Annotated in this window: 45 protein-coding genes and 1 pseudogene (1 of these 46 only partly in view); 23 read left to right on the forward strand and 23 right to left on the reverse strand. The window is 61.9% G+C overall.

Annotation, left to right across the window (positions count from 1 at the left end; genetic code table 11):
• Positions 1–723, forward strand: the 3' portion of a protein-coding gene (gene argE, locus ACP7C6_RS00795; protein WP_068934263.1) for an acetylornithine deacetylase. It extends 423 nt beyond the left edge of the window; 723 of the gene's 1146 nt are visible here — the last part of the coding sequence; its start codon lies off the left edge, out of view; the stop codon is at positions 721–723.
• Positions 724–827: 104 nt separating this feature from the next.
• Here argE and ACP7C6_RS00800 read toward each other — a convergent pair whose 3' ends face one another.
• Positions 828–1739: a LysR substrate-binding domain-containing protein gene (locus ACP7C6_RS00800; protein ID WP_068934265.1), complete on the reverse strand. Its 912-nt coding sequence runs from the start codon at positions 1737–1739 to the stop codon at positions 828–830.
• A gap of 219 nt (positions 1740–1958) precedes the next feature.
• Here ACP7C6_RS00800 and ACP7C6_RS00805 point away from each other — a divergent pair, with 219 nt between their 5' ends.
• On the forward strand, positions 1959–3374 hold the full coding sequence (locus ACP7C6_RS00805) for a purine-cytosine permease family protein (RefSeq protein WP_028616614.1): 1416 nt from the start codon (positions 1959–1961) through the stop codon (positions 3372–3374).
• A gap of 363 nt (positions 3375–3737) precedes the next feature.
• Complete coding sequence (locus ACP7C6_RS00810; RefSeq protein ID WP_426108101.1) at positions 3738–4229, forward strand: GNAT family N-acetyltransferase; 492 nt, start codon at positions 3738–3740, stop codon at positions 4227–4229.
• Between the two features lie 112 nt (positions 4230–4341).
• Here the strand turns inward: ACP7C6_RS00810 and ACP7C6_RS00815 are convergent.
• A pseudogene (locus ACP7C6_RS00815) lies at positions 4342–4686 on the reverse strand (GNAT family N-acetyltransferase); the annotation flags it as partial.
• 127 nt (positions 4687–4813) lie between these two features.
• On the opposite strand from ACP7C6_RS00815, the gene ACP7C6_RS00820 reads away from it, so the two are divergent.
• The gene (locus tag ACP7C6_RS00820; RefSeq protein WP_426108103.1) at positions 4814–8236 is read left to right on the forward strand and encodes a hypothetical protein; all 3423 of its coding nucleotides are present in this window, start codon (positions 4814–4816) and stop codon (positions 8234–8236) included.
• Positions 8237–8307: 71 nt separating this feature from the next.
• Positions 8308–9201, forward strand: a complete 894-nt coding sequence (locus ACP7C6_RS00825; protein ID WP_426108105.1) for an AraC family ligand binding domain-containing protein — start codon at positions 8308–8310, stop codon at positions 9199–9201.
• Here the strand turns inward: ACP7C6_RS00825 and ACP7C6_RS00830 are convergent.
• Positions 9143–9730: a LysE family translocator gene (locus tag ACP7C6_RS00830; protein WP_028616617.1), complete on the reverse strand. Its 588-nt coding sequence runs from the start codon at positions 9728–9730 to the stop codon at positions 9143–9145. The two genes, ACP7C6_RS00825 and ACP7C6_RS00830, sit on opposite strands and share 59 nt — an antisense overlap.
• A gap of 333 nt (positions 9731–10063) precedes the next feature.
• On the opposite strand from ACP7C6_RS00830, the gene ACP7C6_RS00835 reads away from it, so the two are divergent.
• Entirely contained in the window at positions 10064–10906 is an 843-nt protein-coding gene (locus ACP7C6_RS00835) for an alpha/beta fold hydrolase (RefSeq protein WP_028616619.1), read from the forward strand.
• 87 nt (positions 10907–10993) lie between these two features.
• Here the strand turns inward: ACP7C6_RS00835 and ACP7C6_RS00840 are convergent, their stop codons facing one another.
• Positions 10994–11878: an NAD(P)/FAD-dependent oxidoreductase gene (locus ACP7C6_RS00840; RefSeq protein ID WP_421558628.1), complete on the reverse strand. Its 885-nt coding sequence runs from the start codon at positions 11876–11878 to the stop codon at positions 10994–10996.
• A gap of 143 nt (positions 11879–12021) precedes the next feature.
• On the opposite strand from ACP7C6_RS00840, the gene ACP7C6_RS00845 reads away from it, so the two are divergent.
• The gene (locus tag ACP7C6_RS00845) at positions 12022–12459 is read left to right on the forward strand and encodes an Rrf2 family transcriptional regulator (RefSeq protein ID WP_068934276.1); all 438 of its coding nucleotides are present in this window, start codon (positions 12022–12024) and stop codon (positions 12457–12459) included.
• 4 nt (positions 12460–12463) lie between these two features.
• Here ACP7C6_RS00845 and ACP7C6_RS00850 read toward each other — a convergent pair whose 3' ends face one another.
• The 3 genes from ACP7C6_RS00850 to ACP7C6_RS00860 form a co-directional block, all read right to left on the reverse strand.
• Complete coding sequence (locus ACP7C6_RS00850) at positions 12464–13909, reverse strand: mechanosensitive ion channel domain-containing protein (protein ID WP_426108109.1); 1446 nt, start codon at positions 13907–13909, stop codon at positions 12464–12466.
• A 117-nt stretch (positions 13910–14026) separates the two neighbouring features.
• Entirely contained in the window at positions 14027–14893 is an 867-nt protein-coding gene (locus ACP7C6_RS00855) for a pirin family protein (protein ID WP_028616623.1), read from the reverse strand.
• Between the two features lie 76 nt (positions 14894–14969).
• Positions 14970–16175 carry a multidrug effflux MFS transporter gene (locus tag ACP7C6_RS00860; RefSeq protein WP_028616624.1) on the reverse strand — a complete coding sequence of 402 codons (1206 nt, stop codon included), beginning with the start codon at positions 16173–16175 and terminating at the stop codon, positions 14970–14972.
• Positions 16176–16277: 102 nt separating this feature from the next.
• Here ACP7C6_RS00860 and ACP7C6_RS00865 point away from each other — a divergent pair, with 102 nt between their 5' ends.
• Positions 16278–17384 (forward strand): efflux RND transporter periplasmic adaptor subunit, encoded by a 1107-nt coding sequence (locus ACP7C6_RS00865; protein ID WP_068934279.1) that lies wholly within the window; start codon positions 16278–16280, stop codon positions 17382–17384.
• A gap of 2 nt (positions 17385–17386) precedes the next feature.
• Positions 17387–20470, forward strand: a complete 3084-nt coding sequence (locus ACP7C6_RS00870) for an efflux RND transporter permease subunit (RefSeq protein WP_426108112.1) — start codon at positions 17387–17389, stop codon at positions 20468–20470.
• 304 nt (positions 20471–20774) lie between these two features.
• Here the strand turns inward: ACP7C6_RS00870 and ACP7C6_RS00875 are convergent, their stop codons facing one another.
• From ACP7C6_RS00875 to ACP7C6_RS00885, 3 genes are all read right to left on the reverse strand, one after another.
• Entirely contained in the window at positions 20775–22004 is a 1230-nt protein-coding gene (locus ACP7C6_RS00875) for a M20/M25/M40 family metallo-hydrolase (RefSeq protein ID WP_068934355.1), read from the reverse strand.
• 47 nt (positions 22005–22051) lie between these two features.
• Complete coding sequence (locus tag ACP7C6_RS00880; RefSeq protein WP_028616628.1) at positions 22052–23110, reverse strand: diguanylate cyclase; 1059 nt, start codon at positions 23108–23110, stop codon at positions 22052–22054.
• An 80-nt stretch (positions 23111–23190) separates the two neighbouring features.
• Positions 23191–23823 (reverse strand): LysE family translocator, encoded by a 633-nt coding sequence (locus tag ACP7C6_RS00885; protein WP_028616629.1) that lies wholly within the window; start codon positions 23821–23823, stop codon positions 23191–23193.
• Positions 23824–23946: 123 nt separating this feature from the next.
• Between ACP7C6_RS00885 and ACP7C6_RS00890 the strand changes: the two genes are divergently transcribed.
• The 4 genes from ACP7C6_RS00890 (at position 23947) to ACP7C6_RS00905 (ending at position 28837) form a co-directional block, all read left to right on the forward strand.
• Entirely contained in the window at positions 23947–25359 is a 1413-nt protein-coding gene (locus ACP7C6_RS00890) for a PLP-dependent aminotransferase family protein (RefSeq protein ID WP_426108115.1), read from the forward strand.
• Between the two features lie 146 nt (positions 25360–25505).
• Positions 25506–26246, forward strand: coding sequence for a response regulator (locus tag ACP7C6_RS00895; RefSeq protein WP_028616631.1), 741 nt, complete (start codon positions 25506–25508; stop codon positions 26244–26246).
• Positions 26243–27547, forward strand: a complete 1305-nt coding sequence (locus ACP7C6_RS00900; RefSeq protein WP_311892788.1) for an ATP-binding protein — start codon at positions 26243–26245, stop codon at positions 27545–27547. The genes ACP7C6_RS00895 and ACP7C6_RS00900 overlap by 4 nt, the downstream gene beginning before the upstream one ends.
• Positions 27548–27754: 207 nt before the next feature.
• Positions 27755–28837 (forward strand): LLM class flavin-dependent oxidoreductase, encoded by a 1083-nt coding sequence (locus ACP7C6_RS00905; protein ID WP_353632448.1) that lies wholly within the window; start codon positions 27755–27757, stop codon positions 28835–28837.
• A 40-nt stretch (positions 28838–28877) separates the two neighbouring features.
• On the opposite strand, the gene ACP7C6_RS00910 is transcribed toward ACP7C6_RS00905, so the two are convergent.
• Positions 28878–29672, reverse strand: a complete 795-nt coding sequence (locus ACP7C6_RS00910) for a class II aldolase/adducin family protein (RefSeq protein ID WP_028616634.1) — start codon at positions 29670–29672, stop codon at positions 28878–28880.
• Positions 29673–29779: 107 nt separating this feature from the next.
• A complete protein-coding gene (locus ACP7C6_RS00915; RefSeq protein ID WP_122684676.1) occupies positions 29780–30685 on the reverse strand; it encodes a LysR family transcriptional regulator in 906 nt (301 codons plus the stop codon).
• Positions 30686–30902: 217 nt separating this feature from the next.
• Between ACP7C6_RS00915 and ACP7C6_RS00920 the strand changes: the two genes are divergently transcribed.
• From ACP7C6_RS00920 to ACP7C6_RS00945, 6 genes are all read left to right on the forward strand, one after another.
• Entirely contained in the window at positions 30903–31514 is a 612-nt protein-coding gene (locus ACP7C6_RS00920; RefSeq protein WP_028616635.1) for a cysteine dioxygenase, read from the forward strand.
• Positions 31511–33094, forward strand: a complete 1584-nt coding sequence (locus ACP7C6_RS00925; protein ID WP_236318660.1) for a rhodanese-related sulfurtransferase — start codon at positions 31511–31513, stop codon at positions 33092–33094. Before ACP7C6_RS00920 ends, ACP7C6_RS00925 begins: the two co-directional genes overlap by 4 nt.
• Before the next feature lie 91 nt (positions 33095–33185).
• Positions 33186–34139: an ABC transporter substrate-binding protein gene (locus tag ACP7C6_RS00930; RefSeq protein WP_426108120.1), complete on the forward strand. Its 954-nt coding sequence runs from the start codon at positions 33186–33188 to the stop codon at positions 34137–34139.
• Positions 34140–34151: 12 nt separating this feature from the next.
• Positions 34152–35516 carry an LLM class flavin-dependent oxidoreductase gene (locus ACP7C6_RS00935; protein ID WP_068934294.1) on the forward strand — a complete coding sequence of 455 codons (1365 nt, stop codon included), beginning with the start codon at positions 34152–34154 and terminating at the stop codon, positions 35514–35516.
• Positions 35513–36691 carry an acyl-CoA dehydrogenase family protein gene (locus ACP7C6_RS00940; RefSeq protein WP_068934296.1) on the forward strand — a complete coding sequence of 393 codons (1179 nt, stop codon included), beginning with the start codon at positions 35513–35515 and terminating at the stop codon, positions 36689–36691. The genes ACP7C6_RS00935 and ACP7C6_RS00940 overlap by 4 nt, the downstream gene beginning before the upstream one ends.
• Positions 36688–37638, forward strand: a complete 951-nt coding sequence (locus ACP7C6_RS00945) for a D-isomer specific 2-hydroxyacid dehydrogenase family protein (protein ID WP_028616640.1) — start codon at positions 36688–36690, stop codon at positions 37636–37638. The genes ACP7C6_RS00940 and ACP7C6_RS00945 overlap by 4 nt, the downstream gene beginning before the upstream one ends.
• 82 nt (positions 37639–37720) lie before the next feature.
• Here the strand turns inward: ACP7C6_RS00945 and ACP7C6_RS00950 are convergent, their stop codons facing one another.
• The 5 genes from ACP7C6_RS00950 to ACP7C6_RS00970 all read right to left on the reverse strand — a co-directional run bounded on the left by ACP7C6_RS00950 (position 37721) and on the right by ACP7C6_RS00970 (position 44196).
• The gene (locus ACP7C6_RS00950) at positions 37721–38482 is read right to left on the reverse strand and encodes a TonB family protein (RefSeq protein ID WP_426108123.1); all 762 of its coding nucleotides are present in this window, start codon (positions 38480–38482) and stop codon (positions 37721–37723) included.
• Positions 38479–38925, reverse strand: coding sequence for a protein TolR (tolR, locus tag ACP7C6_RS00955; protein WP_028616642.1), 447 nt, complete (start codon positions 38923–38925; stop codon positions 38479–38481). Before tolR ends, ACP7C6_RS00950 begins: the two co-directional genes overlap by 4 nt.
• 15 nt (positions 38926–38940) lie before the next feature.
• The gene (tolQ, locus tag ACP7C6_RS00960; protein WP_426108125.1) at positions 38941–39633 is read right to left on the reverse strand and encodes a protein TolQ; all 693 of its coding nucleotides are present in this window, start codon (positions 39631–39633) and stop codon (positions 38941–38943) included.
• Positions 39634–39679: 46 nt separating this feature from the next.
• Positions 39680–41545: a phytase gene (locus ACP7C6_RS00965; protein WP_068934302.1), complete on the reverse strand. Its 1866-nt coding sequence runs from the start codon at positions 41543–41545 to the stop codon at positions 39680–39682.
• A 137-nt stretch (positions 41546–41682) separates the two neighbouring features.
• Positions 41683–44196 carry a TonB-dependent receptor gene (locus ACP7C6_RS00970; RefSeq protein ID WP_068934304.1) on the reverse strand — a complete coding sequence of 838 codons (2514 nt, stop codon included), beginning with the start codon at positions 44194–44196 and terminating at the stop codon, positions 41683–41685.
• Positions 44197–44585: 389 nt separating this feature from the next.
• Between ACP7C6_RS00970 and ACP7C6_RS00975 the strand changes: the two genes are divergently transcribed.
• Positions 44586–45500, forward strand: coding sequence for a GGDEF domain-containing protein (locus ACP7C6_RS00975; protein WP_028616646.1), 915 nt, complete (start codon positions 44586–44588; stop codon positions 45498–45500).
• 1 nt (position 45501) lies between these two features.
• Positions 45502–46539: an AraC family transcriptional regulator ligand-binding domain-containing protein gene (locus tag ACP7C6_RS00980; RefSeq protein ID WP_426108128.1), complete on the forward strand. Its 1038-nt coding sequence runs from the start codon at positions 45502–45504 to the stop codon at positions 46537–46539.
• On the opposite strand, the gene ACP7C6_RS00985 is transcribed toward ACP7C6_RS00980, so the two are convergent.
• From ACP7C6_RS00985 to ACP7C6_RS01005, 5 genes are all read right to left on the reverse strand, one after another.
• Positions 46526–47407, reverse strand: coding sequence for a LysR family transcriptional regulator (locus ACP7C6_RS00985; protein ID WP_028616648.1), 882 nt, complete (start codon positions 47405–47407; stop codon positions 46526–46528). The genes ACP7C6_RS00980 and ACP7C6_RS00985 overlap by 14 nt on opposite strands.
• Positions 47408–47656: 249 nt before the next feature.
• A complete protein-coding gene (gene ycaC, locus ACP7C6_RS00990) occupies positions 47657–48274 on the reverse strand; it encodes an isochorismate family cysteine hydrolase YcaC (RefSeq protein ID WP_028616649.1) in 618 nt (205 codons plus the stop codon).
• 28 nt (positions 48275–48302) lie between these two features.
• Positions 48303–50141 carry an amidohydrolase gene (locus ACP7C6_RS00995; protein WP_323986231.1) on the reverse strand — a complete coding sequence of 613 codons (1839 nt, stop codon included), beginning with the start codon at positions 50139–50141 and terminating at the stop codon, positions 48303–48305.
• Positions 50138–50728, reverse strand: coding sequence for an antibiotic biosynthesis monooxygenase (locus tag ACP7C6_RS01000; RefSeq protein ID WP_028616651.1), 591 nt, complete (start codon positions 50726–50728; stop codon positions 50138–50140). The genes ACP7C6_RS00995 and ACP7C6_RS01000 overlap by 4 nt, the downstream gene beginning before the upstream one ends.
• Positions 50729–51592: 864 nt before the next feature.
• Positions 51593–52501, reverse strand: a complete 909-nt coding sequence (locus ACP7C6_RS01005) for a LysR family transcriptional regulator (RefSeq protein ID WP_028616652.1) — start codon at positions 52499–52501, stop codon at positions 51593–51595.
• A gap of 205 nt (positions 52502–52706) precedes the next feature.
• On the opposite strand from ACP7C6_RS01005, the gene ACP7C6_RS01010 reads away from it, so the two are divergent.
• Positions 52707–53105: a helix-turn-helix domain-containing protein gene (locus tag ACP7C6_RS01010; protein WP_305381418.1), complete on the forward strand. Its 399-nt coding sequence runs from the start codon at positions 52707–52709 to the stop codon at positions 53103–53105.
• Positions 53106–53163: 58 nt separating this feature from the next.
• Positions 53164–55926: an ATP-binding protein gene (locus ACP7C6_RS01015; RefSeq protein ID WP_426108132.1), complete on the forward strand. Its 2763-nt coding sequence runs from the start codon at positions 53164–53166 to the stop codon at positions 55924–55926.
• Here the strand turns inward: ACP7C6_RS01015 and ACP7C6_RS01020 are convergent.
• Positions 55873–57342, reverse strand: coding sequence for a winged helix-turn-helix domain-containing protein (locus ACP7C6_RS01020; RefSeq protein WP_426108134.1), 1470 nt, complete (start codon positions 57340–57342; stop codon positions 55873–55875). The genes ACP7C6_RS01015 and ACP7C6_RS01020 overlap by 54 nt on opposite strands.
• Position 57343: the final 1 nt, after the last annotated feature.

The raw sequence follows: 57343 nt of genomic DNA on the forward strand, positions 1-57343 counted from the left end.
CGTTCGTTACTCAAGGTGCTTGAAGAACGGCCAGTGAAACCCATGCTGTGCATCATCGGCGAACCGACCGAACTCAAGCCGGTGCTCGGCCACAAGGGCAAGTTGGCGATGCGCTGCGACGTGCACGGCGAGGCATGCCATTCGGCCTACGCACCGTATGGCGTGAATGCGATTGAGCATGCTGCCGAGCTGATTGGTGAGCTGGGACGGATTGGCCAGCGGCTGCGGGAGACCCAGGATGCGCGGTTTGATCCGCCGTTCAGCACGGTGCAAACCGGTGTGATCAGCGGTGGCAAGGCCCTGAATATCGTCCCGGCGGATTGCCGGTTCGATTTTGAAGTGCGTGCGTTGCCGTCGCAGGACCCCGCCGAAGTGGCTGAAGAACTGAAGGCCTACGCCGAGCAGCAGGTGTTGCCGCGCATGCAGGCGGTGAGTGCGCAGAGTGCGATTCACTTTACTGAGTTGTCGGCCTACCCAGGCTTGGTCACCGATGAGCGCAGCCAGGCGGCGGAGTTGATCGCGGCGTTTTCCGGTTCGCGGGCGTTCGGCACGGTGGCGTTTGGTACCGAGGGTGGGTTGTTTGACGCCGTGGGCATTCCCACGGTGGTGTGCGGGCCGGGGAGCATGGACCAGGGGCATAAGCCGGATGAGTTTGTCAGCCTGGAGCAACTGGCGGGGTGTGACGCTATGCTGGGGCGGATGCTGGACTCGATTCGCGCCTGAACACTTCATGCAAATCCCTGTGGCCTTGTTTTTGTGGTGAGTGGGCTTGCCCCGCGCGAGGCAAGCTCGCTCACTACAAAAGCTCGGTTCCTACGGCCGGAGCCCTAGGCGAGGAGTCGGGCAAGTTCTTCGCGGCAGTAATCGACAAACAGTTGCACCGGCTTGGTCAACGGCGCGCGGCGAAGCCAGACTGCCGACAAGCCTGAACCGGTCACCGTTTCTGCCAACGGCACACACACCACTTTCTGGCCATCGTAGGTGTATTCGGTAAACGGCTTGGTCACCAGGATGGAAAACCCGAACCCCCGCCCCACCATCCCCCGCACCATCTCGATGGACGGCGAGCTGAACACGATATTCGGCGTCAGCCCGCGCTCTTCAAAGATGCTCACGAAGTAGGTGCGACTCGGCAGCACATCCAGCAAGATCATCGGTTCCAGCACCAGGTCCGCCAGTGAGACCTTGGCCTGCTGCGCGAAACGATGATCCGCCGGCAACAGCGCATAGGGCTGCTGCGGCGGCATCAATGGCGTGGTTTCGATGGTCGTGCCCAGGTCATGTTCGAACAGCATCGCCACGTCGATACTGCCCGCCGTCAACGCCTGCACCAGTTCCTGCTGCTCGCCATCACGAATGCGGATCTCCACCCCCGGCCAACGCGCCTTGAAGCCGGCGATCAAGCGGGGCAGGTAAAGCGGCGCCACGGTTTCAAAGCAGCCGATATCGATTTGCCCCGCCACCACGTCATTGTCCGCGAGGGCGTTCTGCTCGAACTCATGGGCTACGCGCAGCAGTTCCAGGGCCTTGCGATAGAAGCGTGCGCCGCTGGGCGTCAGCGACACCCCCTGGGCGTGATGACGGATAAACAGCTGCACGCCAAAGCTGTCTTCCAACTGCTTGATCGCCGTGGACACCGACGGCTGCGCGATGTACAGCTTGCGCGAGGCCTCGGCGACGCTGCCGCATTCGGCCGTGGTGACGAAATATCTGAGTTGGCGCAGGTTGTACGCAGCCATCGGGACCTCCAGAAACGTGGGACTTCGCCCGCTAAACAGGTGTAGGCAACATACCGGAGCGCGGCACGGCTGCGAGCTATATTTTTTAAGGTCTATAGCAACAAACTTACTAATTTACCTCCCTGCGCCCATTGCAGATCATCACTCCAACAACAAAGCGCCGCGCACGTGGCGCACAGCGAAGTACGTCAACGTACTCACCTTGCCTTGGAGTTCGTCATGGTCACCACTGCAACATCCTCCGCCCCGCTTATCGAAAAACACACGATTGGATACGTGCCTCCGGAAGATCGCCATGGAAAGGTAAGAGACCTGTTCACCTTGTGGTTCGGCGGCAACATTGCGCCGCTGCCGATCGTCACGGGTGCGCTGGGTGTGCAACTGTTCCACCTCAACCTCCTCTGGGGCATCGTCGCCATTCTCGTCGGCCACCTGGTCGGCGGCGTGCTGATGGCGCTGCACTCAGCCCAGGGCCCGCAAATGGGCATCCCGCAAATGATCCAGAGCCGCGCCCAGTTCGGCTCCCTCGGCGCCTTGCTGGTGGTGGTGATCGCCGGCGTGATGTACATCGGTTTCTTCGCCTCCAACATCGTACTTGCGGGTAAATCCCTGCACGGCGTAGTCGACGCGGTGCCCGTGCCGGTGGGCATCGTGATCGGCGCCATTGGTTCCGGGATCATCGGCATCATCGGCTACCGCTTCATCCACGTGCTCAACCGCATCGGCACTTGGGTGTTGGGCGCCGGGATCGTGCTGGGGTTTGGCTATATTTTTACTCACGTGCAAACCACCGACTTCCTGACCCGCGGTGAATTCAACATCTCCGGTTGGCTGGCAACCGTGTCCCTGGCGGCGCTGTGGCAAATCGCATTCGCCCCTTATGTGTCCGACTACTCCCGCTACCTGCCGGCAGACGTGCCGGTCGCATCCACCTTCTGGACCACCTACCTCGGCTCGGCCCTGGGCTCCAGCCTGTCGTTCATCTTCGGCGCCGTCGCCGTCCTCGCCACGCCAGTCGGCATGGACACCATGGACGCGGTCAAACTCGCCACCGGCGCGATCGGCCCATTGATGCTGGTGCTGTTCCTGCTCAGCGTGATCAGCCACAACGCCCTCAACCTGTACGGTGCCGTACTGTCGATCATCACCCTGGTGCAGACCTTTGCCTACCGCTGGATTCCAACGGCCAAAAGCCGCGCGGTGATCTCGATCCTGGTGCTGGCGGCCTGTGCGATTGCCGCGGTGTTTGCCTCCAAGGACTTCATCGGCCACTTCGTCGACATGGTGCTGGTGCTACTGGTGGTACTGGTGCCGTGGACGGCGATCAACCTGATCGACTTCTACGCGATCCATAAGGGCAAATACGACATTGCCTCGATCTTCCGCGTGGATGGCGGGATTTACGGGCGGTACAACCCACAGGCGCTGTTGGCGTATGCGGTCGGCATTGTGGTGCAGATTCCATTTATGAATACGCCGCTGTATGTGGGGCCGATTTCGGAACACATCAACGGGGCGGACTTGTCCTGGGTGGTGGGGTTGGTGGTGACGTCGCCGTTGTATTTCTGGTTGGCGAGCCGGGACAGTGCGTATAAGCGTCGGATGGAGGGGGGGAAGCTGGTGGGTGGGGTTTGATACATTCGCCGCCTGCAACTTGAGCAATCAGAAACCCCGCCTTGGCGGGTTTTCTAATTTTTGGATAGCACGTCAGATGCTTTTTTATGGCAAACCGGCTTGTTGTGGTGAGCGGGCTTGCCCCGCGCTGGGCTGCGCAGCGGCCCCATTGAGAATGAATGCAGTGCTTCAGGCATTTCTCTCTTGCTGATTTTGGGGCTGCTTCGCAGCCCAGCGCGGGGCAAGCCCGCTCACCACAGAAAGCTCACTCACCACAACAAGCCCATTCAGGTCTTTAGGGAGTGCTCTACAGGGGGTTTTGTGTTGCTGGGGTCGATGTTTGTCTATCATGTGGCCTCTCGCTCAACGCCTCAGGAAACGTCCATGCCCGCCCTCACCTTCCGCAATGCCGTACCCGCCGACGCCGCCCGTTGCTTTGACATCGAGATCAGCGCCTACGAAGGCGACGAAGCCGCGACCCTGGAAAAGATCGCCACGCGCATTGCGCAGTACCCGCAAGGCTTTTTGATTCTGGAGGCCGAGGGCCAAACCGTGGGTTTCATCAACTGCGGTTGCGCTTATGACGTGGTGATGTCGGACGAGGCGTTCAAGGAGTTGGTGGGCCATTCGGCCGAGGCGCCGAATGTGGTGATCATGTCGGTGGTGGTCGACCCGGCGCATCAGGGTAAGGGCTATTCCAAGGCGTTGATGACAGAGTTTGTGCAGCGCATGCGCACCATGGGCAAGCAGGCGATTCACTTGATGTGCAAAAAACATCACGTGCCGTTGTACGAGCGCATGGGCTATGACTATGTGCGACCTTCGCCGTCGGATCACGGTGGCATGGCGTGGCATGAAATGGTCATGGCGCTCTAGAGATGAACGCAGCGCATGTTGAAATCAGCGACCAACCAACCCCCGATGCCGAGCGTATTCTCGTTCGGTGAAGTGCCCTGCAAACCTGAGGGTAGCAGCCGGGTATTTCTGCCTATGCAGTTGTGAGAGACAGCGCTTTGCCAAACAAGCGGTTCTGATGGGTTTCGCCCTGGAAGCTATACGTCGGCGAACCGAGTAACACGTAGCCACGTTTTGGATAAACTCCCAGGGTCCGTTCATTCCCCACCCACACGGTCGCCCACAACAATGAAGCGCCCCCTTGCGCCGCCCGCTCCTCGGCCGCCGTCAACAGTCGATAGCCGATGCCCAGGCCAGTGAAGCGCTCTTGGAGGTACAGGCGTTGCAGTTCAGCAACATCGGGCGCCGAGATCACCGCGTGTTCAGCACGCCACTTGATTTGGGCGAAACCGACAAGGTGGCCGTTGGTTTCGGCAACGAAGGGATATCTAACCGCCTACTCAGGCGGCTGATTTAAGCCACCGCCCGAGAGGAAGCGCCCTCTGTCGTCCAACGCCAGGGCATTGGACGATGTAAGCTCCCTTTACTCAGCGAGCCTCATCGCCATGGAGCATCTGCGTCATTTCACCCAACCCGTTGAAAACCTCTCCCCTTCACCCGACTATCTGAGCCAGGCGCAAAGCATGGGACTCAAGGCCAGCCAGACCCTGGCCGCCAACCTGATCAACACACTGTCAGTGGCATTAGGCCCAACCCCGCCGCGCTCGCTGCATGAGCTGCGCGTCACCATTCCCGAAGACTCACTACTCAGCAGTTGGCTGGCCGTGTACTGGAAAGCGATCAATCAACCGGCCTTTCTGGATTGGGCAGATGCTCTTGACCTGGACCTGCCAACTTTGTTTCTGCAAGGCACCCGTTTACAAGCGAGGAAACAGGCGCCCTACCACGCGCCGTTGCACACCTTCACACTGGCTGATGATTCGGGATGGCGGGAAGTGGCGTACCCGATCCTGGCGATCACCCAAGTCATCGACACCGGCAACGTTGGCATGCCCTATCTGGGCAACCGTTTCGAGATCGAGGACCGCACATTGCCCTTGAAACTGGCCCTTGCCTTCCATGGCTACCCGCTGCCCGACAACAGCTTGCAGGTGCAGGTGATTGTCGATGAGCTACACGCGCTCAACGGTTTTCCTGGCATTGATGACAGCGGCCACAGCAAGTCGGTCATTCATAGCGAGCTGAAGAACCAGCAATTGGACTACCAGCAGTTGATTCGCGTACTGGAGGAAACCCGCAACGGCGACCAAGATTTTGATTGGCTCCAGGTGTACCGCAAACACATCGCCTTGCGCTCTGACTCGCTGCTGGCCCATACCATGAAATACGCGACCCGACTGCTGGGTGCGCTTATCGGGAAACTGGGCCTCGACAGGGATGCCGAAAAAACCGCCAGCTACTATTACGATTACGAAATGCGCGCGCTGTGCATCCTCCCGCGCAGCCGTCAGAACAACACTCGTTATATTCCGCCCTCGGATACACCTCGGTGGCAAGAGTTGGAGCGACTGGCCGCCACACTCCAGAGCAATGTGTACCAGGATGAGACATTCAGCGTGGCCTCCTTGTTGTCCGTCTACGGTATCGAACGCCCTGCCAGCGGAGGCGATTTGACGCAACTGCTGGCGTTGTTACGCCAATGGTCGCCACCTGTCGTGCCCTACATCAGTGAATGGGCACGCTCCTTCTCTGCGGTCTATGCCCATCGCTACTACCTGGGCCTGCTAAATGATCGTTACCACATGCAGGTCGCGCTGCAACAAACCGCTTTAGGTAAACAAGCGGCGGATAGAATCGAGCTCAACCGGATCGTCGACATGGACCCGGATGTCTTCGGGCCTGGGCTGGAAAAGGCCCGTCAATTGCTGGTGAAGCTGACAGAGCACCCGGATTTCATCGCCCTGCGCGATGCTAAAGGCATTGACCCGGGCAGCCATGTGTTACTCACCGTTGCGCATATGGGCGCCCGGGGGCTGGACGGGCAGTGGAAGCAACTCAGTGCTGAAGTACTGGAGAATGAGCGCCTGCGAGCGCTGCTACCGCCGCTGCTGATTGCCGTCCGAAACAACGGAGGCGAATTGCGCAGTAATGGCGAGGTCTCCCTCAAGCAGGCGCTCGCGCTCTGTGACGTCGAAGCCCCCAGCAACGCGGGTGAAGCACTTAAGACCGCTCGCCTGCTGGCAATCCCTTTGACCATCAAACCTCAGTCCAGCCAGTACTGGGGAGCACTGACCCTAGCGCAACCTTCACGCTGGACCTTGTCGCGGCCCCAAAACCAGCTGATCCTCGATATCAGTCGGCGCACCCTTCCGCAGACGTACTCGCACCTGTTTACCTACCTTAGCGAACCGATCCTGAAAGACAGGCCTGTGCACGACGTGCGCGCCGAAGCAGACTTTTTGCTGTCTCACCTACTGCATTCCACCCGCGCCCTGGCGCTCGGCGAAGAGTTGTCAAACCAGGTCGATTGGCATGGGCGCGACGCCGGTGAAACCACCACCCGTGCCAGCCGTAAGGCATTGGTGCTGGCCGCGCTGATACTGAGCCTGGACCCTGCATTGAATGCACCCCAGGGTTCGATCAACGTGTTCGACCTGACGGACAGCTACCTATGGGGGGAGTCCCTTGCGTTCGTCCGCGAAATCATCGAAGCCAGCCTGACGGCGCTTTCACGCCCAACAGCAGCCCTGGCCGCACACGTGCTGCTGTCCAACAAATCGCCGGAGTTCCTGATTCGAAATATTCCAGAATCATTGCCCTTCATGACCTCCCAAGCCTGGGTGCTGTTCAAACACTACGTCATGTACACCGAGCAGGAATTGTCGGGCTCGTCGCGTCAACTGAGCTACGACGACTTAATGACCCTCGCCCACATGCCGGCGTCAGCCAGATGGACACGATTTCTCAAAAATAACAATGTAACCGCGCCGATTGTTGATTGGGCGGTCGCCAACGGCGTGTTGGCAAAGGGCGAGACTTACACCGCCATTGAGACCAACGACGCCATAAAGGCGCTCAACGAACAACGCGAGCGCCTGAAAAATGCGCTGGAGACCTTCTCTTCAGCGTTCACTTCGCTTCACGAGACAGCGCTTCAAGACCTGCAACGGGTCTACCCGCAACAGACAGAGCTGCAAGCACCCATCCTGGAATCGCCGCCGGATACAAAGCAGTACACCCTGGTTGAACTGCACATGGCAGGTGAGCTGAAAGCTCAGGCCAAGCGTTGGCGCACGTCCGAAGGCAGCCTCGACTACCCGGAAGTGGCGAAGAACTTCCACCAACTGAACAACATCAACGCCCGATTTGGCAACGCCTTCACCCGTAGGCTGGATCAATTGCAGGTGGCGTATGTGGAGACCGTCACTCACTGGCTGTCACATTTGTCACTGCCAAGACGCGAAGCACTGGAGTATGGACAGGTTGAGTGCTTCAGCCTCAGCAAGGCAGCCACTCATGGCCGGTTTGCAACACTGGTTTATGTCCAGTACTTCAGCGACCGGTATTTCTATGAATTTTTCCCCCTGCACCATGTCATCCTGCCGCGACGCGACCTTGAATACGCCCACGTCATCCAGGCGACTGCCGAGGGCAACACGCCCAGGCCCCATGCGTGGAAGCGATTCAACTGGCCCGCCTATGCAGAAGGCCGTGCGCCCGATAAATCTGCGCTCCCGTCGCTGCAACCCGAAGTGATCATCCGCAAACTCGACCTCACCCTGCCCATGCCCCAATGGCGCAACCCGGATGAGCGCAGGCTCCGCGCGCCGCAGACATTCAACTCCGCACGCTCCAGCGCTTTGGCGACGCTGATCGTCCAGCGCCAACTGCTGCTGGGCAGTGCGGCGCTGCGCGAGCGTGCGGCCAACCCGCTCACGCTTGAAGAGGCGGCTGGCGGGTACGACCCGTGGACAGCGTATATCAATCGCCTGGTGCCCAATGGCGACCGCGCGGCGTTGCTGGTCTGACAAGCATGGCGACGGGGCGCCGGGCTGTGTAATGATCGCCGCTCGACGTCGCTCAGGATGGAACCCTCTTCATGTTGCCGAACGCCATCACTCACTCTTTGGATTCGCCCCGCTTCTGGCGCGACGAGCGCCTGCCCTTCATCGAAGCGCGCACCATCGCCGATGGGCGCAAGGTGACCTATAGCCGTCACGCGCATGAGCATTTCTCCATCGGAGTAGTCACCACCGGACGCAGCTATTACCACTACGGCGCCGAAACGTTTGAGATCAGCGCCGGCACGGTGGTGTTGATGAACCCTGGCGACGTACACGCCTGCAACCCCATCGCCAATGAGCCGTGGTCCTACCAGATGCTGTACATCGACACGCCCTGGCTGACGGACTTGCAGCACCAGTTGGGGTTCGGCACGGACCAGGGTTACCGCCCATTCAACACGCCCTACACCCGGGACACGGTGCTCTACGATGGCCTGTTGGAGTTGTACGGGATACTGGCGGATGAACAGGCCGAACACCTGCAAAAACAGAGCGCGCTGGTGAGTTACTTCACTGAAGTTCAACAGCGCCTCAACCCCTCCGGCACGCCGGTGCGTGAGGTCAACCACAAGCTGGAACGCGCCGCCGACTACATCCGCGAACACTGCACCGACGCCCTCAAACTGGAAGATATCTGTGTAGCAGCCGAGCTTTCACCGTCCTACCTGATCCGTGCATTCAAGCAGTATTACGGCCTGACGCCCCATGCATTCCTGGTCAACCAGCGTATCCAGTTTGCCCGCGCGCAATTGCGCCAGGGGGAACTGATCGCCGATGTCGCGCTGGCCGCAGGCTTTGCCGACCAGGCGCACTTCCAGCGCACCTTCAAGCAGCATTTTGCTGCCACACCGGGGCAGTACCGCGACCGGCTCAAGCCATCAATAAATAACCCACACTGGCCACCAGCAACGCGGCCATTGAGCGGTTGAACACGCGAACGCCCTGAGGGTTGCCGAGGTAGCGGCGCAGGAATGTGCCAGCGTAGGCCCAGCACGCCACCGACAGGTAGCAGATCACCAGGTAGAGCGCCGCAAACAGCCAGACCTGTGCGGCATCGCCATCCGCCACAAACAAGCCCATCCCGGCCACGCAGGCCAGCCACGCCTTGGGGTTGAGCCATTGCATGATCGCCCCATAGACCATCGACGGCGCCGTTGCGGCACCCTCGGCATCCAGCCGGCCATCGTCCGCGGCCAGTTTCCAGGCCATGTACAACAGGAAGGCCACCCCGCCCCACTGGATCAACTGGGTCAAAATCGGCCAGCGCACCAGCACCTCATGCAAGCCCAGCCCAATCAACACCAGCAACAGCGTGAAGCCGACGGCAGCACCGAACACATGCTTCTGGCTGGCGACAAAACCGAAGCGAGCCCCCGAACTCAGCGCCACCACATTCACCGGACCCGGCGTGATGGACGTGGCGAGGGCGAAGGCAGCCATGGAAATAATCAAGCTCATTGCAACTCCTTTTTGTTCGAAACCGTGATGGTGTGGCCACGGTAAACGGCGAGTCAGATCGCGGTATTGAACAAAATGACCCTCGTCGGATTAGCCACTCGACGGAAAAAGCCCGCCTGCAGCTGCGCTGGCAACCACGCTCGACCAGCAACACGCTGATCGATTGTGCCAATGGCCTGATCGCCCACAAGGTCGTTTAGATGTTTTTATTCCATTGATATAACTGCATTTTTTTCTTTCGAAAGGCCGGTTTTGATAGGCAAAAATGCGTATTTGCCGTGTAGGAGCCGGTGCTAGAGTTCAGCCCCTACTCATCGCAAAGAAGGAACCGCTATGTCACGTCGCCTGTTGGCAGTTGCCTGCCTGATGCTGTCTTTTTCTGCGGCTCAAGCCGCTGAACGCTGGGAAACCCTGCCGCCGACTCCCGCCGCCGTGACGGGCGCGAAAACCGGCTACGCTGCCGTCAACGGCATCAAGGTCTACTACACCCGCACCGGTCATGGCTCACCCGTGGTGCTGCTGCATGGCGGTTTGTCCAACTCCGATTACTGGGGCAACCAGGTCAAGGCGCTGGCGGCCAAGCACACGGTGATCAGTATCGACAGCCGTGGCCACGGGCGCAGTTCGCGGGATGACAAACCTTACGGTTATGACCTGATGGCCGACGATGTGGTGGCCGTGCTCGACCACCTGAAGATCCCCCGCGCCGATATCGTCGGCTGGAGCGACGGCGCCATCATCGGCATCGACCTGGCCCTGCGTCACCCGGACCGTATCGGCAAAGTATTCGCCTTCGCCGCCAACACCCAGACCTCGGGTGTGAAGGACGCCGTGGAAAAAAATCCGACCTTCGCCGCCTTTATCGAACGTGCTGGCAAGGAGTACGCCAAACTGTCGCCGACGCCTAAAGAGTACGACGCGTTTGTCGAGCAGATCAGCCATATGTGGGCCAGCCAGCCGAACTGGACCGACGCCCAACTGCAGAGCATCAAGACGCCGATCCTGATTGCCGACGGCGACCATGACGAAGCAATCAAGCGCGAACACACCGAGTACATGGCAGCGACCATTCCAAGTGCTGGCCTGTTGATCCTGCCGAACACCAGCCACTTTGCGTTCCTGCAGGACCCGGCGTTGTTCAATGCGGCCGTACTGGGCTTCCTTGACAGCAAATAGACGCTTTACCCGCCGGCGCGCAGTGTAGATCACCGATCATGAACCTGGCGGTAAAGGCCTCGTTGTCCACGGACAGCCCGGTGTACCTCAACCGTTGATCAACGAAAAATGCGCGCCGACTCCGGCGCGCACGCCCTCCGCCACGGCCAGCGCTACGGATCCGGCGGCGAGGGACGCATCGCCACAGGCAAACACGCCAGGCATGGATGTCTGGCGCATGTCATTGGTGTGCAGGTAAGCACCGGTGGGGCCGTCGTCAAACTCACAGCCAAGTTGCGCGGCCAAAGGGCTGATTTGGGTGCGAGACATCGTAAAGATGCCGTCGAGGCTGAACACTCGGCCATCGTCCAGCTCCAGGTCGGCTCGCTCGCCGAAGATGCGCCGTACCGCGCCGCTTTCCACGCTGACCCCACGCCGATCCAACTGCGCCTGTTGTTCGGCATCCGGGGTGAACACGCCTTGGGTGAACAACGTGGTGGTGCCCCAGTCCGGCAGCATCAGTGCGTGGTGCATGGCCAGGGGTGAAGTTGCCAACACACCGATGCGGCCTTTGTCCAGCTCGTAGCCGTGGCAGTAAGGGCAATGGAAAACGTGCTTGCCCCACCGCTGTTCGAGGCCTTCGATGGCGGGCAACGTGTCCACCACCCCAGTGGCCAGGATCAGGCGTTTGGCGTGAAAGGTACCGTTGCATTCGCTGCGAACGGCAAACCCTTGTGATTCTGCACTCGCCTCAATCACGCTGTCTTGCACCCAAGTGACCGTCGGGTACTGCATCAATTGGCTGCGGCCTTGAGCAACGATGGCCTCCGGAGCCTGGCCATCCTGGCCGAGGAAACCGTGAGACGTTGCCGCAAAACGGTTGCGCCGTTGCCCCGCATCAACCACCAGCACCTGGCGTCGCGCCCTTGCCAGTTGCAAGCCCGCTGACAGACCGGCATAGCTGCCGCCCACGATAATGACGTCGTACATCATGATGGTGATCCCTGCTTTATGCATTCGGTTGTCCGAATACTTTCACGACACACCATATGTTACGTGAAAATACTGCGTCAAGACTCTCGCAACTTTTTAGGTTACGAACGATACTTTGGTCCGAATCACCCTGAGGTTTATTGATGAGAAATGACACCCGACTGTCGCGCATGCTCCACGTACTTATCCACATGGGTCGCCATGAAGAGCGCGCAACCTCGGAGACTATCGCGCAAATGCTCGGCACCAACCCGGTTGTGGTGCGGCGCACACTCGGGCTGCTCAAGGAAAAAGGGTATGTACGCTCGGAGAAAGGTCACCAGGGCGGCTGGAGCCTGGGTAAGCCCCTGAGTGAGATCACCTTGCTGGAGATTCACAACGCCCTGGGCACGCCGTCGATATTTGCCATCGGCCTGTCGACCGACCACCCGCAATGCCTGGTGGAACAGGCGGTGAACGCAGCGCTGACCGATGCCTTTGACCAGGCTCAGTCGTTGTTGCTGGCGCGGCTGGGGGATGTAACGCTGGAACAATTGGCGAATGACTTTGACCAGCGCTATCGCATCGCCATGGCGCGTTGACCGGCTACAACCCGCGATTGCGCAACCATTGCAGGAAACCCTTCTTGACGGGTACCACCGGCGCGTCCTGAGTCAAGGCCTGCGCGGCGTGCAGGCGGAAATCCAGCAAGGTTTTCATGGCCTCGCTGATGTCGTGCCGCGCATCCAGGCAGGGCTTCAAGTATTCCTTCTCGATGCGGTACAGGGTGCAGAAGGTCTTGGCTGAGAAATCCGCCAGCGCCGCCTGGTCTGACAGAATACCCGCCTCGCCAATCACCTCCGCCGGCCCCATGCGCCCGGCTTCGAACTTGTGTCCGCCCTTGATCAGCATCACTGAGACCACCCCGGATTCGACGATAAACAAATGATCACTGACCTCCCCGGCCGGCAGGATCATCTCGCCGGCACGGTAAGTGTGCAGGGTCATGTTCTGGCTGAAGGTGTCTTTCTCTTCCTGGCGCAAGGTGGAGAAAATCGACGAGCGCTCAAGCAGCGCGCGTGCGGCGGACATCGCCGGCGGCGCGCTGCTTTCAGTGGCCGACAGCAGGCCGACGCCCGCCGCTTGCAGGTGACGGAAGGCCAGGTCGTAAAGCTGGTTGCGCACCTCCCGCTTGAGGGCCATGGCCGGTACAAAGCCGCTGATTTCATACTCGACGCCACCACTGGCCGAGGTCTTGAACGCCACACTCGGCGCCGGCTTGCCCAGCAGCGGCCGACACCCCTGCATCGCCCGCTCCAGCGCCTCGATCACCGTTTGCGGGCGCGCGTGGGGGCTGACTTGCAGGCTGACCGAGAGGCCGAACATGTCCGCCGGGCGCGAGAAATTGATGATCTTGGCCTTGGCCGCCAGGGAGTTGGGGATCACCGCCAGGCTGCCCTGGGAGGTTTGCAGACGCGTGGCGCGCCAGTCAATATCGGTCACGCGGCCTTCGGTGCCGTCGATAGAGATCCAGTCATCGATCTGATACGGCTTGGTGGTGTTGAGCACAATCCCGGAAAACACATCGCTCAACGTGCTTTGCAGCGCCAGGCCGACAATGATCGCCACCGCGCCGGAAGTAGCGAGCACGCCCTTGACCGGCAGGTCGAGCACATAGGCCATGGCGGCGATGATCGCGATCAGGAAGATCACGGCGCCAACCAGGTCCTGCAACAGACGCCCGGTGTGCCCGACGCGCTGCATCATCACCGCACCGAGCAACACCGTCAGCGTGCGCGCCGCGAACAGCCACCAGCCGATCTGCAAAGCAGTGGCCGCCAGGTGCAATGCGGTGTTGTCCGCATAGGGTGCCATTTGCATGGGGTTCATGCCGTCGTTGAACAGCACGGCGCTGTACACGGCAAAGATCGCCAACCGCGCCGCGAGCTTCCAGTTGGTGAGGTTGACGGAAATAAGGCGCCACACGGCAATGTCGATAAAGATCAGCGCCAGGGCGCACAACATCGGGTGATCAGCGATAAATGAGGGCATCCAGGCGACTCCAGGGTGAATGCCGTGAAGATCGCATGAATTGGAGATATCGGGTATAGCGCAAAACGAAATGTGGAAGCGGGCTTGCTCGCTCCCACAGGGGATTACCACTAGCTGTCAGATGTGCATCTGGCCGAATTTACCGGATTGAAAGTCCGCAAACGCCTGATGAATCTCCTGCTCGGTATTCATCACGAACGGGCCATGCCCGACGATAGGCTCGTCGATGGGTTCGCCACTGAGCAGCAACACCTTGGCGTCGTCGTTGGCCTCCAGTGTCAGTTGGCGACCATCACGCTCAAACAGCGCCAATTGCCCCTGGCGCGCAACTTCCGCGCCATTGACCAACACCGTACCGCGCAGGATCACCAGGGCTGTATTACGCCCTTCGTGCAGGTCCAAAGTGACGGGCTTGCTGGCGTTGAGGCGCAAGTCCCACACGTCGATAGGCGTAAAGGTGCGGGCCGGGCCTTGGGTGCCAGCAAACTCGCCAGCAATCAGGCGCAGTTGCCCGGCGTCGTTGGCCAACGGCAGTACTGGAATGTCGCCATCGACAATCGTCTGGTAACCGGCGTCGGCCATTTTGTCCTTGGCCGGCAGGTTGACCCACAGTTGCACCATCTCCAGCGCCCCGCCGCTACGGGCAAACGCTTCGGAATGGAACTCTTCGTGAAGAATGCCTTTGGCGGCAGTCATCCATTGCACGTCGCCGGGGCCGATGGTGCCACCGGCGCCGGTGGAATCGCGGTGTTCGACTTCGCCATCGTAGACGATGGTCACGGTCTCAAAGCCGCGATGAGGGTGTTGACCGACGCCGCGACGTTGTTCGGTCGGAGTGAAATCCGCTGGACCTGCGTGGTCCAGCAGCAGGAATGGGCTGATGTGCTTGCCCATGGTGTCGTAGGAAAACAGCGTACGCACCGGGAAACCGTCGCCGACCCAATGGCCGCGAGGGCTGGTGTAGATGCCGATAAGCTTTTTCATGGTGTACCTCCAAAGTGCATACACCATAAGGCCGCTGGCCGTTGGGCACTAGCCGGCAAAAGCGGCCTGGATCGTCCTACGTATAGGACAATCCCTTGACCTGGCGCTGACGCAGCAGATGAAACGCGACAAAGGCCGTCAGCGCAAAACAGGCCTGGATGATGATCATCGGCGCGGCACTGCCATCGCGCAGTTGGCTCAGCAAGACACCGCTGCAGGTGGCGCCGAACATCTGCGCAAACCCCATCAAGCCTGCCGCCAGACCGGCACGGTGTGCGTTGGGCATGACGCCACCCGTCACCGACCCTGGTAGCACCAGGCCGCCGCCCAGGGTGACCAGCGCGATCGGAATATCCAGGCCGAGTACCGACAGGCCAAACAGCGCATAAATGACCAGCGCTGACACCCCGCCGATGGCCACCATCGTCACGCCCATCGCCACAATCCTCTGGGGACCCAGGCGCAGGATATTGCGTCGGGTGTAGGTGGAACCGACGATGAGCATCGACACGATCAGGCCGAAATTGATCCCGTACTCAAGAGTGCTGAAGCCCAGCAGGTTGATAAACACCGCCGAAGAACCGGCAATCACCGCAAACATCGCGCCATAGGTGCACGCCAAGGCCACGGCGAACGCACGGTATTGACGGCCCTTGAGCAGATCCAGGTATTGCCCACCGAGGGTGCGCCAGTGGCCGGCCTTGGGATCGAGGTAGTGGTTGCTCTCGCGAAAGAACAGTAAGGCCAGCAGCAACACTACGCTGCCAATCACCAGCGCCAGGACGATCGGCGCGTGCCAGCCGAAGAGTTTGATCAACAGGCCACCGACCATGGGTGCCACCACAATGGCGTAGAGCATGCCGATCATGGTCAAGGCCAGTGCAGGCCCCGCCTCGGCCTTCCATACGTCCCGCACCACCGTGCGCGCCAGTACCAACGCGGCGCAGGCGCCCAGACCTTGCAGCACGCGGGCGGCGATGAACTGGTGGATATCGTGGACCAACAGCATCGACAACGTCGCCAGTACGTACAGCACCAGGCCGCCGATCAGCACCGGACGCCGGCCGATACGGTCCGACAGCGGGCCGAACAGCAATTGCCCGAGACCAAAGGCAGCGACAAATGCCGACAGCGCCATCAATGCCGAGCCGGCTGGCGCTGCCAATGCCTGCTCGATGGCGCCAAGACCAGGGATGATCAATTGGGTCGAAACCTCACCCAGTGCCGTCAGGGCCACCAGTAAAAACAGCAGGCTTCGCGAGGGGACCGGGGCATTTGTCATGAGGTGTATCCGGGGGGCTGGATTAATTTATATTTCGACCATAATATGCGTAAAAAATTATGTCCATAATTTTTTGCCCAACGGTTATCCCCGGAGCCCGCCATGCACCCTCTTCCCCTGCGTCTTCTCACGCCCCTGGCCCTATTGATGGTCCTCAATGGTTGCAACAGCAAAGCCGACACCGCCGCCGAAGTCCCTCAACCGCGTCCGGTCCTCGCGGCCAAAGTCGAAGCCGCCGGCACCCAACAGAGCGCCTATACCGGCGTGGTCGCGGCACGTACCGAAAGCGACCTGGGTTTCCGGGTCAGCGGCAAGGTCATCGAACGCAAGGTCGATCCTGGCCAGCACGTGTCCCGTGGCGACACCCTGTTGGTGCTGGACATCGGCGACTTCGAACTGGCCCTGCGCTCGGCAAAGAACCGCGTCAACGCCGCCCAGGCACAACTGCGCCAGCGTCGTGACGACGAAAACCGCTACCAGCGCCTGGCCAATACCGGCGCCGTGTCGCGGCAGATTTTCGACCAGTCCGCGACCAACCTGCGCGTCGCCGAAGCCGAGCTGGCCTCGGCGCAATCCGACGCCAGCCAGATCGAAAACCGTCGCACCTACTCCGTGCTCAAAGCCGATGGCGACGGCATCATCACCGACGTGCGCGTGGATCGCGGCCAGGTGGTCGCCGAAGGGCAGATTGTGGCGCGCCTGGCCCATGACGGTGCCCGCGAAGCCATCGTCAACCTGCCGGAAAACCAGCGCGACCAGGCCTCACAGAAAGCCCTGGCCTTCCCCTTCGGCGCGCCTGACCAAGCGGTGAGCGCCACGTTGCGCGAACTCTCTGCCAGCGCCGACCCGACCACCCGCACCTACCGTGCCCGCTACGTGCTGCACGGCGCCGTCGACCGCTTCGCCCTCGGTTCCACCATCACCGTGCGCCTGCAAGGCAACGGCCAGGCCGAGCAAACCCGCGTGCCCATCGGCGCACTGCATGACGCGGGACAAGGCACCGGCGTGTGGCTGATCGGCGCAGATGACAAAGTCAGCTTTGCTCCCGTGAACGTCGCCAGCCTCGGCCAGGAAGACGCGCTGCTCAACAGTGGTGTTGCCCCCGGCCAGGTCATCGTTGCCCTCGGCGCACACCTGCTGCACAGCGGTGACGCCGTGCGCCTGCTGCCCGCGCAAGTACTGGCCCTCAACCGCAAACAGGACAACTGAGCATGCGCGGTATCAACCTCTCCGAACTGGCGGTCAAACATCGCGCGGTCACCCTGTTCCTGATCATCGCGATCCTCGCCGCCGGGATCTTCTCCTTCGGCAAACTGGGACGCGCGGAAGACCCCTCCTTCACCGTCAAAGTGATGACCATCACCGCCGCCTGGCCCGGCGCCACTGCCCAGGAAATGCAGGAACAGGTGGCCGACCGCCTGGAAAAACGCTTGCAGGAACTGGACTACTACGACCGCGTCGAGACCATCGCCCAACCCGGTTTCGTGTCGATGCGCATGACCTACAAGGAGTCCACGCGCCCCAGCGAAATCCAGGACCTGTTCTACCAGACCCGTAAAAAGCTCAGTGATGAAGCCGCGAAGCTGCCCAAGGGGGTGATCGGGCCATTCTTCAACGATGAATATTCCGATGTGTATTTCGCGCTGTACGCTCTGGAAGCCGAACACCTGCCTCATCGGCAACAGGTGCAGATGGCCGAAGACCTGCGCCAGGGTTTGCTCAACCTGCCGGGGGTGAAGAAGGTCAATATCCTTGGCGAACAGGCGCAGCGGGTGTTTGTGGAGTTTTCCTACGAGCGCCTGGCAACCCTGGGCATCAAGCCGGATCAGATTTTTGCTGCATTGGCCGCACAAAACGCCGTGGCGCCGTCGGGTTTCGTCGAGACCGCCGGGGCCCGCGCCTATATCCGTATCGACGGTGCGTTCGACAGCCTGTCGCTGATCGAAAACGTGCCGCTGGAAGTCAATGGCCGCGTGTTGCGCATCGCCGATGTAGCCACCGTCAGCCGAGGCTATGAAGACCCGCCCAGCTACCGCATCCGTCACCAGGGCGACCCCGCGTTGATGCTGGGCGTGATCATGGAGAAACACTGGAACGGCCTGGAACTGGACAAGAGCCTCAAGGCCCAGGAAGCCAGGATCCAGGCCGATTTGCCGCTGGGCGTGAACTTCGCCAAGGTCTCCGACCAGGCGAAGAACATCAGCTTGGCAGTGAATGAGTTCATGCTGAAATTCTTCGTCGCCCTCGCGGTGGTGATGGTGATCAGCCTGTTGGCCCTGGGTTTCCGTGTGGGCCTGGTGGTGGCAGCAGCGGTGCCGCTGACCTTGTCGGTGGTGTTTGTGATCATGCTGCTGACCGGGCGTGAATTCGACCGCATCACCCTCGGCGCGCTGATCATTTCCCTGGGTTTGCTGGTGGATGACGCGATCATCGCCATCGAGATGATGGTGGTGAAGCTCGAGGAAGGTTTCGATCGTATTCACGCCGCCACCTTTGCCTGGAGTTCCACGGCGGCGCCGATGCTGACCGGCACGCTGGTCACCATCATCGGCTTTCTGCCGGTGGGGTTTGCCCGCTCCGGTGCCGGGGAATATGCCGGCAACATCTTCTGGATCGTCGGCTTTGCGCTGATCTCGTCCTGGCTGGTGGCCGTGGTGTTCACGCCGTATCTGGGCGTGAAACTGCTGCCGCAGATCAAGCCGGTGCCTGGCGGCCATGACGCAATCTATGCCGGGCGTTACTACCAGAAGCTGCGGGCATTGGTCGAAGCCTGCGTGCGTGGGCGCTGGCTGGTCACCGCACTGGTGGTGGCGGCGTTTGTGCTGTGCGTGCTGGGCATGGGTGTGGTGAAGAAACAGTTCTTCCCCAATTCCGACCGCTCCGAGCTGATTCTTGAGGTGTACATGCCGCCGGGCAGCGCCTTCAAAAGCACCGAAGCGGTGGCTGCGCAGTTGGAAAAAGCCCTGCTGCAAGAGCCGCAAACCACAATGGTCGACACCTATGTGGGCGGCGGCGCACCGCGTTTCTTCCTGTCGCTGAACCCCGAACTGCCGGACCCGGCATTTGCCAAGCTGATCGTGCAGACCCCGGACTCCCACGCTCGTGACGCCTTGAAACTGCGCATGCGTGAACGCATTGCCGCCGGTGAGTTTCCTGCGGCGCGGGTGCGCGTGACGCAGTTGCTGTTCGGTCCGCCCGTGCCGTTCCCCGTGGTGTTCCGTGTGTCCGGCCCTGACGTGGACGTGCTGCGCGAGGTATCCGAAGACGTGCGCAAAGTCGTCGCCGCCAACAAGCTGACCAAGGACGCCTTCCTCGATTGGGGCGAGCGCACCAGCGGCTATCGCCTGGTATTGGATCAAGACCGCCTGCGTTTGCTGGGTTTCACGCCCAACGAGGTCAAGTCCCAGCTCAATGCCTTGCTCAGCGGCAATCCAATCACCGAAGTGCGTGAAGGCAACCGCACCGTCTCCGTCGTCGCCCGTGCCCAGGGCAGCCAACGTGAAGACCTCGGCAACCTCAACAACATGACCCTGACCAACAGCGCCGGCACCTCAGTGCCATTGGCCCAGGTCGGGCATTTCCAGGCGGTGATGGAAGAACCGATCCTCAAGCGCCGCAACCGCGCGACCACCGTGGAAGTGCGCGCCGACATCATTGACGGCGTGCAACCGCCCGACGTGGAAATGGCCGTGTACAAAGACCTGCAACCGCTGATCGCCAAGCTGCCCGCCGGTTACCAGATCGACATCGGCGGCCCGGTGGAAGAAAGCGCCAAGGCCAACGTCGCCCTGGCCGCGCTGTTCCCGATCATGATCCTGCTGACACTTACGGTGATCATGTTCCAGGTACGCTCGTTCGGCGTAATGTTCATGGTCTTCGCCACGGCGCCGCTGGGGTTGATCGGCGCGGTGCCGACCTTGTTGCTGTTCAACCAGCCGTTCGGCTTCAACGCGATCCTGGGCTTGATCGGGATTGGTGGGATCCTGATGCGCAACACGCTGATCTTTACCGACCAGATCCGCCAGAACCAGGAGCACGGCATGGCGATCCGAGAGGCGATCGTCGAAGCCACGGTGCGGCGTGCAAGGCCGGTGATCCTCACGGCATTGGCGGCGGCGCTGGCGTTTATTCCGCTTACGTTGTCGGTGTTCTGGTCGTCCCTCGCCTATGTGCTGATTGGCGGGGTGTTGGTGGGGACGGTGTTGACGCTGTTATTCCTGCCGGCGTTGTGCAGTCTGGTGCTGGGGCGAACGCGCACAAAAACTGCTGAAACCTCCCACGTAACAGCGAGATAAGCTCTACAGATATCACCTGAAAACCTCTGCAAAGTCCCTCGCCTGATCACACAGTGCGAGGGATTGCAGATGGATTTTCCATTGAGTGCGTTGGCTTTCTGGGCATCAGCCGCAGGGAGTCGGCGCCGGAGTCCCCTGTGGTGAGCGAGCTTGCTCGCGCTGGGCCGCGCAGCGGCCCCAATCCAGGCGATGGGGATTTCAGGCAAATCGGCATCGACTGTTCTAGGTCTGCTACGCAGCCCAGCGCAGGGCAAGCCTGCTCACCACACCGGCTCACAACAAAAGGATGTCAATCACCGGAAAATCACCGCTTCGACAACTCCATAATCATCCGACTCAGCAAATAAACCCGCGGCACCACACTCTCCACCTCCGCATACTCCTCCGGCGTATGAATATTCCCGCCAACAATCCCAAACCCATCCAACGTCGGCGTCCCAACCCCAGCCGACAGGCTCGCATCCGCCGCCCCGCCGCTGCCTTCAATGGTCAGCGTCTTACCCAACTCCGCATAAATCCCCTGGGCGATCGCGACCAGTTTGTCCGACTCTGGCGTTTGCGGCATCGGTGGCAACCCACGCTGCAGGCTGGTCTTCACTTCGGTCTCCGGGATGAGCTTGTTCGCTGAGACGCGCGCCAGGTCTTTCTCGATGCGATCAAACTCTTCCGGCAATGCCGCACGCACGTCGGCCTTCGCAGTGGCTTGGTCAGGAATGACGTTGGTACGATCCCCCGCCTTGATCACCGTAAAGTTGATGGTGGTTTTCTTCTCCTCATCCCCTAGCTTGCCCAGTTGCAGGATCTGGTGCGCGGCCTCCATGGCGGCATTACGGCCAAGTTCCGGGGCCACGCCGGCGTGAGCGGCTTTGCCTTTGACTTCGACCACGGCGGTGGCGCTGCCTTTGCGCCACACCACCAGGCCGTCGGCGGGGCGGCCGGGTTCGAGGTTGAGGGTAACGTCGTGGCCCTTGGCGGTTTTGCGGATGAGGTCGGAGGCGGCGTCGGAGCCGGTTTCCTCGCTGGCGTCGAGCAGGAAGGTGATCTGCGCATAGTCCTTGAAGCCTTGGTCCTTGAGGACTTTGAGCGCATAGATGCCGGCGACGATGCCGCCCTTGTCATCCATCACGCCGGGACCGTAGGCGCGGCCGTCCTTGATATGGAACGGACGCTGGGCAGCCGAGCCTTCCTTGAACACTGTGTCCATGTGGGCCATCAGCAGGATCTTGGCTTTGCCGGTGCCCTTGAGGGTGGCGACCACGTGGCTGTTGTTGGCCGCTTTGTCCGGCACCAGCTCGATAGAGAAACCCAGCTGTTTCAGCTCATCCACGGCAATGTCGCGCACTTGGGTCAGGCCCGGTTCATAGCCTGAGCCCGAGTCGATATTCACCAGGCGCTCCAGCAGTTTCAGGGCCTCGGCCTTGTACTGTTCGGATTGCGCCTGGATCTGTTTATGGGGTTCGGCGCTGTAGGCCGGCAGGGCGAAGGACAGGGCCAGGGTGGCGGCCAGGAGGGTACGGGGGAAGGTGAAGAGCATGAACCGATCCTTGTTTTTGTTGAAAGGTGCCGCCACACCCTACTCCACTAGATCGATCGCAACCAACTCCCCTGTACCGAGCTGACGCGGTTGCGCCCGCTGCTCTTGGCCTCGTACAACGCCTGGTCGGCATCGTTCAGCCATTGGGTGGAGTCGGCATGGCTCGGTTGATACGGCGCCAGGCCGATGCTCAAGCTGGCGCGCAAGGTCGGGTCCTGGGCGTAGGCCAGGGCGTTGAAACGGTCACGCAGGGCATCCATCACTTCAGTGGCGCGGTTGAGCGGCATGTCGGGCAGGATCACACAGAACTCGTCGCCACCGTAACGCCCGGCCAGGTCAGTGGCACGCAGGTTCTGGCGCAGCACTTTGCTGAGCTGGCGCAGGACGATATCACCGGTGACATGACCATAGGTGTCGTTGATGGTCTTGAAGTGGTCGATGTCGATCAACGCGATGGCGGCGCCGGCAGGACCTCGGCGGCAGCGTTGGAATTCGATTTCCAGATGGTCCTTCCAGGCGCCATGGTTGAGCAGGCCGGACAGGCTGTCGGTGCGGCTCAGGGCCAGCAGTTCGCGCTTGTGCCGCGCCAGTGTCACCGCCTGGCGATAACAGATCCAGCCCAACGCCAGCGGATACAGCATCAGGATTGGCAGGCAAGCATAGAGTTGCCCCTGAGAGGTGACGGCGATGAACGCGGGTGCAAAGATCAGTAACGCGGTGCCGATACCCAGCGCCTGCGCCACCCACCCTGCCAGCATGAAGCGCGGACCGCCGATGGCCACGTTGTTCATCGTCATCATCGACAAGGTCGTCACGCTGGGCAGCGGATTGAAGTGCATGGCGCCCACCCAGAACCCACCGCAAAAGGAATCGAACAACAGGTTGCGCCGCTCGCTGCGCAGAGCGTTGGTGCTGCGCAGCGTCAACTGAAAAGCCACATGCGGCCAGGCAAACGCGTTGATCACCATCCAGGCCCACACCCACCCAGCGGGGTCCAGGGGATACATCCCGAACACCACACAGACAAAACCGAGCGTCAGCCCAAGGGTACGGGATTTGTACAGCCGTGAAGCGAGCGGAAGTCCGGTGCCTTCTGCAGCTGACATGGTGAGGTGAGATCCTGGAGGAATGCCTGGAGTCTAACAGGGCAACGGCAGATCGCCACTACCGCTCATAAGCTCACTCCTCAGTGGGCAAAACCCCGCGCCAGCATCAGTGCCACGCCCAACAGCAACAGGGCCGTGATCCGCTGCAACACCACCCGCCGCTTGGGGTTTTCCAACACATGCTTGATGCGCTGGCCGAAGTAGCAATACAGGCAGCCGCTGGCGAATTGCAGCAACAGGAATGTCAGCCCAAGGATGGCAATGTCCACCGTCGAACTGTGCTCTCCTGTCCCGGCGAACTGCGGGAATACCGCGCTGAACATGATGAGGGTCTTGGGGTTGGAAAAACCGGTCAGCAAGCCCTTGCCGAACAGGTTGCGCGCCGCTTCCACATGGCCGATCCGTTCGATCACCACGCCGCTGCTGGTCCACTGTTTGTAGGCGAGGTGCAGGACGTACGCCACGCCGACCACCTGGATCACTTGGGTGATCACCGGATAGCCTTTGATCAATTCGGAAAAGCCCACGGCAAAGATCAGGATCGAAATCAGGTACGACACACTGGCGCCGATTTGTGCCGGGATCGAACGGCGCAACCCGTCACGCACGCCCAGGCTCAACAGCAACAGGGTCATGGGGCCGGGGCTGAACGTCATGGTGGCGCAAAACAGCAGGAAATACAGGAACGAGGAAAGGGTTAACGCACTTGTCATGGCCGGGGACCTTGAGGATAGAGCCCGCAGTCTAGGCAGCTGGCATTGCGCAAGGCAGGTAAAGTGATGCCTAATCCGCCCTGACTTTACCGGTAAAATCACCAGCAAAGATAAGGAAATCACGTGTTCGTATCGGCCATCGCCTTTGTAGAAGGCACCCCCAAGGTGCAACAGATCGTCGAGGCGTTCAGCCAGGCCATCGAAAACGGCGAATGGGCGCCCGGCAGCAAATTGCCCTCGGTACGCGAACTGACCGAGACCCTGGGCGTGAGCAAGTTCACCCTCAATGAAGCCCTCGACCGCCTGCGCGGCCGCAACCTGCTCACCTCCAGCCAGGGCCGTGGTTATTTCGTGGCGATGGAGACCGTGCGTCCGCCCGCTGCGAACTGGGTGGACCTGCTGCCTCAAGACCTGCTCAGCGTATTGCGCCGCCCCCTGGCCGCGGCCAACGGCGACCTGCGCCCTGGCGGCGGACACCTGCCGGAATCCTGGCTGGACAGCGAAGCTCTGCGCCAGACCTTGCGCAGCGTGGTACGGGCGCCGTCACTGCGCATCGCCAGCCTGGGCACACCGGCCGGGTTGCTGCCGTTGCGCCAGGCCCTGCAACAGAAGCTGCATGGCGAGGGCCTGTCGGTGTCGGTGGAACAGATCATCACCACCCCCAACACCGTGCAAGGCCTGGACATGCTGATGCGCCTGCTGGCACGTCCCGGCGATACAGTCCTGCTCGATGCACCCTGTTATTTCAACTTCCACGCCAACCTGGCCCTGCACGGGGTCAAGGTGGTGACGATCCCGCGGCGCCCCGACGGTTTTGACTTCACGGCCCTCGAACACCTGCTGGCCGAGCATCGCCCCCGCCTGTACCTGACCACCAGCGTGTTGCACAACCCCACCGGCCACTCCTTCAGCCCCGGCCAGGCGTTCCGCCTGCTGCAACTGACCCAGCAGTACCACTGCCATATCGTCGAAGACGACCTCTACGGCGACCTGCACTCCAACCCACCACCGCGCCTGGCCGCCCTCGCCGGCCTGGACCAGGTCACCTACCTGTCGGGCTTTTCCAAGATCCTCAGCGCCAACGCCCGCGTCAGCTTCGTGGTAGCCGCGCCGCAACTGGCGGCCAACCTCACCAACATGAAGCTGATGAGCGGCGGCGTGACGTCCGAACTGTTCGAGCAAATCGTGTACCGCATGCTCAGCGAAGGCAGCTACGCCAAGCACCGCAAGCGCATGGTGCAGCGCTTGATGGAAGCCGGTGGACGCGTGGAGCAATGGCTCAAGCGTTGCGGTTGTGAACTGCCGATGGGTTACGAAGGCGGGATGTTTATCTGGGCGCGCCTGCCGCCTGGGGTCAACGGCGAGCTGTTGGCCCAGGCGGCATTAAAACAAGGCATGGTGCTGGCGCCCGGCGCGCTGTTTGGCTATGACCCGGCGCAGCGTGACTCGATGCGTTTCAACGTGGCCCACAGTGATGAGGCAAAGGTCCAGCGGCTGTTCGAAACGCTGCTGGGCAAGGCTTCGCACGCCCTTTGACTGATGAACATAGCCTGTCGCACCCGCCATTTTGCATCGTCGTGTATCTGCTTATCGCCAGATACACTGCAATACAAAGGGTACAAGGCAAGGGCGTCGCCAATGGCTAGACTGCGCCCCAATGAGTATTTAACGAGGAAGGCAGCATGGATCATGTCGATCACATTCTGATCGTCGATGACGACCGGGAGATCCGCGAACTGGTAGGCAACTACCTGAAGAAAAACGGCATGCGCACCACCGTGGTCGCCGACGGCCGCCAGATGCGCAGCTTCCTCGACACCACTCCCGTGGACCTGATCGTGCTGGACATCATGATGCCCGGTGACGACGGCCTGCAGCTGTGCCGCGAACTGCGGGTGGGCAAGCACAAGGCCACTCCGGTACTGATGCTCACCGCGCGCAACGATGAAACCGACCGCATCATCGGCCTGGAAATGGGCGCCGACGACTACCTGGTCAAACCCTTCGCCGCCCGTGAATTGCTCGCGCGGATCAACGCCGTGTTGCGCCGCACACGGATGCTACCGCCGAACCTGGTGGTCAGCGAAACCGGACGACTGATCCGCTTCGGCCGCTGGCGCCTGGACACCACTGCCCGCCACCTGCTTGACGAAGATGACACCCTGGTGGCCTTGAGCGGTGCCGAATATCGCTTGCTGCGGGTGTTCCTCGACCACCCCCAACGCGTGCTCAACCGCGACCAGTTGCTCAACCTGACCCAAGGGCGGGATGCCGACCTGTTCGACCGCTCCATCGACCTGCTGGTGAGCCGCCTGCGTCAACGCCTGCTGGATGATGCCCGCGAACCGGCCTACATCAAGACCGTGCGCAGCGAGGGCTACGTGTTTTCGCTGCCGGTGGAAATCCTCGGGGCCGAGCAATGAGCCTAAGGTTTCGCTGGCCGCGCACCCTGGCGTCGCAACTGTCGCTGATCTTCCTGATCAGTCTGCTGTGTGCCCATGGCTTGTCCTTCAGTGCGCAGTTCTACGAGCGCTACATCAGTGCGCGCACTGCCATGCTGGGCAACCTGGAAAACGATGTGTCGACCTCGGTGGCAATCCTCGACCGGCTACCGGCCAACGAACGGTCCAGCTGGTTGCCGCGTCTCGACCGGCAGAACTACCGCTACCTGCTGAACGCCGGCGAGACCGGCGAACCGATGAGCAGCGATGATGTGCCCATGGCCGCCACCTCCATCGCAGACGCGCTGGGCGAACACTACGCGCTGACCTTGCGCGACATTCCCGGCATGCAGAAACACTTCCAGGTGCACCTGACCCTGGCCGATGGCAGCCCGATCACGATCGACGTACGCCCCGCCGCCCTGCCCGTCGCCTACTGGCTTCCTGTGGTGCTGGTGTTACAGCTGGCACTGTTGCTGGGCTGCACCTGGATCGCCGTGCGCCTGGCCATCCGCCCACTGACCCGCCTCGCTCGCGCCGTGGAAACCCTCGATCCCAACGCCCACCCCACGCCGTTGGACGAAAAAGGCCCCACCGAAGTCGCCCACGCGGCGGCCGCGTTCAACGAGATGCAAAAACGCATCGCCGAGTACCTCAAGGAACGCATGCAGATCCTGGCGGCGATTTCCCATGACCTGCAAACCCCGATCACCCGCATGAAACTGCGCGCCGAGTTCATGGAGGATTGCGCCGAACGCGACAAACTCTGGAGTGACCTGGGCGAAATGGAACACCTGGTGCGCGAAGGCGTGGCCTATGCGCGCAGCGTCCACGGCGCGACCGAAACCAGCCACCGGATCAACCTCGACGCCTTCCTCGACAGCCTGGTGTTCGACTACCAGGATATGCACAAACAGGTCAGCCTCACGGGTAAAAGCGCCGTCGTGTTCGACACGCGCCCCCACGCCTTGCGCCGGGTGCTGGTGAATCTGGTGGACAACGCTTTGAAGTTTGCAGGCAGTGCCGAATTGGAAGTGGGCTCGACGGCGGACGGGGAATTGTCGATCAAGGTATTGGATCGTGGCCCGGGGATTTCCGAAGACGAACTGGTTCAGGTGATGCAGCCATTCTACCGCGTCGAAAGTTCACGCAATCGCGGAACCGGCGGCACCGGACTGGGGTTGGCGATTGCACAACAACTGGCCGTGGCGATAGGCGGCTCGCTGACCTTGAGCAATCGGCCGCAAGGTGGGCTGTGTGCCGAGATACGCTTGGGGCTTTAAGCCAAGGCGACCGGTGTTGCCGACGCGTGCGGACGGTGCACAGATGCAAATTATTGATATATAGCCAAACTCATGATTAAACATTTTAATAATTAGGTTAGAACCAATCGGCATTTTACAGCCCCGGTCCCGCCACCTACTTTGGAGGCGAATAACCGACCCCCTGCCCGGTGGAGGTGTCACTCACGCACGACACAAGGACAGACCATGAGCATTGAATTCATCGGCTACATTGGCGGCCATCACGCTTCCGAAATCCACCCGCGCAGCGGCCCTACGCTGCAACCCGACTACATAGAGACCGTGGCCCGCGCCCACGAAGACGCCGGCTTCGACCGCGCCTTGGTGGCCTTCCACTCCAACAGCCCGGACAGCACACTGATCGCCTCCCACGCCGCCAGCGTGACCCAAAAACTTCAATTCTTAATCGCCCACCGTCCCGGTTTCGCCCAGCCCACCTTGGCTGCGCGCCAGTTCGCCACCCTGGATGTGTTCAACGGTGGGCGCACGGCCGTGCATATCATCACCGGCGGCGACGACCGCGAACTGCGTGCCGACGGCAGCCACATCGGCAAGGACGAACGCTACGCCCGCACCGACGAATACCTGAGCGTGGTGCGCCAGGAATGGACCAGCGAACAGCCTTTTGACTTCAAGGGCACCTACTATCAGGTCGAAGGCGCGCACTCCACCGTGAAGTCGCCGCAACAGCCGCATATCCCGCTGTATTTTGGTGGTTCGTCCAAAGCCGCGATCGAAGTGGCCGGCAAACACGCCGATGTGTATGCGCTGTGGGGCGAAACCTACGAACAAGTGCGCGAGATCGTGACCCAGGTGCGTGCCGAAGCAGCCAAGCATGGACGCACCATTCGCTTCAGCCTGTCGCTGCGGCCGATCCTTGCCGAGACCGAAGCACTGGCGTGGGCACGGGCCGAGCGCATCTTGCAGCAGGCGACCGAGCTGGCAGAGAAAAATGGTTTTGTGCGGCGCGAACCGCCGAATGAAGGCTCGCGCCGGTTGCTCGCAGCGGCGGCGCAGGGGTCGCGCCTGGATAAGCGCTTGTGGACGGGGATTGCGGGGTTGCTCGGTGCACAGGGTAACTCCACGTCGCTGGTAGGCACCGCTGAGCAAGTCGCAGAGGCGTTGGTGGATTACTACGATCTGGGGATCACCACGTTCCTGATCCGTGGGTTTGATCCGTTGAATGATGCCATCGACTATGGCAAGCGCCTGATTCCCCTCACTCGCCAACTGATCGCTGAGCGCGAGCAGGCCCAGCAAGTGGCTTGATCCCCAGGGGAGTTGGTTAGCCAACTCCCCCACTGAAGATTCAGTTCTTGTAGTCGGTATCACTGCGCTCCAACTGCCGGATCAACGCATTCCAATGCCGCGCCACACCTGGGCCTTCCCCACTGGCAAACACCTTCGCCTGCTGCTCGACCTTCTCCACCACCTCCCTCGGCGGGAAGATCAATTGCGCATTCCCCGCGGCCTGTGCCGCGACCTGGATATTGCACGCACGCTCCAACTGCTGCAGCTGCTGGAACGCATGCTCGACACTGACGCCTGCGGTCAACAACCCATGGTTACGCAGGATCATCACGCTCTTGTCTCCCAGGTCCGCGACCAGGCGCTCACGCTCGTCCAGGTCCAGGGCGACGCCTTCATACCCGTGGTACGCCACCCGCCCGGAGAAACCAATGGAATGCTGGGAGATCGGCAGCAGGCCGTCTTTTTGCGCTGACACCGCAATACCGTCGCGGGTGTGGGTGTGCAGCACTGCTTGCAGGTCGTGGCGCGCACCGTGGATGGCGCTGTGGATCACATAGCCGGCGTAGTTGATGCCCAGGCCGGTAGGGTCGTCGACGATGGTGCCATCGAGGTCGACCTTGACCAGGTTGGACGCGCTGATTTCATCGAACAACAACCCAAAGGCATTGATCAGGAAATGCTCGTCCGGGCCCGGTACACGGGCGGAGAAGTGGGTGTAGATGTGGTCGGTCCACTTGTACAAGGCCGCCAGGCGATAGGCGGCGGCCAGTTTGACGCGCACTTCCCATTCTTCCGAAGTGACGCGCTGGCGAACATTAGTGGAAACGCTGGAAATCGAGGTGACGCTGCTCATGGCAAAACTTCCTGGATGGCCTTAAGGACTTCCAGGCAAGCCTAGGGGATGCAAAAAAATAATAAAAAGCACATTTTAATCTAAGCTAATTATTATTTTTTTTCATATCAAGCTGCATCCTTGATCTTGTGCAACGAGGCCGCGACCCACTTGCCAAACGCATCCACCGGCCCCTGCAGGTTACCCAGGAAGTGCGGATAGATCAGCCAAAGGTCCATCACCGGCTTGAAATCCTTGAGCGGCACCACTGCCAGTTGCTCACGATGAGCGCTGCGTTCCAGCAACGGGCGTGGCACCAGGCCAAGGCCCAGGCCGTCCGCCACCAAGCCCAATTGCAGCTCAGTGCCAAAAGTCTCCAGGTTCACCCGCAATGCCAGCCCCTGGTCGGACAAGGTCCGCTGCAAGCCTGCGCGGAAACCGCAACCGTCCGGGTTGAGAATCCAGCCGTTCTGGTACACATCCGCCAGCTTGCAAGGCTTCTTCGGCAATTGGGCCTTGGCACACACCACCACCAGTTCCATCTTGCCGATGGACTCGCCGATGATGTTGTCCGGGAAGATCTTGCCCGCCGGGAACAACGCCGCAGCCGCATCCAACTCGCCGCGCTCGATCTTGCCGACCAGTTGGCTGCCCCAGCCCGTGGCGACCTGGGCGCGCAGGTCCGGGTATTCGGTACGCAGGAGCTTGAGCGCATCCAGCAGCACCACATCGCCAATGGTCTGCGGCACACCCAGGCGCAGCACGCCGGTGGGCGGTGCGTCGGTGGCCACCAGCTCGCGCAGGGCATCCATCTCGCGCAGGATCAGCCGGCACTGCTCGTAGACGCGGGTACCGATCAGCGTAGGTTTGAGGGGTTTGGTATTACGGTCGAACAGCTCCACGCCCAGCGCCTGCTCGAAGTTCTGCACACGGCGGGTAATGGCCGGCTGGGTCAGTTGCAACGACTCAGCGGCATGGCTAATGGACTGGCAACGAATCACTTCGACAAAGGCATCGATATCGTCAATTTTCATTTGGGCCGCACATAGAGAACAGTCATTAAGATGTGTGCGAAGCATAGTTGCAGGAAAGCTATCTGGATAGTCCGCGCTGTGATCGATAACGTCTAACGCTATTCAGACCGGTTCTAAATTACCTTCAGCTATAAGCTAATCATTAAAAAATAGCATATTAACTATAAACATTATGCTTAGATAAACCCATCACCACCGACCACACCATGGAATTGTCATGACCCAGGCCAAGCACCCCGAAAGACTCAGAGCCTTCATCGGCGCCCTGGCGGAATTGATCGACGGCAATCCACGCGAAGGCGACCTGTTGCACCGGGGCGGCAAACTGCTGGCGCAACTGGTCAGCCATGATGACTGGCTCCCCGATGCGTTCGCCCAGCCCGATCCCGAGCGTTATCAGCAATTTCTGCTGCACGCCGACTCGCGCCAGCGCTTCAGCATCGTCAGTTTTGTGTGGGGACCAGGCCAAAGCACACCCATTCATGACCATCGGGTGTGGGGCCTGATCGGCATGCTGCGCGGTGCCGAATTTTCCCAAGGCTTCGAGCGCGCGCCGGATGGCCGCCTGGTGCCTGAAGGCAAACCGATCCAGTTGGTGCCGGGCCAGGTTGAAGCCGTGTCGCCCAAGGTCGGTGACATCCACCAAGTCAGCAATGCCCACAGCGACCAGGTGTCCATCAGCATCCATGTGTACGGCGCCAACATCGGTGCGGTGCGTCGGGCGGTGTACCAGCCCGACGGCAGCGAGAAACTGTTTATCTCCGGTTATTCCAACGCCTTCCTCCCGAATATCTGGGATTTGTCCAAAGAAAAGAGCCCTGCCCTATGACCACCGCATCCACCCGCAGCTTTGCCCAGCTTCGCCAGGCCCTGTTGGACCATCAAGAAGTCGCCCTGATCGACGTGCGCGAAGAGGCGCCGTTTGCCGAATCCCACCCGCTGTTCGCCGCGAACATACCGCTGTCCAAACTGGAACTGGAGGTGTATTCACGCATTCCACGGCGTGACACCCAGGTCACCGTCTACGACAACGGCGAAGGCCTGGCGGCCCGTGCTGTCGAGCGTCTGAGCGCCTTGGGCTACACACAGGTCAGCCTGCTTGAAGGCGGGTTGGACGGTTGGCGCAAGGCCGGTGGCGAGCTGTTCATCGACGTGAACGTGCCAAGCAAGGCGTTTGGTGAATTGGTGGAAAGCCAGCGGCACACACCGTCACTGGCCGCTGAAGAAGTACAGGCCCTGCTCGACAGCCAGGCCGATGTGGTGGTGCTCGACGCGCGGCGTTTCGACGAATACCAGACCATGAGCATTCCCACCGGCATCAGCGTGCCCGGTGCCGAGTTGGTGTTGCGCGCCCGTGAGCTGGCGCCGGACCCGGCCACCCGCATCATCGTCAACTGCGCCGGGCGCACCCGCAGCATTATCGGCACCCAGTCGCTGATCAATGCCGGCGTGGCCAACCCGGTGTCGGCGCTACGCAACGGCACCATTGGCTGGACCCTGGCCGGGCAGAAACTCGCCCATGGCCAGTCGCGCCGTTTTGCGCCGACCTCGGAAGAGCATCGCCAGGTCGCCGCCGCCGATGCCCGGCGGGTTGCCGACAAGGCCCGCGTGGGCCGCGCCACCCTGGCCGATCTGCACGCCTGGCAGCAGGAACCGACGCGTACCACCTACCTGTTCGATGTGCGCACGCCGGAAGAATTCGAAGCGGGGCATCTGCCGGGCGCGCGCTCCACGCCAGGCGGTCAGTTGGTGCAGGAAACCGATCACGTCGCCAGTGTGCGTGGCGCGCGGCTGGTACTCGCGGATGACGATGGCGTGCGCGCCAACATGTCCGCCTCCTGGCTGGCCCAGCTGGGTTGGGAAGTTTACGTACTGGATAACCTGCAACCCACGCACTTCAGCGAGAAAGGCGCCTGGATCGCGCCGGTGCCGACGCCAGCCCAAGCCGAGCTGATCAGTCCGCACACCCTCGCCGACTGGCTCGGGCATGGCGACACCGTGGTGCTGGACTTCACCGCCAGCGCCAACTACGTGAAACGTCACATCCCCGGTGCCTGGTGGGCGCTGCGGGCACAGCTGCCCCAGGCCCTGGCCAAAGTGCCTGCCGCGCAACGCTACGTGCTGACCTGCGGCAGCAGCCAACTGGCGCGCCTGGCGGTGGCGGAAGTCGAAGCCATCACCGGCAAGCAGGTGTTCCTGTTACAGGACGGCACCGCCGGCTGGATCAACGCGCAACTGCCGCTGGAAGAAGGTGAAACTCACTTGGCCTCACCGCGCATCGACCGCTACCGCCGCCCGTACGAAGGCACCGACAACCCCAAGGAAGCCATGCAGGCCTATCTGGACTGGGAATTCGGCCTGGTCGACCAACTGGCGCGTGACGGCACCCATGGTTTCTATGTGATCTGACGGTATGCCCTTGCCGGGCCTTCCCAACAGCCGACCCCTTCTCCAGGCGGAGGCGACTGCAACCTAAAACCCTTAGCCTGGAGCCTCACTTATGCGTCTGACCCTGCCCCTCCTGCTGATCGCTCTACTATCGGGCATCACCTACGCCGACGACCTGCAACCTTTGCGGGTCGCCAATCAGAAATCCACCATTAAGGCGCTGCTGGAAGCCTCCGGCGAATCGAAAAACGTGCCCTACGAAATCCGCTGGTCGGAGTTCCCTTCGGCCTCGCCCCTGGGTGAAGCCTTGAACGCCGGGGCCGTGGACATCGGCGCCCTCGGTGACGCGCCCTACGTGTTCACCCTGGGGGCCGGCGCGTCGCTCAAGGTGGTCAGCATCATTCACTCCGAAGGGCGTAACACCACCGCCCTGGTGGTGCCCAAGGATTCACCGATCAAGACTGTCGCCGACCTCAAGGGTAAGAAGATTGTCACCGGGCGTGGCTCCATCGGCCATTACCTGGCGATCAAGGCCCTGGCCACCGCCGGGCTGACCTCCCAGGACGTGCAATTCATTTTCCTGCTGCCGAGCGAGTCGCGCCTGGTGCTGGACAACGGCACTGCCGACGCCTGGGCCACCTGGGACCCGTACACCACCGTGGTCACCTCGCAAAGCCAGGCCCGCGTGCTGATCAGCGGCAACAAGCTGCTAAGCAATCACCTGTACCTCGCCGCCACCAGCCAGGCCATCGCCGACAAGCGCCCGCAACTGGACGACTTTGTCGCCCGTCTCGACCGCGCCTATGCCTGGGCCAACGTGCACCCCAATGAATACGCGGCCGCCCAGGCCAAGATCACCGGCCTGCCGCTGCAAGTGCACGTGGAAGTTGCCAAGGACACCCACCTGACGCCGGTCGCCATCGACGACGCGGTCATCAGCGGCCTGCAAGCGACCGCCGACACCTACCAGAAAGAAGGCCTGCTGCTCACGCATATCGACGTGTCACAGGGCTTCGACAAAAGCTTCAACGCCAAGCGTGCCCCCCTTTCCCAAGCCTCGCGCTAATAGGAGCAGAACATGAGCAAGCCACGTCAATTCAAACCGCGCCATTTAAAATTGGGTGCAATGGTCCACGGCGTCGGTCACGGCTGGGGCGAATGGCGACACCCGAACGCCCAACCCAACGCCAGCACCAGCTTTGGCTTCTACAAACAGCAGACTGAACTGGCCGAAGCCGCCAAGTTCGACTTCGTGTTCATCGCCGACAGCCTGCATATCCACGCCAAATCCAGCCCGCATTACCTCAACCGTTTCGAGCCGCTGACCATCCTCTCGGCACTCGCGGCAATCACCACGAACATCGGCCTGGTGGCGACCGTGACCGTCAGCTACACCGAGCCCTACCAGGTGGCGCGCCAGTTCTCGTCCCTGGACCATATCAGCGGCGGCCGCGCCGGCTGGAACGTAGTCACCTCCTGGTTGAGCGGCACCGCCGACAACTTCGGCAAGGCCGAGCATCCGCCCCATGCCGTGCGCTACCGCATCGCCAAGGAACACGTGAACGCGGTCAAGGGCCTGTGGGACTCCTGGGAAGACGACGCCTTTGCCTACAACAAGCAATCCGGCGAATTTTTCACCCCGAGCAAGCTGCATGCGCTGAACCACAAGGGCGAGTTCTTCTCGGTGAAAGGCCCACTGAACATCGCGCGTTCGCGTCAGGGCCAGCCAGTGATTTTCCAGGCGGGCACCTCCGAAGATGGGCGCAACTTCGCCGCAGAAAACTCCGACGCGATCTTTGTGCATGTGGACAGCATCGAGGAAGGCCTGGCCTATTCCCAAGACCTGAAGCGCCGCGCCAAAGGGTTTGGCCGCGACGCCGACAGCCTGTCGATTTTGCCGGGTATCCGCCCGATTGTTGGCCGCGATGAGGCCGAAGTGGAAAGCCGCTATCAGCAGGCCGTGGACCTGGTCACCGTGGAAGATGCAATCGTCGCCCTCGGCCGCCCATTCAACGACCACGATTTTAGTCAATACCCGCTGGACGCCCCCTTCCCCGAACTCGGTGACCTGGGTTCCAACAGCCAGAAAGGCGGTTCCGACCGCATCAAGCAATTGGCCAAGGACGAAGGCCTGACATTGCGTGAGGTGGCGCTGCGCTTTTCGCGGCCAAAACGTGATTTTGTCGGCACCCCGGAGCAAGTCGCTGACGCGATCCAGACCTGGTTCGAAACCGGCGCCAGCGATGGTTTCATCATCAATTCGGTACTACCGGATGGCTTGCAGTATTTCACCGAACTGGTGGTGCCGGTGCTGCAGCAACGCGGCCTGTTCCGCACCGAATACAGCGGCCAAACGCTACGCGACAACCTGGGCCTGGACGTGCCGGCCAACCGCTACAGCGTCGCCGTCGAGGTTGAAGAGCAGCAGCAGGCGCTGGCATGAGCCAATCCTCGCACCCTTCCCTACGCTCCGTGGAAGTCGCCCATTTCGACGCCCTGCTCGAACGCCTCACTGCCGAGCTGGCCAGCACCGCACACGTCTATGACGAGAGCGGCGCCTTCCCCCATGCCAACTTCCAGTTGCTGCACCAACATGGCTTGGTCGCCCTCACCGTGCCCAAGGCCCTGGGCGGCGGCGGCGCGAGCCTGCCCCAGGCTCGCAAGGCGATCAGTGCGATCGCCAAGGGCGAGCCGTCCACCGCGCTGATCCTGGTGATGCAGTACCTGCAACACACGCGCCTGCAAGACAGCAAAACCTGGCCGCCACACCTGCGCGCACAAGTGGCGGAAGACGCCGTGCGCAACGGCGCCTTGATCAACGCCCTGCGCGTCGAACCCGACCTTGGCACCCCGGCCCGTGGCGGCCTGCCGGCGACCACCGCCGTACGCACCGCGGAGGGCTGGCGCATCAGCGGCCGCAAGATCTACTCCACCGGCAGCCACGGCCTGAGCTGGTTCAGCGTATGGGGCCGCAGTGACGATGCCGACCCACTGGTAGGCGCCTGGCTGGTGCCCAAGGACAGTCCCGGCGTGACCATCATCGACACCTGGGACCACCTGGGCATGCGTGCTACCTGCAGCCATGAAGTGGTGCTCGACAACGTGCTGGTGCCGCTGGACCACGCCGTCAGCGTCAGCCCGTGGAGCGCGCCGTCGCCGGAGCTGGACGGCGAAGGTTTCCTGTGGATGTCGGTGTTGTTGTCCTCGGTATACGACGCCGTGGCCCAGGCTGCGCGGGACTGGCTGGTGAACTGGCTGGAAGAACGCGCGCCGTCCAACCTCGGCGCTGCGCTGTCGACCTTGCCACGTTTCCAGGAAACCGTCGGCCATATCGACACCCTACTGTTCGCCAACCGCAGCCTGCTTGATGCTGCCGCCGAAGGCCACACCCCGGCCGCCCATGCAGCGCAGTTGAAGTACCTGGTGACCCACAACGCGATCCGCGCCGTGGAGCTGGCCATCGAAGCCTCGGGCAACCCCGGCCTGTCGCGCCATAGCCCGTTGCAACGGCATTACCGCGACGTGCTGTGCAGCCGCGTGCATACCCCGCAGAACGACGCCGTATTGCAAGGCGTCGGCAAAGCCGTCTTCGCCCAACGCCAGAAGGAACGCACATGAGTCAGGTGATTGTCGCCAGCCAGCTGGACGAAGATTTCAATGAAGTGATTCGCGAGCGCTTGGCAAAGATCCATCCCGACGCCCAGGTGATCGACGTGCCCGTTGGCGTACCGAGCGACCTGCCGCCCCAGGCGAATATCCTGCTGCTGCGCCCGATCAACGTGCGCGGCTACACCGCGCCGGACACGCCGCCACCGGGTTGGCCTTACGGCGTGCAATGGGTGCATCTGGTGTCGTCGGGCATCGATTTCTACCCGCAATGGCTGTTCAACGGCCCGCCGGTGACCACCTCCCGTGGCAGTGCCGCTGACAACCTGGCCGAGTTTGCCTTGGCCGCGATCTTTGCCGCCGCCAAGCATTTGCCGGACATCTGGGTAAAGGATTCGCAGTGGAATTTCACCGCGTTGCGCCCGCTGAAGGGCACCACATTGGGCATCCTGGGGTTTGGTGCGATAGGCGAACGTCTCGCGCAAAAAGCCCTGGCCCTGGGGATCAAGGTCGTAGCGTTGCGCCAAAGCCAGGAGCCTTTCAGCGCGGGAGTGGACGCCGCCAAGGACATCCACGACCTGTTCGCCCGCGCCGATCACCTGGTGGTGGCCGCACCGCTGACCCCGTCCACGCGGCATATCATCAACCGCGATGTACTGGGTAGCGCCAAGCCTGGGCTGCACCTGATCAACATCGCGCGGGGCGGGCTGCTCGACCAGGAGGCGCTGTTGGAATCGCTCGATAACGGGCAGATCGGGCTGGCATCGCTGGATGTGACCGAGCCGGAGCCGTTGCCGGACGGGCATGCGCTGTATACCCACCCGAGGGTGAGGTTGTCGCCACATACCTCGGCGATTTCCACGAATAGCCGCAATGAAATTGCCGATACGTTTTTGGCGAATTTGGAGCGGTATGTGGCCGGACTTGAACTCCATAACCTGGCGAGTACCCCCGTGTAGGAGCCGGCTTGCCGGTGATGGCGTCCTCATGATCACCACCAGGCTCAAAGGCCAATCGCCGGCAAGCCGGCTCCTACAGTTTTTATTTGATGCGGTAGTGGAAGGTGTTGCGCACCGCCGGTACGGGGACGGCCTTGCCATCCACCACCCTCGGCTGGTAGCGGAAGGTATTCGCCGCCGCCAGTGAAGGCCGCATGAACAGTGGATGGCAGCCGTCCAGCACCTTGGGGTTTTCTACACGCCCTTGGGTGTTGACGGTGTACTCCACTGAACAATCGCCTTCGATGTTTTTGTCCAGGGCACGCTCCGGATAGTCCGGCGCCTCTTTGCTCAAGGGTTGGTACTGACGGCTGTCGAAGGCCGGCGCGGCGGCCGGTGCTGCAGGGCGCGCACGTTCAGCGGCGAGGCGCTCCCGGGCCAGACGCTGCTGCTCCAGCTCGCGGTTGCGCTGTTCAGTGGCCAGGCGCTCCTGTTGCTGCTCCAGCTTCTTTTCCTCGACCCGCTTGCGCGCCAATGCGGCTTTTTCCAGTTTTTGTGCCTGGATCTGTGGATCGATCACCGGTTTCGCCGGCACGGGAGCGACCACAGGCTCCGGCGCAGGCGCTGCGACGGCCACCGACTCAGGCACGGGAGCGGGCGTCGGCGGCACCATCACCAACTGGGTATGCATCACCCTCGGCGTTTCCACCTGCGGCTTATCTGTCGACCCACCCAGCATCAATACCGCCAGCACGCCTACATGCAGCGCCACCGCGAGGCTGGCCGCCACGCTGTTTCTCCAGAACCCGGAAGGCTCCCCAGGCTCCACTGCGAGCATCGGACTGTGCATGATCATTGCCGTCATTGCGGGGCCTCGGTCACCAATCCCAGATTGCTGACACCGCCCTTCTGCAACACCGCCATGGCAGCCACGACCCGGCCGTAGCCAGCGCTGTCGTCGGCGCGGATATACACCTGGGTATCGCTGCGCGCTGCCACCACCTGCATGACCTTGACACCCATTTCATCCAGGGTCACGGCGCTGTCGGTCTGGTGCGTGGTATCGAGTTCGCCCCCCAGGTTCCAGTAGTAGCCGCCGTCAGCCTTCACCGACAGCGTGAGGATCTGCTGGCGCGTGTCGGTCGCCAGTGCCTCGGCCGCGACTTTGGGCAGCTCGATTTTTACGCCTTGGGTCAGCATCGGCGCGGTGACCATGAAGATCACCAGCAGCACCAGCATCACGTCGATGTAGGGCACCACGTTCATCTCGGCCTTGGGCCCGTGCTTGCGTTGCGGCCTGGTCAACATCGGTTTGCTCCTTGTTCAGGCGGCCACGGCCAGGTTGATCGGCGTACCGCGCAAGGTGCGGTGCAGGCGCACTTGCAGTTCGTTGCCGAAGGCGTAGTAACGAGTCAATAGTGTCTGGCCACGTGCCGCGAAGCGGTTATAGGCGATCACCGCCGGGATCGCCGCGAACAAGCCGATGGCAGTGGCGATCAGTGCCTCGGCAATGCCCGGTGCTACCGTCGACAACGTCGCCTGCTGCACCTGGGACAAACCGATAAAGGAATTCATGATGCCCCACACGGTGCCGAACAAGCCGATGTAGGGGCTGACCGAACCCACGGTCGCCAGGAACTGCAGGCCCTTTTCCAGCTCGATTTCCTGCTCGGTGATCGCCACCTGCAAGGCGCGCTCGACCCCTTCCAGCACGGCCGGATCGTGGCCCTGCAGGTGCTGGTATTCCTGCACTCCCGCGATAAAGATCGGCGCAATGCCGCCCTCGCCCGCCTGCAGGGTGTCGCGGTACAGCGGCTGCAAGTCCGCAGCGCCACGAAAGCGCAGCACAAAGCCCTTCAACTGGCGCTCCAGGCGGCGCAACACACTGGCGCGCTGGATGATCAGGTACCAACTGAGCAAGGACGCCAGCAGCAGCGTGACCATCACGGCCTTGACCAACAGGCTGGCGTCACTGATCAAACCCCAGATCGTCATATGTTCCATCGTCGCGTGCATGGTTAAGCTCCTATTCGATTAAAAAGTGATGACCGGGTGATGACGCCTACGGCAATTTCAATGCGCGGGTCACCTCGGCCCACGGCACGAACTTGAAGTTCTGGGTCTGCTCGGGCATGCGCTTGCGGCCGTCCTGCACCACCAACATGCCCTTGCTCCAGGGCCCGCCGAGGTTCATGGCCGTCACTTCCAGACCGTCGGTTTCCGAAGCGCCATCGATCCCCGCTGCCGCGTTCAGGCCGACACGAAAGGCGCCGTGGGTGGTGAACGGCGGCTCGGCATCCAACACCAGGTAGCTGTCATTGCCCTGGCTGGAGATCACCAGGTAGTCGCGTTCCTTGCTCTGGTACAACGCCAAACCCTCGACATCCGCATGCAACTGCGGGCCGACCTTGATCACGCTGGTGAGCGTGGCCGGTTGGTCGGCACGGGCATCCACTGCCCAGACGCCGACATCTTCTTCACCGATGAACAAGCGCTGACGCTGGTCATCGGCCACGCAGCCCTCGGGTTGGCTGTCGACTTTGAACTGGCGCACCAGTTCGCCCTGCACCCGGCCGTCCGGCGCACTCAGGCGGTATTGCAGGAAGGTGCCGTCCTTGCCATTGGCGATCGCGTAGATCTCGCCGCTGGCGGGCTGGAACAGGCAAATGCCGTAGATCTCCTTGAGCGGCGTCGGTACTTCACCCGCTTCACGCAACTCGCCGCTCTGGCGGTCGATGCTGAACAGGCTAAGGCTGTTGTGATCGCGATTGCTCGCCACGGCGAGGTCGACTGTTTGCGCGCCGAGCTTGAAGTTGGCGCGCACGTCAACGTTATTCAAGCGACCGACCGCCAGCTCCTGCAGCAGCTTGCCGTCGAGGTCATAGGCCAGCAGGCCTTGCTTTTTGTTAGTGCCGAGCACGCGGCTTTTGGCGGGTTGTTCGGGGTGAATCCAGATTGCCGGGTCATCCGCCGCATCCCCCTGGCGACCGACCGGGTCGGTCTGGCGCAGCGCAGCGACTTCCGGCAGCACGGGCTCGACCGGCACAGGCTTGGCCTTCCACTCGAGTGCGCCCTGATAGAACTTGCCGGTGTCATCGTCACGTACCAGCAGTTGCTGGCCGTTGATGCTCAGTTGCTCCGGTTCCTTGAGCCCCGGCAGCGTCAGGCTGGCGTGTTCGACCCAACGCACACCGTTCTGTTGGAACAGATGCAATTGGGCGGTCTTCGGATCAAGTGCGACCACCCCGCCCGGCACCAGCGCCATGGCGCCAGCCTCGCGCTTGGGGTTGTCGAAAAGCGCCACCGGGATGCGTTTCACATCCGCCTCAGGGTGTGCCGGGTAAGCCCACCAGCCGACGTTTTCTTCATTGACCAGCAACTGCTGGGTCGCGTCATCCACCTGGCAGAACTGCGCCGACGGCGGCAGCGGCAAACCGCGCACGCGCTGAGGGTTGCTTAACAGCGTCGTACCATTGCCCACCAGCCATTGTTCGCCTTTGCCCTCTTCCCCCACCAGGAACACAAACAGGTTGGCGGCTGCGTCGCGGAACAGGCACAGGCCATTGACCGGGTAATCGCGGGCGGGCAGGTACAGCGGTTTGCCAAAGGTTTTGGTCGCGGCATCAAGGCTCACCAACAGCGCCTGCTGGCGGTCGTTGTCGAGGCTGGCAACCAGCACCTGGGTGCCAGCGGCGCGGGTGTCGAGGCTGCTGAAGTTGCCTTTGAAGCTGGCCAACTCGGCACCTTGGTTATCGAGCAATTGCAGGCCGTCACGGGTGCTGGCGGCCAGGCGCTGGGTGGCATTGGGCAGGAAGGTCACGGCTTCGGCCTTCAGGCTCGGTGCCCAAGGGGTCAGCGCCAGGTCGGCGGCCATGACCGGCGAGCAAGCGGCCAACGCGATCATCAGGTAGAGCTTGGAAATTCTCATGAACAATCAAAATCCTTGTCTTGTAGGAGCGAGCTTGCTCGCGAAGAACGGCAACGATGACGCGGGCTATCTGGATGCACGCGGTGCCCTGGCGTTTTTCGCGAGCAAGCTCGCTCCTACAGTGGAAACGTGGGGGGTTAGAAATGGGTGAAGGTCAGGCCCAGCTTGTAGGTCGGGCCGTATTCCTCGTACTGGCCGTTGTAGCTGCGGTGGCCGGTGTAGACGAAGTACGACTCATCGGTGAGGTTCTGGGCCTCGAAGCTGACTTGCAGGTTCTTGGTCAGCGAATAGCGCGCGCTGAAATCGACGAAGGTCTGGGCGTCGACGTGCAGGTCGTGGGCCTTGTCGTTGATCGAGGCCAGCTCAAAGAGGTAGGCCGACTTGTAGTTGGCCGACAGGCGCAGGCTGAGCTTGTCGTTTTCCCAACCGAGCATCAGGTTGCCGACGGTGTCCGACTGATTGGGCAGGCTGATGTTGCGCTTGCGATTCGCGCCGCTGGCGCTGTCGAAGCCTTCGATGTCAGCACTGGAACGGCTGAATGTGGTGTTGGCACCCACCAGCAAACCGTTCCACGGTGCCGGCAGCCAATCGAATTTCTGTGAGTAGGCCAGTTCCAGGCCGTATAGCTTGGCGCTGTCGCCGTTGGCGTAGGTATGCGCCTCGGAAAAGTTGGTCCAGGCCCCAGTGCCCGCCAGGTCAGTGTTGTAGACGAAGTTCTTGATGTCCTTGTAGAACACAAATGCGGAGACCGTACCGGCACGGCCCATGAAATGCTCGATGCCCAGGTCCAGGTTGCTCGACTCCAAGGGTTTGAGGTCCGGGTTGCCGAAGGTGGCTTCGTCATCGTCGATCACGAACCCCGGCGCCAATTGGCCAAAGGTCGGACGCACCACGGATTTGGTCCAGGCCGCGCGCACCTGGGTGTTCTTGTCGATCTGGTAGCGCGCATGCAGGCCGGGCAGCCAATGATGGTAGCGGCGCTTGGTTTCGGTGGGTGTGAACACCCCGTCCGTGGCGCCGGTACCCTTGGCTTCGAATTCGGTGCCCTCGTAGCGCAGGCCGGCGATAAAGCGCCAGTCGTCGATGTCGATGGTGTTCATCAGGTAACCGGCGTTGATGTCTTCACGGATGGTGAAGTCGTTGACCCGGGATTCGGTCTCGTCATAGAAGTCCGCGGCGTTGAGGCCTCCGATCAACTGCTTGATGCTGCTGGGGCTGATGCCCGGCCCGTAGTTGCCCAGGCGGTAGTCGACATTGCCTTTCTGGAATTGGCTGAGGTTGAGCTGGTCGTCGGTAAAGCCGAGGGTGTCGAAGTCTTTGTAGACCCAGGCCTCCAGATCGTTGTCCTTGTTGCGACGGCTGACTTTGCCGCCGAACTTCACCTGGGACGCATAACCGCTCAGGTCATAGTCACGGGCCAGGTCCAGGCGCAGGTTTTTCTCGGTGTCCTTGGTGTTCTGTTTTTCCCAGTCGACCTTGTCGAGGGTGAAGTTGCGCGCGTCGTAGAAGCCGCTGCCAATGATCGGGCGTGGCTTGTCCTTGTCGTAGAAGCCGCTGTTGGCAAAATCGCCGCCGTCAAATGTGGCACCGGCGATGTGCGCCGGGCTGTCTTCGCTGGATTGGCTGTAGCCGGCCTGGCCGCTCAGGGTCCACAGGCCGAGCATGCGCTCGCCGCCGAATACGTAGGACTGGATTTCCTGGGTTTCTTCGCGGTTCTTCAGCTTGCGCTTGGCCTCGGCATCGCCCAGCTCGCCGGGCGCTTGGGGGTCGGCAAATTCGAGGCTGGTGGAGTTGCGGGTCTCGGTGTCTTTGTAGCGGCTGTAGAGGGTGCGCAGGTAGTAGCTGCTGAGGTCATCGGGCTTGTAGTCGAAGTTGAGGCCGCCACCGGCACGTTCTCGGCTGATGTCGTAGTCGCGCTGCTCGAATTCATTGAGTTTGGCGCCGTTGGTGAAGTCCCAGGCGCCGCCTGTTTCGACGTTGTCCGAGCCGAAGTCGCGCTTCTGCCAGCTGAGTGCAGCGGCCACGCCGAAGTTGTCGATGCCGTCGCCGAGGCTGAAACGGTTACTGGCGGCACCGGAGAATTTCGGGCTGGTCTGGTGGGTGTTTTTGTCGTAGCTGGCCTCGGTGCTGCCGGTGTAGAACAGCCCCTTGTGGTCGAAGGCCGACAGGCTCTGCACATCAACGGTGCCGCCGAGGGAGTTGGCGTCCATGTCCGGCGTGAGGGTCTTGATCACCGACAGCGACTGCACCAGCTCCGAAGGCAGTACATCGAGGGCCACGGCGCGGCGTGCGCTTTCCGGGGCCGGCACCAGGGTGCCGTTGATGGTCACGCTGTTAAGGTCCGGGCCAAGGCCACGCACGCTGACAAAGCGCCCTTCGCCCTGGTCGCGCTCCACACTGATGCCTGGCAGGCGCTGCGCCGCCTCAGCGACGTTTTCATCCGGCAACTGGGCCACGCCGTCGGCATGCACCACGCTCTTGATGCTGTCGGCGCTGCGTTGCTCCTTGAGCGCCTGATCAATGGCTGCCGCCTGGCCGACCACCTCGACGTGCTCGGTGTTGGCCACTTCGGCCGCCGAAAGCCGCTCACTGGCCATTGCCAGGGCCAAGGCAGTAAGCGTGAAGCCGACGAGCCCGGTGCGCTTGTACATGCAATCCTCCCCAAGAATCCGTTGGCGCCAGGCAAGAGGCCCGGCAACTGGGAGGGCACGCTAGGGGTGGGGGATGACGGTTCTGTGACAGGGGTTGGCGCAAAGCCACGTAAACCGCGGTTTTTAGCTTGTTCCAGCAAGCAAATGAGCTGAAATGACCTCGATCAAAATGTGGGAGCGGGCTTGCTCGCGAATGCGGTATTGCAGCTAGCACATGTGTGGCTGATCCACCGTATTCGCGAGCAAGCCCGCTCCCACATTTGTTTTGTGTTTGGCAGGAGATTGTGTGTATGGCATGAGCTGATTCGACCCCTCCCCACCGTCACGCAACCGTCACATCCATCTGCTGTGCTGGCGCCCATCGCTTTTTTGCCCAAGGACTCGCGGCCATGTTTTCCGTGCTCAAACCCCACCGCTGGAAACTCTCCCTGTTGCTGATCGCCGCCAACCTCGGGCTGATCCTGCACCTGGCCTGTGGCGAGTTGAAGAGCGTCAGCGAATGGGTGTGGCTGGACATCTTCGGCGAAGGCGGCTCCGCGCTGTTGGCGCTGGTCTGGCTGGGCCTGGTGCTGAAAAGCCGCCCCGCCGGGCGCGTCACCAACTACCTGGCGCTAGGCCTGTCGTGCATTTTCTTCTCCTGGTGGATCGACAGCCTCGATGAGTTCATCCGCCTGCCCGACAGCATTACCTGGGATCACTGGCTGGAGTCCGGGCCGATGCCGGTGGGCATGATCCTGCTGACCATCGGCATCTACCACTGGCACCGCGAGCAACTGGCGATCAGCGCGCAGATGGAAAAGCGCGAGCGGCTGTTCCGCGAGCATCGGCTGTTCGACAAACTCACGCCGCTGGCCGGTGCCGACTACCTCAAGCGCCAGTTGGCCGACAGCCTGCAAGACAGCCACGCGCAGCAACAACCGCTGTCGCTGCTGGCCCTGGACCTGGACAACTTCGCCGCCATCAACCAGGCCTACGGGCATGCCGAAGGCGATGCGGTGTTGCAGGCGCTCAGCCATTTGTTATTGCTCAACCTGCGCCGTCAGGACCTGCTGTGCCGCCTGGCCGGTGACCGGTTTGTGGTGCTGCTGCCCAATACCGGCGAGCGCCAGGCCAAGGAGCTGGCGCTGGAGTTGCAGCAGGCCGTGCGCGGCCTGGCCCACAAGACCCGGCTGCACGGTGAGCGCCTGCAACTGGCGGCGACCACCGCCGTGGTCATGGCCCTGAACGAGCCGCCCCATGACTTGCTCAAGCGCCTCAACCTGGCCCTGGCCAGGGCCAAGCAACCCCTGGCGAAAAGTGCCTGAAATGGCCGTTAAAACCAGCTGGTACGAGGCCGACAGCCGCTTCATCCCCGGGCACTATCAACCGGCCACGTTGATCGACCTGGCCCTGTCCCGGGACATCGACAGCCACCGCCTGCTGCGCGGCACCGGCTTGTTCCACGAAGACATCCTGGCCGGCACGGCGCGGCTGAGCCCGCAGCAGTTCCTGGGTTTGATCGGCAACAGCCGCAAACTGCTCGACGCAGACGACAGCAGTTTTCTGTTTGGCCAACGCCTGTTGCCCGGTTATTACGGCGCCGCCAGTCATGCGCTGGGCCATGCACAGAACCTGCACCAGGCCCTGGATATCCTGATCCAGCAACAGGTGTTGCTTAGCCCGCTGGTCACCCTGCAACTGGAGCTGGATGAGCACCACGCCTATCTGTATTGGCTGGACAGTTGCGGCGCCGGCGAACACTGGCGCTTCTTGCTTGAAGCCAACATGACCTCACTGGTTGCCATGAGCCAATGGCTCAGCGGCGAACGCCTGCCGTGGACGGCCAGCTTCAGCCATGCCGAGCCGCGCTATGTCGAGCAATATTGGGTGCACCTGGGGGAAGACACGCGTTTCGAGCGGCCGCTGGACATGCTGAGCATCCCGCGCGAGCACCTCACCCGCGCCTGGCCGGGCGCCTCGGCCACCGCCGGCCAGGTAGCGCGCCAACAAGCCCGTGAGCAGATCGAACAGCTGGGTTTCACCGGCAGTTTTCTGGATTGTCTCTACGACTACCTGCGCGAGCAGGTGCGCCAGCCGCCAAGCCTGGAACAAGCCGCGCAGGCCTTCGCCATGAGCCCGGCGACCCTCAAGCGCAAGCTGCACAAACACGATACCGGCTTTCAGCAACAGGTCGACCGTGTGCGCAAGCAAGTGGCGCTGCACCTGTATCAGGTCAAGGGCTACAGCAATGACGAAGTGGCGGCGTACTTGAACTTCAACGACGCAGCGAACTTTCGCCGTTCATTCAAGCGCTGGACCGGCAGCACGCCCAACCTGATCCGCCAACTGTTCAACAGCCGCTAGCCAGGCGCTCGCGCAGAAACTCCACCAGCGCCTGCACCGGCCGCGAGCTTTGCCGGTGTTGCGGGTACACCGCCGACAGGGTCAACGCCTCGGGCGCGAACTCGTCCAAGAGAGTAACCAGGCGGCCGTCCTTCAACGCATCGCCGACGATAAAGGTCGGCAGGTAGGTCACACCCAAGCCGGCGATGGCGGTGTCGCGCAGCAAGTCGCCGTTGTTCACGCGCATACGCCCGCTCACGTTCAGCGCCTGTAGCTTGCCTTTGAAACGCCATTGCACTTGGCGGCCATGGCCGTAGGGCAGGCAGTCGTGGTCAGCAAGGTCTTCGGGTTTTTGCGGTGTGCCGCGCAGGGCCAGGTAGTCGGGGCTGGCGCAGTACACCCGGGGGATGCTGGCGATACGGCGCGCAATCAAGGTGGAATCCTCCAGGGTGCCGATGCGCAGCACCAGGTCGTAGCCTTCGCCGATCAGGTCCACGGGGCGGTCGCTCAAATCAACCTCCACCGACACTTGGGGATAGCGCTGCAGGAACAGCGGCAACAGGCAGCCCAGGTGCGCCATGGCAAACGACAACGGCGCGCTGAGGCGGATGGTGCCGCGCGGTTCGCTGTTCTGCCCGGCGATGCCCTGCTCCACTTGCTCGACTTCACCGAGCAGGCGCAAGGCGGATTCGTAGTAACTCTGGCCGAGTGGCGTGACATCCAGACGGCGCGTGGAACGGTTGAGCAGGCGCACGCCGAGGCGGTCTTCCAGCTGGATCAGGCGGCGGCTGACGAACTGCTTGGACAGGCCCAGTTGCTCGGCGGCTGCGGTGAAACTGCCGGATTCCATGACCTGGCAGAACAGACGCATGTCTTCGAAGGGGTTCATTGTCGCTTCTCGGTGGACATTTGGCTGGTTTATAGCCTGTCTATTGCCACACCACAAACCAAAAGGTGGGAGCGGACTTGCTGTGGTGAGCGGGCTTGCCCCGCGCCGGGCTGCGTAGCGGCCCCAAAGTCAGCTACGCGTAAACTTGCGTCGCCAATCTGGGAGCGCTTCGCACTCCAGCGCGGGGCAAGCCCGCTCACCACACAAGCCCGGCTCCCACAGGGGTATTGGGGGGTGCTTGGGGACAGCTTACTTGGTGGTAAACGCCGAGTAGCTGTTCATCAGGTTGCGGTAGTTGGGAATGCGCGGCGACAGCAGGTTGGCCAGGCCTTCCATGTCGTTGCGCCAATCGCGCTGCAATTCGCAGGCAACCGCGAACCAGTTCACCAGTTGCGCACCGGCGGCGGTCATGCGCGCCCAGGCCGCCTGTTGCACAGTTTCGTTGAAGGTGCCCGACGCATCAGTGACCACGAACACCTCAAAGCCTTCCTCCAGGGCGCACAAGGTCGGGAACGCGACGCACACGTCCGTCACCACACCGGCAATGATGATCTGCTTGCGGCCAGTCGCCTTGACGGCCTTCACGAAATCTTCGTTGTCCCAGGCGTTGATCTGGCCAGGGCGGGCAATGTACGGCGCGTCCGGGAACAGTTCCTTAAGTTCGGGCACCAGTGGGCCGTTGGGACCGCTTTCGAAGCTGGTGGTGAGGATGGTCGGCAGGTTGAAGAACTTCGCCACATCGGCCAAGGCCAGGACGTTGTTCTTGAATTCGTTGGGCGAGAAATCCTGTACCAGGGAGATCAGGCCAGTCTGGTGGTCGACCAACAGTACAACAGCATCATCTTTGTTCAAACGAGGGCTAGCCATGGTTCAACTCCTTACGGGGGATGGGAAATCAGAAAGCAAAGCACGAACAGCCAAACGCACCCCAGAATCCCTGGAAGTCGCTGACAGGCACGCTGGAAAGCCGCGCCTTTTCATGGCTGTGGGAATGCACGCCGCACGGGCCGCTGCACTGGTGAACCTGAGCCTGCAACGGCGAACTCGGGCGCCAGTGACCCGGCACCTTGACCACCGGCGACCAGTCCGGCAGCACCGGCACGCGGGGCGGTGCGAAATTTTCGAAGTCACCGGCGCCGTAGACCACCTTGCCGCCGACCACGGTGAGTACCGATTCGATCCACTTGATGGCTTCTTCGTCGACACTGAAGAAGTCCGCCGACAGCGCCGCGACGTCCGCCAGTTGGCCAACCTTGATCTGGCCCTTCTTGCCTTGCTCGGACGAGAACCAGGCGCTGCCATGGGTGAACAGTTCCAGCGCCGTCAGGCGCGGCAGGCCTTCGGCGTGCAGCTCCAGGCCGCCAACGGTGCGACCGCTGACCATCCAGTACAGCGAGGTCCAAGGGTTGTAGCTCGACACCCGCGTAGCGTCAGTGCCCGCGCCGACCGGCACGCCTTCGGCGAGCATGCGCTTGATCGGTGGCGTGGCTTCGGCCGCCTTGGCGCCGTAACGCTCAACGAAGTACTCGCCCTGGAACGCCATGCGATCCTGGATCGCGATACCACCACCGAGCGCACGCACTCGTTCGATGTTTTTCGGCGTGATGGTTTCAGCGTGGTCGAAAAACCACGGCAGGCCGTTGAACGGAATGTCGCGATTGACCTTTTCGAACACGTCGAGCATGCGCGAGATGGATTCGTCATAGGTCGCGTGTAAACGGAACGGCCAGCGTTGCTCCACCAAGTGACGCACCACCGGTTCCAGCTCCTGCTCCATGGTCAACGGCAGGTCCGGGCGCGGCTCAAGGAAGTCTTCGAAGTCGGCCGCCGAAAACACCAGCATCTCGCCGGCGCCGTTGTGGCGCAGGTAGTCATCGCCCTGGTGCAGGGTGACGCTGCCAGTCCAGTTCTTGAAATCGCTGAGTTCTTCCTTGGGCTTCTGGGTGAACAGGTTGTAGGCGATGCGCACCGTCAACTGTTCGTCCTTGGCCAACTGCTCGATCACCGCGTAGTCATCGGGGTAGTTCTGGAAACCACCGCCGGCATCAATGGCGCTGGTGAGGCCTAGGCGATTGAGTTCACGCATGAACTGGCGGGTCGAGTTGACCTGGTATTCCAGCGGCAGTTTCGGGCCCTTGGCCAGGGTCGAATACAAGATCATCGCGTTGGGTCGCGCTACCAGCATACCGGTGGGGTTGCCGTTGCTGTCACGCACGATCTCGCCGCCCGGCGGGTTCGGCGTGTCCTTGGTGTAGCCGGCCACACGCAGGGCGGCGCGGTTGAGTAAGGCGCGGTCGTACAGGTGCAACACAAATACAGGCGTATCCGGTGCGGCCTGGTTGAGTTCTTCCAGGGTCGGCATGCGCTTTTCGGCGAACTGGAATTCGTTCCAGCCGCCGACCACGCGGACCCATTGCGGCGTCGGTGTGCGGTCGGCCTGGTCCTTGAGCATGCGCAAGGCATCGGCCAGTGACGGCACGCCTTCCCAGCGCAGTTCCAGGTTGTAGTTCAGACCGCCACGGATCAGGTGCAAGTGCGAGTCGTTGAGGCCGGGGATCACGGTGCGGCCCTTGAGGTCGATGACCTGGGTGCCATTGCCGCGCAGGGCCATGGCTTCACCGTCGGTGCCCACGGCGACGAAGCGCCCCTGGTGGATGGCGACGGCCGTGGCGCGGGGGTTTTCACGGTCCACGGTGTGGAACTGGCCATTGAACAGAATCAGGTCGGCGTTCATAGGGTTTCCTTTACGGAGGCTTCGAGCCAGGGAGCGAACAGGCGGGTGGCCGCCGGCATCAGCAGGTAGACCACCAGCAGGACGATGGTCAGGGTGACCAGGAAAGTGGCGACCACGTAGTTGGAGAGGAACGGATGCAGGCGCAGCACCGGGCCCCAGATGATCGGCACCAACAGGGTCAGCGGCAGGATCACGCAAAGGGTGACGACCGCCTGCTTCCAGCGCGGTGGCTTGGCGGCATTTGGGGTTTCGGGGTTGAACCAGAATTCGTTGACCGCGCCGATTTCGGTGTTGTCGCCGTCGGCGAGCATGGGGGTGGCTTCGGCGATCAGGGTTTTGCGCTCGGGGGATTCGAGCCAGGTTTCCAGGTCGTCGGTGGAGCGGTAGCGCAATACGCAGGTGAACAGGGCCAGGCTGCCTTGCTTGCCGCGCACCACGTCGACACCGAGATGGCCTGGGCGTGCGCCGGCGATGCGTACGATGCGGCGTAGCCAGGCTTCGTAGTCGGCTTCTCGGCCTGGTTTGATCAGGTGTTTGACCACCAGGGTGACGACTTCGTCGGGGGTTGGTTTTGTTGCTGGGTCCATGGCGTGGTCCTCTGCCTTGATGTTTCAGCGATGAGGGAGTTTGCGGGGGTTGGGGTGGGGAAAATTGGATGTACGTGCTGTTTGGGTTGGGTTGGGTTGGGTTGGGTACATATCCGTTATTTGGGTAACGGCCACCTATGGTTCCGCTCTTACAGCGGCTCACTTTTGGAAAGGCCCAAAAGTAAGCAAAAGGCCTTCGCCCCAACACTCGGCACCTCGCTTAGGCTCGGTGTGCCCGTAATCCGACAGTGATTTGGGGGGCCGCCGCCACGCGCCATCCATGGCGCGGGGCGGCTAAACCGGCATCCCTGCCGGTTTACCCCCCAAATCCCTGCCGAATTCCGGCCAGCGTGTTTGACGGGGCGCCTAAGATCAACATCAAAAGCAAGAGCACAGCGGCCTGACAGCCGGCTTGAGTGGTGTGAAGCAAAAGCAAAGGCAGTCCACTGTAGGAGCTGGCTTGCCGGCGATGGTCGTTAACGATGACGTGGGGTGTCTGGATGAACGCGGCGTTCTCACGTTTTTCGCCGGCAAGCCGGCTCCTACAGGGACCGCGTATCTACGATGCGAAGCGAGTCGCTCTTGATCTTGATCTTAGGCGCCCCGTCAAACACGCTGGCCGAACGCAGGCTTGAATCCGTGGGTAACCCGGCAGGACGCCGGGTTAGCCGCGCTGGGCCAAGGATGGCCCATCGCGGCGGCCCACGGATTCAAGCCGGAGTGAGGGCACACCGAGCCTAAGCGAGGTGCCGAGTGTTGGGGCAAGAGCCCTTTTGGTTACTTTTGGGGCTCTTTTCCAAAAGTGACCCGCCGTAAGGGCGGAACCAATACCAGCCGTTACCCAAACACCGGATATGTACTCATTCACGCCCCCCGAGCCATATGCTCCCCAATCCGTGCCCGTAACCACCGCTCCGCCGGATCATTGTCATGCACCCCACTCCACACCATCGACAACTGCGCCTCCTCAATCGCAAACGGCGGATCCTCCGCGCGTAACGACGTCCCCTCGGTCAACGCACACGCCGCATAATCCGGCACCGTCGCAATTATCTGCGTCCCCGCCAACAATGCCCGCAACCCACTGAACTGCGGCACCGCCAACACCACCCGCCGCGCCCGGCCGATCCGCGCCAAATCCAGATCGATATTGCCACTCAAGTCCCCCGAGAACGACACCATTGCATGAGGGCGTTCACAGTAATCATCCAGCGTAAGCGGCTCGACACCACCATCCCCACGCAAGACCTTGCACGGAATATCCCGCAGCTTCTTGCGCTTGGCATTCGCCGGCAATTCAGTGGTGTAGCTCACCCCCACCGAAATCTCGCCACTGGCCAGCAACGACGACATCAACAGGTAATTGGCCCGACGCACCACCACGATGATCCCCGGCGCCTCCTCGCGCAATTGACTGAGCAACGGCGGAAACAGGCCAAACTCAGCGTCATCAGAGAGGCCAATGCGAAACACCGCACAACTGGTGGAAGGGTCGAAATCCTTGGCACGGCTGACCGCTCCGGAGATGGTGTCCATGGCCGGTTGCAACTCCTTGAGTATCGCCACGGCACGTGGCGTGGGCTCCATGCCCCGCCCGTTGCGCAGCAGCAACGGGTCGTCGAACAGGTCGCGCAGACGCCCCAACGCCGCGCTCACCGCCGGTTGGCCCATGAAGAGTTTTTCGGCGACCCGGGTCAGGTTCTTCTCGAACATCAGTGCTTCGAAAATCACCAGCAGGTTCATGTCGACGCGGCGCAGGTCGTTGCGGTTCATGGGAAGCATCCAAACGGTTGGCAAGCGCACAGATAAGCATGCAAAACCCGACCGGCATTGCATGTCTGTGCTGTCTTTTTCACCTCGGCACCTGGCGAAATTAACAACGATTAACTCGTCAGCCGGACGGTCCGGCAACAAGATTGACCGCGTCTACACTGCATCCATCCACCGGGAACGCTCCCATCGACTGCGGATATTTGTCATGGCCCGACTCGATCAATATGCACCTCGTTTGTCCGCCACCGGAGGCCTGTGCCCTCGGCGCGAGCGCATCGCCAAGCAACTGATCCTGGCCAATCTGGGCGAGAGCCTGGCCATTGCCGACCTGGCCCAGGCCTGCGCGCTGTCGCGCAGCCATTTTTCCCGGGCGTTCAAGTGCACCACCGGGTTGTCACCGCAGGAGTGGATCCGCCAACAGCGCATCCAGCGCGCCAAGGAGCTGATCACCAGCTCGTCCCTGAGCCTGACGCAAATCAGCCTGGAATGCGGTTTTTGCGACCAGGCGCACTTCTGCCATATGTTCACCCGCAGCGAAGGCGTCAACCCGATGACCTGGCGAAATCACCACTTACGTCACAAGCTTCAAGTCATCGCAGCCTAGTGGTCGGTGCGTACCTGGAATATGCTGGCCGCTCCCCCCTTTCCGAGCACGGCCAGCCATGAGCGACCCCGGCGACCAGGCCGTACATTTCGGCCCCTATCGCATCCACCCGCGCCAACGCTTGGTGCTCGAGGCGGGTCGCCCTTTGCGCCTGGGACGGCGTGCGGTGGAGATCCTGCTGATCCTGCTGGAGCAGGCCGGCAATGTGGTGAGCAAACAGGAGTTGATCGCCCGCGTCTGGCCCAAAAGCGTGGTGGAAGACGGCAACCTGCGGGTGCATATGGCGGCGTTGCGCAAGGCTCTGGGCGATGGCCAGGCCGGGCAGCGCTATATCGTGACCGTGGCCCAGCGTGGCTACAGTTTTGTTGCGCCACTGAGCATCGAACCGATGACACCGCCTTCCGAAGGTGCCCCACAACGCCCCTGCCACAACCTGCCGTTGCGGCGTACCCGGATGATCGGCCGCCAGGCCTTGATCGACAGCCTGGTGCAGCAACTGCCGGAACAACGCTTTATCACCCTGACCGGCGCCGGCGGCATCGGCAAGACCACTGTCGCGCTGCGGGTGGCGGAATTGTTGATCGGGCATTACCGCGACGGCATCCGGCTGTTCGACCTGGCGCCGTTGAGCGCGCCATCGATGATCCTGCCCAACCTGGCTGCCCTGCTCGACGTCACTCATGCCGAGCACGAACACTTGGCGACCTTTGCGCGCAGCCTGCAGGAACGCCAGTTGCTGCTGGTGATCGACAACTGTGAGCACCTGCTCGACGACATCGCCCTGATCAGCGAAACCCTGCTGCGCCATGCGCCCAGGCTGCACATCCTGGCCACCAGTCGCGAGGCATTGCGCGCCGAAGGCGAATCCGTGCAGCGCCTGGAACCCCTGGCCTGCCCGCCCGTCACCGGCAATCGCGCCCAAGCGTTGGGCTACCCGGCCCTGCAATTGTTGATCGAGCGAGCCATGTCCCATCAGGACAGCTTCGAGCTGAGCGAGGCCGAGCTGCCGCTGGCGATTGATATCTGCCAGCGCCTGGACGGCATTCCGTTGGCGATCGAGTTGGTGGCGGCGCAGATCGAGCGCTTTGGCTTGCCAGGGCTATTGGTGCAGATGGAGGACAATTTCCGCCTGCTGACCCGTGGCCGGCGCAACGCCCTGCCTCGTCATCAAACCTTGCGCGCGACGCTGGACTGGAGCTTTGAGCTGCTGACCGCCTGCGAACAGATCTGCCTGCGTCGCCTGGCGGTGTTTCGCGGCGGTTTCAGCCTGGCCAGTGCGGCGGCGGTGATTGCCGGGGAACAGGTAGCACCCGCCGAAGTGCTGGGCTCAATCACTCAACTAGTCGCCAAATCCTTGCTTAACGTCGAGGCCGGCGATGATGAGATGGTGTATCGCCTGCTGGACATCACCCGTACCTATGCCCTGGAAAAGCTCAGCGTCGCCCAAGAGCTTGACGCCACCCGCGAACACCATGCAGAGCGGTGCCTGGCGCTGATGGAACAGGCGCGCGACGATTGGGATTCGGTCGCCACCCAACCCTGGATCGACCGTTACGCGCCGCTGCGCGAAGATATCCGCGCTGCCCTCGACTGGGGGCTCGCGCAGGCGGGCGAACACCTGCTGGCGATCCGCTTGACCGTCAGCGCAATGCCGCTGTGGCAAGAATTGTCGTTGCTCAGGGAACACCGTTTGTACGTGGACAAGGCGCTGGCGTTGATGGACCAGGCCGCATCGCCCTGCCCCCGCTTGTCGATGCAACTGCAACTGGCGCTGGGCAGCCTGTCCTATCACGCCATGGGCGGGGCCCCGCAGACCATTGCCGCGTTCGTCCGTGCGCGGCACCTGGCCGAAGCGCACGAGGACGTCGCGGGGCAACTGCGCGCGGTCTCCGGGCATATGGCGGTGAACCTGTGTGCAGGCCAGTATCGTCAGGCGCTGGCGCAAAGCGTGCAGTTTGATCGCCTCGACCCACGCACCGACCCGCAACTGGATATCAGCGCCCAGCGTCTGCGGGTGCTGGCCCAGCATTACAACGGCAACCAGGCACTCGCCCGGCACAATGCCGAGCAAGTGATCCAACGCATGGCGCACAGCGGCCACGTCAACCGATTTGCCCACGGCATCGGTGTGCAATACGACCAGAGCGTTGCCTCACTCACGGTGCTGGCGCGAATCCTGTGGTTGCAAGGCTTTCCCGAGCAAGCCTGGCGCACCGCCAACCAGGCGTTGGAACTGGCGCAGCAGATCAATCATGGTACCTCCATCTGCTACACCCTGGCGTTGGCAGGCGTGGTCATCGCCCGTTACAACGGTGACGAAGACACCGCCCAGACCCTGCAGGCACTGCTGTTGGAACATGCCCACAAGCATTCGGTGCAGTTGTTCAAGACGTGGGCAGGTCACTACGCGGGAATCCTTGGGCGCAAGGACCTGCAAGGCCTGGGGTTGATTGAGGATATCCTGGTCACGCTGGGTTCCCATGCACTGGACGAGCCTGGGTTCGAACGCGCCCGCGCGGGCGACGCGGGTTGGTGCACCCCGGAGATCCTGCGGATACACGCAGAAAGCACGACCGATGCCCGTGCGGCCGAAGCGCTGCTGCTGGAAGCTTTGGGCCTGGCTCACCAGCAAGGCGCGCTGGCCTGGGAGTTGCGCTGTGCGACGTCGTTGGCACGGCTGTGGCAGGCGCAAGGCCGCGTGCAGCCGGCCCGCGATCTGCTGAGTTCGGTCTACACGCGGTTCACGGAGGGCTTTGCCACCCAGGACCTAGTCCGCGTACGCGGCCTGCTCGACGAGTTGCAGGACAAACGGCCGGCCTGAAAACGGCCCCAGGTAATGCTGATAGCCCTGCTGCAAGCGCGCGACCTGCATCGGGTCGCGTAACTGCGCGAGTGCATAGCTGCGCACGCAGTTGAGCAGGCGGTAACGGGCATTGCCGGGGCCGGGTTCGAGGGTCAGCAACGAAGTGCTCACCAGACGCCCCAGCAGGTAGGCCAAGTCGGCATGTTCCAGCTCGGTACCAGCGACCAGTTCACTCAAGGCGGGCAAGGTGACCGCCATCTTGAACAACCCCAATTGCAGGAACAGCCAGCGCTCCGGCAGGCTCAGGCGCTGGTAGCTCCAGTCCAGGGCCGCGTTCAGGGATTGATGACGTTCCACCGCCGTGCGCCGGCCCCGGCTCAGCACTTGCACGCCTTTGCACAGCTGCTGCTGCAATCCACGCACGCCAAGGGCGTCCACTTGAGCGGCCGCCAGCTCCAGGGCCAGGGGAATGCCATCCAGGCGTCGACAGATGTCACGCAGCGGGGCCAAGTCTTGGGGGCGCAGCACAAAGCCTTGCTGAGCAGCACGTACTCGGGCGACGAACACTTGCACCGCCGGGTAAGCCATCGCTTCTTCGACACGGCTCAACGCCGATGGCGCAGGCACCGACAGCCGAGGCACGCGTTGCACCCATTCGCCGGAGACTTGCAGGGCTTCACGACTGCTGACCAGCACACTGACCTGAGGCGCCGCTTCGCGTAGCACGTGCACCAGGTGACGGCAGGCACCGAGTAGCAGGTCGGCACCGTCGAGCACCAGCAACAACTGGCGGGCCGCCAATTGCCGCCCCAGTTCAGCGGCATTGGCGCAGGGTTCAAGGTGCAGTACCGAAGCCAGGTGACGCAGCATGCTCATCGGCGCTTCCACCGTGGCCAAATCGACCCACCACACGCCGTCCCGGTAACGCGGCAACACCCGCTCAGCCAACGCCAGGGCCAGGCTGCTCTTGCCCACGCCGGCACACCCGGTGAGCGTCATCAGGCGTTGGCCGGACAGGCGTCTCACCAGCACGCCCAACAGCTCATCACAGCCCATCACCGGACTCAGGCGTGCGGCGAGGTTATGCAGGGGTAACGTGGCCGGCACAACCCCGTGCACGGGGGCGGCGAAACAGTAGCCACGCTGTGGGTCGTTGAGAATGAAACGCTGCCCATCAAGGGCGCGACGCAATGCAGCGATGTGCACCCGCAGGTTGTTTTCTTCCACCACGCTGTTCGGCCACACGCGCTCGATCAAGGTGGCCTTGCTGATGTACTGCCCAGGCGCTTCAAGCAGCACCGTGAGGATATCCAGCGCCCGCCCGCCCAGAGGCACCGGCCAGCCTGCCTTGCTGACCAGACGCTGTTGCCGGTGAAAGACATAGGCGCCGAAGCGCACCGTGCCATCAGCGTCAATCGCCTGAGGGTTGTTCATC

The organism is Pseudomonas sp. TWR1-1-4 (assembly GCF_049897165.1).
In the GTDB taxonomy this organism is placed as follows: domain Bacteria; phylum Pseudomonadota; class Gammaproteobacteria; order Pseudomonadales; family Pseudomonadaceae; genus Aquipseudomonas; species Aquipseudomonas canadensis.

Excerpts from the sequence above, each read along its gene's own strand:
- ycaC (WP_028616649.1), bottom strand. The coding sequence starts at position 48,274 with ATGGCTAGCCCTCGTTTGAACAAAGATGATGCTGTTGTACTGTTGGTC.
- ACP7C6_RS00910 (WP_028616634.1), bottom strand. The coding sequence starts at position 29,672 with ATGAGCAGCGTCACCTCGATTTCCAGCGTTTCCACTAATGTTCGCCAG.
- ACP7C6_RS00870 (WP_426108112.1), top strand. The coding sequence starts at position 17,387 with ATGCGCGGTATCAACCTCTCCGAACTGGCGGTCAAACATCGCGCGGTC.
- ACP7C6_RS00855 (WP_028616623.1), bottom strand. The coding sequence starts at position 14,893 with ATGAAAAAGCTTATCGGCATCTACACCAGCCCTCGCGGCCATTGGGTC.
- ACP7C6_RS01020 (WP_426108134.1), bottom strand. The coding sequence starts at position 57,342 with ATGAACAACCCTCAGGCGATTGACGCTGATGGCACGGTGCGCTTCGGC.
- ACP7C6_RS00930 (WP_426108120.1), top strand. The coding sequence starts at position 33,186 with ATGCGTCTGACCCTGCCCCTCCTGCTGATCGCTCTACTATCGGGCATC.
- ACP7C6_RS00845 (WP_068934276.1), top strand. The coding sequence starts at position 12,022 with ATGAGAAATGACACCCGACTGTCGCGCATGCTCCACGTACTTATCCAC.
- ACP7C6_RS00820 (WP_426108103.1), top strand. The coding sequence starts at position 4,814 with ATGGAGCATCTGCGTCATTTCACCCAACCCGTTGAAAACCTCTCCCCT.
- ACP7C6_RS00925 (WP_236318660.1), top strand. The coding sequence starts at position 31,511 with ATGACCACCGCATCCACCCGCAGCTTTGCCCAGCTTCGCCAGGCCCTG.
- ACP7C6_RS00950 (WP_426108123.1), bottom strand. The coding sequence starts at position 38,482 with ATGACGGCAATGATCATGCACAGTCCGATGCTCGCAGTGGAGCCTGGG.
- ACP7C6_RS00970 (WP_068934304.1), bottom strand. The coding sequence starts at position 44,196 with ATGTACAAGCGCACCGGGCTCGTCGGCTTCACGCTTACTGCCTTGGCC.
- ACP7C6_RS00945 (WP_028616640.1), top strand. The coding sequence starts at position 36,688 with ATGAGTCAGGTGATTGTCGCCAGCCAGCTGGACGAAGATTTCAATGAA.
- ACP7C6_RS00860 (WP_028616624.1), bottom strand. The coding sequence starts at position 16,175 with ATGACAAATGCCCCGGTCCCCTCGCGAAGCCTGCTGTTTTTACTGGTG.
- ACP7C6_RS00875 (WP_068934355.1), bottom strand. The coding sequence starts at position 22,004 with ATGCTCTTCACCTTCCCCCGTACCCTCCTGGCCGCCACCCTGGCCCTG.
- ACP7C6_RS00940 (WP_068934296.1), top strand. The coding sequence starts at position 35,513 with ATGAGCCAATCCTCGCACCCTTCCCTACGCTCCGTGGAAGTCGCCCAT.
- tolR (WP_028616642.1), bottom strand. The coding sequence starts at position 38,925 with ATGTTGACCAGGCCGCAACGCAAGCACGGGCCCAAGGCCGAGATGAAC.
- ACP7C6_RS00865 (WP_068934279.1), top strand. The coding sequence starts at position 16,278 with ATGCACCCTCTTCCCCTGCGTCTTCTCACGCCCCTGGCCCTATTGATG.
- ACP7C6_RS00980 (WP_426108128.1), top strand. The coding sequence starts at position 45,502 with ATGGCCGTTAAAACCAGCTGGTACGAGGCCGACAGCCGCTTCATCCCC.
- ACP7C6_RS01000 (WP_028616651.1), bottom strand. The coding sequence starts at position 50,728 with ATGGACCCAGCAACAAAACCAACCCCCGACGAAGTCGTCACCCTGGTG.
- ACP7C6_RS00935 (WP_068934294.1), top strand. The coding sequence starts at position 34,152 with ATGAGCAAGCCACGTCAATTCAAACCGCGCCATTTAAAATTGGGTGCA.
- ACP7C6_RS00800 (WP_068934265.1), bottom strand. The coding sequence starts at position 1,739 with ATGGCTGCGTACAACCTGCGCCAACTCAGATATTTCGTCACCACGGCC.
- ACP7C6_RS00830 (WP_028616617.1), bottom strand. The coding sequence starts at position 9,730 with ATGAGCTTGATTATTTCCATGGCTGCCTTCGCCCTCGCCACGTCCATC.
- ACP7C6_RS00920 (WP_028616635.1), top strand. The coding sequence starts at position 30,903 with ATGACCCAGGCCAAGCACCCCGAAAGACTCAGAGCCTTCATCGGCGCC.
- ACP7C6_RS00805 (WP_028616614.1), top strand. The coding sequence starts at position 1,959 with ATGGTCACCACTGCAACATCCTCCGCCCCGCTTATCGAAAAACACACG.
- tolQ (WP_426108125.1), bottom strand. The coding sequence starts at position 39,633 with ATGCACGCGACGATGGAACATATGACGATCTGGGGTTTGATCAGTGAC.
- ACP7C6_RS00885 (WP_028616629.1), bottom strand. The coding sequence starts at position 23,823 with ATGACAAGTGCGTTAACCCTTTCCTCGTTCCTGTATTTCCTGCTGTTT.
- ACP7C6_RS01015 (WP_426108132.1), top strand. The coding sequence starts at position 53,164 with ATGAGCGACCCCGGCGACCAGGCCGTACATTTCGGCCCCTATCGCATC.
- ACP7C6_RS00975 (WP_028616646.1), top strand. The coding sequence starts at position 44,586 with ATGTTTTCCGTGCTCAAACCCCACCGCTGGAAACTCTCCCTGTTGCTG.
- ACP7C6_RS00965 (WP_068934302.1), bottom strand. The coding sequence starts at position 41,545 with ATGAGAATTTCCAAGCTCTACCTGATGATCGCGTTGGCCGCTTGCTCG.
- ACP7C6_RS00900 (WP_311892788.1), top strand. The coding sequence starts at position 26,243 with ATGAGCCTAAGGTTTCGCTGGCCGCGCACCCTGGCGTCGCAACTGTCG.
- ACP7C6_RS00985 (WP_028616648.1), bottom strand. The coding sequence starts at position 47,407 with ATGAACCCCTTCGAAGACATGCGTCTGTTCTGCCAGGTCATGGAATCC.
- ACP7C6_RS00905 (WP_353632448.1), top strand. The coding sequence starts at position 27,755 with ATGAGCATTGAATTCATCGGCTACATTGGCGGCCATCACGCTTCCGAA.
- ACP7C6_RS01010 (WP_305381418.1), top strand. The coding sequence starts at position 52,707 with ATGGCCCGACTCGATCAATATGCACCTCGTTTGTCCGCCACCGGAGGC.
- ACP7C6_RS01005 (WP_028616652.1), bottom strand. The coding sequence starts at position 52,501 with ATGAACCGCAACGACCTGCGCCGCGTCGACATGAACCTGCTGGTGATT.
- ACP7C6_RS00810 (WP_426108101.1), top strand. The coding sequence starts at position 3,738 with ATGCCCGCCCTCACCTTCCGCAATGCCGTACCCGCCGACGCCGCCCGT.
- ACP7C6_RS00915 (WP_122684676.1), bottom strand. The coding sequence starts at position 30,685 with ATGAAAATTGACGATATCGATGCCTTTGTCGAAGTGATTCGTTGCCAG.
- ACP7C6_RS00825 (WP_426108105.1), top strand. The coding sequence starts at position 8,308 with ATGTTGCCGAACGCCATCACTCACTCTTTGGATTCGCCCCGCTTCTGG.
- ACP7C6_RS00880 (WP_028616628.1), bottom strand. The coding sequence starts at position 23,110 with ATGTCAGCTGCAGAAGGCACCGGACTTCCGCTCGCTTCACGGCTGTAC.
- ACP7C6_RS00850 (WP_426108109.1), bottom strand. The coding sequence starts at position 13,909 with ATGCCCTCATTTATCGCTGATCACCCGATGTTGTGCGCCCTGGCGCTG.
- ACP7C6_RS00895 (WP_028616631.1), top strand. The coding sequence starts at position 25,506 with ATGGATCATGTCGATCACATTCTGATCGTCGATGACGACCGGGAGATC.
- ACP7C6_RS00835 (WP_028616619.1), top strand. The coding sequence starts at position 10,064 with ATGTCACGTCGCCTGTTGGCAGTTGCCTGCCTGATGCTGTCTTTTTCT.
- ACP7C6_RS00840 (WP_421558628.1), bottom strand. The coding sequence starts at position 11,878 with ATGATGTACGACGTCATTATCGTGGGCGGCAGCTATGCCGGTCTGTCA.
- ACP7C6_RS00995 (WP_323986231.1), bottom strand. The coding sequence starts at position 50,141 with ATGAACGCCGACCTGATTCTGTTCAATGGCCAGTTCCACACCGTGGAC.